Here is a 53,694-nt window from a genome sequence, read left to right as displayed (position 1 = left end):
AGGAGCCACGTCTGTTGCTTCTGGATGAGCCGACGGCGGGCATGGCCCGGGCGGACACCAACAACACCATCGACCTGCTCAAGCAGATCAAGGACGAACGTGACATCACGATCGCGATCATTGAGCATGACATGCATGTTGTGTTCAGTCTTGCGGAAAGGATCACCGTTCTGGCGCAGGGCACACCGCTGGTCGAGGACACGCCGGACAAGATCAAGGGCCACCCGAAGGTCCGCGAAGCCTATCTTGGCGAAACGGCGTAAGAAGGAGATCACGAGATGAACGTCAAACCCGATTTCTCCAAGGGCAAGAACTACGCCGAAACCGCTCCGGCCTTCCTGTCGGTCTGGGATATGCAATCCTACTACGGCGAAAGTTACATCGTCCAAGGCATCAGCTTCAACGTCCACGAGGGCGAAATCCTTGCCCTTCTGGGCCGGAACGGGGCCGGAAAGACCACCACGCTGCGCTCGATTGCGCGCATGGACAGCCCGCAGGTCAACCATGGTGAAGTCTGGCTGGATCACCAGCCGCTTCACAATATGAAAAGCCATCAGGCCGCCGCGGCGGGGATCGGCCTTGTGCCCGAGGATCGCTGCATCATTCCCGGTCTGACGGTCGAAGAAAACCTTGAACTGGCCCAGATCGCACCGCCCATCGGTTGGTCGATCGAACGCCTGTACGAGCTGTTTCCCCGCCTCGGCGAGCGCCGCAAGCAAGAGGGCATAACCCTTTCGGGGGGCGAGCAGCAGATGCTGGCTATTGCCCGCGCCCTTGCGCGCGATATCAAGGTTCTCCTGCTGGACGAACCCTATGAGGGCCTCGCGCCGGTGATCGTGGACGAAATCGAGAAAACGCTGCGTATCATCAAGGAACAGGGTATCACCACGGTTCTGGTGGAACAGAATGCCGTCCGCGCCCTGGAACTGGCGGACCGCGCGGTGATCCTTGATACCGGCTCCATCGTTTTCGATGGATCGGCTGCAGAAGTCCTTGAAAATGAAGAACTGCGCGCTGAGTATCTGGCGATCTAATGCGCGCGCCCCTGCCCGGACCTAGGGTTGCATCCTACCGGGCAGGTCCCTAACCATTGACCGTATTATGACAAAAAGGTCTGACATGTCTGACAAAACTTATCCCCCCTCCTCCGAATTGGTTGCGAATGCTCACGTAGACGCCGCGAAGTACGAGGAAATGTACGCCGCCTCGATCAAGGACCCCGAAGGTTTCTGGAACGAACATGGCAAGCGTGTGGACTGGATCAAGCCTTTCACCAAGGTCAAGAACGTCAACTACGACTTCGGCAACGTCTCGATCAAATGGTTCGAAGACGGCAGCCTGAACGTCGCGGCCAACTGTATCGATCGTCACCTTGCCACACGAGGCGACCAGACCGCGATCATCTGGGAGCCCGATGACCCCACGGACGAAGCGCAGCACATCACCTATAATGAGCTGCACGAGAACGTCTGCAAAATGGCCAATGTTTTCAAGAACCTCGGCATTGGCAAGGGGGACCGCGTGGTGATCTACCTGCCGATGATCCCGGAAGCGGCTTATGCCATGCTGGCCTGCGCCCGGATCGGGGCCATTCACTCCATCGTCTTCGCGGGCTTTTCGCCTGACGCCCTTGGCGCACGGATCAACGGTTGTGATGCCAAGCTGGTCATCACCGCCGATACCGCACCGCGCGGTGGCCGCCGCACCAAGCTGAAAGACAACGTTAACCAGGCCCTGCTGCACGACACCGACGACGTGAAATGCCTTGTTGTCAAGCGCACCGGCGATCAGATCGCTTGGCGCTCGAACGATGATTACTGGCTGCACGAAGAGCTGGAAAAGGTCGACGCCGATTGCCCGCCCGCGGAAATGAACGCCGAAGATCCGCTGTTCATCCTTTACACCTCCGGGTCGACCGGGCAGCCCAAGGGCGTGGTCCACACGACCGGCGGCTATCTGGTTTGGGCCTCGATGACGCATGAAATCACCTTCGATTACCACGATGGCGATATCTTCTGGTGTACTGCCGATGTGGGCTGGGTCACCGGGCACAGTTATATCGTCTATGGCCCGCTGGCCAATGGCGCGACCACGCTGATGTTCGAAGGCGTCCCCACCTACCCGGATGCCGGCCGGTTCTGGGCCGTGTGCGAAAAGCACAAGGTCAATCAGTTCTACACCGCCCCGACCGCCATCCGCGCACTGATGGGGCAAGGCACTGAATTCGTTGAAAAATATGACCTCAGCGACCTGAAGGTTCTGGGCACCGTGGGTGAGCCGATCAACCCCGAAGCCTGGAACTGGTACAACGAGGTTGTTGGCAAAGGGAATTGCCCGATCGTCGATACATGGTGGCAGACCGAGACAGGTGGCCACATGATGACCCCCCTGCCCGGCGCCCATGCGACCAAGCCCGGCTCGGCCATGAAGCCCTTCTTCGGGGTAGAGCCCGTGGTGCTTGAACCCACCAGCGGTGAGGAAATCCACGAGTACCCAACCGAAGGCGTGCTGTGCATGAAAGACAGCTGGCCGGGGCAGATGCGCACCGTCTGGGGCGATCATGAGCGGTTCCAGAAAACCTATTTCTCGGATTACAAAGGCTACTACTTTGCCGGGGACGGCTGCCGTCGGGATGAGGATGGCGATTACTGGATCACGGGCCGAGTCGACGATGTGATCAACGTCTCGGGCCACCGCATGGGCACCGCGGAAGTGGAAAGCGCATTGGTCGCCCATTCGAAGGTGGCCGAGGCCGCCGTGGTCGGCTACCCCCATGATATTAAAGGACAAGGCATCTATTGCTACGTCACCTTGATGTCGGGCGAGGAGCCTAGCGACGACCTGCGCAAGGAGCTGCGTACCTGGGTCCGCCAAGAGATTGGCCCGATTGCCGCGCCGGACCTCATCCAGTGGGCCCCGGGCCTGCCCAAGACCCGGTCGGGCAAGATCATGCGCCGCATCCTGCGCAAGATCGCCGAGAACGACTATGGCAGTCTTGGCGACACCTCGACACTGGCCGACCCCAGCGTTGTGGACGAGTTGATCGAAAACCGGATGAACCGCGACTGAGTTGGCGGACATCGCTGATGAAAGTCCCCGCGCGATCCGTCGTGCGGGGATTTTTTTCGGCTCTCCCCGGCCCGAAGGTCAGATTCGTGCGAATCACCCACAAGCCATTGGTTAACAACAAAAATCTCCAGCGGCATCGCGTCGGCATAACGTCGGTATGGCGTCGGTATTTTTCACTGCACCCCGGCGGATTAACAGGGCGTACGGGGAAAGTTGTACGAAACGTACGCGCGTTTCGTACGTTTCGCCCGAGTAAGGACAAACAACGGGGCACCCCCATTAAACACGTCAGCAAATATTCGCGCATGAGCATTGATCAACCATGATTTCCGCCACGATGTCCCATGCCTCCATGCTAGGATTGGCGGGCACTTCAAAAGATGAAGGAGACATTATGAAGATCAGCATCAAAGTACTTGGCCTCGTGGCCCTGACCGGCCTTGCCGGTTGCATGACGGTCGAACAGGAACGCGAAATGACCGGCGCGCTTGTCGGGGGCGGTCTTGGCCTTGTCAGCGCCAAGGTTCTTGGCGCGGACAATGAGTGGGTCGTGGTCTCAACCCTTGCCGGGGCTGCGGCGGGTGCTCTGGTGGCGCGGAACCGCACCAACAACACCTGCGCCTACGCAAATGGCGACGGCACCTATTATCGCGCGCCCTGCCGCTGATCGCGCATAGCGCGCATTCGGGTGGGGCCTCTCAGCCCCGCCCACGATAGGGCGGTACGCCCTGATCGGGAATCCAGACGCCCTCGGGCTGTGGCCCGGTCTGATAGAACACATCAATCGGGATGCCGCCGCGTGGATACCAATAGCCCCCGATACGGAGCCACTGCGGCTCAAGGAAATCGGCCAGACGGCGGGCGATGGTCACGGTACAATCTTCGTGGAAAGCCCCGTGATTTCGGAAGCTGCCCAAGAACAGCTTGAGCGATTTGCTTTCCACCAGCCATTCGCCGGGGACGTAATCAATCACAAGATGCGCGAAATCGGGTTGCCCTGTCATCGGGCAGAGCGAGGTGAACTCAGGCGCCACGAAGCGCACGTTATAGGCCACATCGGCCTGCGGGTTCTGGACGCGTTCAAGCTCGGCCTCGTCGGGGCTTTGCGGCTGTACCGTGTCGCTGCCCAATTGGGTGAGGTTCTGGTAAATATCGTCGCTCATTGTCTCTCTCCTCAAACGCCGCGTTTGTTGCCCCAGAGCATGACATGCAACTGCGGCAGGACGCGCGCCTCGTACCAATTGTCGGCAATTACCCGGTCCACCAGCCAGCGCATGCGCGCATCCACACCTTCTTGGTCCACCAGTGCGCTGTCATCCTCGGGCGGCGGGGGCGTGTGGTTGCCGGGTTGCAGGTAGACGGGCAGATCAGGGTAGCGCGCGGCCACATCGCGCGCCCAGAGGTAATCCGCCTCGTCAAAGACCACGATTTTCAGGACCGTGTCGGCCCCCTGCCCGGCCTCAACGCAGGCTTGGAAAATCTCCCAATCCACCTGCATGTCGCTGGAGGGCGGTTTGGGGCTGAGCACCAGCATATCGAGGTCGGCAAACCAATCGCGCGCGACGCTGCCTTGGGTTTCGAGGCCAAAGCGGTAGCCGCGCGCATGGCCCATCTCGATCAGCGGGCCGAAAGGTTGGATCGCCGGATTGCCCCCCGAAAGCGTCACCGTCAGGGGCGTGCCGCCCGAGAGCGCCTCCACCTCGGCCATCACATCCTCGGCCGCCATCGGTTTCCACGTGTCGCGATAGGCGCTGTCGACGGCATGCATGCTGTCGCACCAGCTACAACGGTAATCGCAGCCGCCGGTGCGCACGAAAACCGTGGGCACGCCAATCAGGGCGCCTTCGCCCTGAATGGTCGGCCCGAAAATCTCGGAGACGCGGATGGTGGTGTCGTCGCTCACGGCCGGTATTCCGCCCATGTCTTGGGGGTTTCGCTGACCTTGACGGCGCTGACCTCGGGCCATTTGGCACGGCACCAGTCGTAGAAATGCTTGGCCATACGTTCGGCGGTGACCATGTCATCGCCCAGCACGTCATTGAGGTGGCGGTGGTCCAACTCGTCGTCGATATAGCGTTTGAGCGGTGCCAGATCGAGGTAGTCACGCACGAAACCGTGGGCGTTCAGGTCCTCGGCCTTCAGTTCCACCACCACGATATAGTTATGGCCGTGCAGGCGCGCGCATTGGTGGCCTTCGGGCAGGCCGAAAAGTTGATGCGAGGCGGAAAAGTGAAATTCCTTGGTGATCGTGTACATCACGCGCCCTCCGTTCCGGTGGCTTGCCGCCAATAATCGGGGTCGGCGTAGTCTGTGGGGTCTTCGATGCCGGCAAGGTGGAAGGCCTCGCGCCGTTCCACGCAGGTTCCGCAGCGCCCGCAGTGCAGATCGCCGCCCTTGTAGCAGGACCATGTTTCGGCAAAGGGGGTCGCGTGCCTGGCCCCTTCGGTGACGATCTCGGCCTTCGAGATGGTGACGAATGGGGTGTAAAGTTCAACCTCGCCCATCCCCTCAAGCGCCTTGTTTTCCATGGTTTGGAAGGCGTCTATGAAGCCGGGGCGGCAATCGGGATAAATGAAGTGATCGCCGCCGTGGACAGCCGCCGCGACGGCCCCGGCCTTTTGCGCCGCGGCCATGCCGAAGGCGATGGCCAGCATGATGGCATTGCGGTTGGGCACGACGGTGACCTTCATGGTGTCTTCGGCGTAATGGCCATCGGGCACGTCCAGATCATCGGTGAGCGCCGAGCCGGAGAGCGCCGCGCCGACGCCGCGAATATCGATCACGTGATGCGGTACGCCCAAGCGCGCGGCGCAGGCGGCGGCGGAGTCGAGTTCCTTGGCGTGGCGTTGGCCATAGTCGAACGACACCAGCCCCGCCAATTCGCGTTCGGCGGCGACCTTGTGGGCAAGCGTGACGGAATCCAGCCCGCCCGAGCAGATGACAAGAGTTTTCATTATTTAGTCCTTGTTTTGAGCGGGTAGGCTGCGACCGCATGGGGCGCATCTAAGGGGTTTGGCGGGTTTTGGCAAGCGCCGGACCTTTGCATATGCAGCATTTCCCGGGCATAAAGCGGATATGGAAAACACACAGCTTGCCTTCGATCACGCCCCGGTGGGCCTTGCCGTGCTGGAAAACCGGATCATTCGGCATGTGAACCTGCAATTCGCGGCAATCTTTGGCGACAGCCCGGCGGATTATGCCGGTGTCCCCTTGGCGCGCTATTATCCGTCGATCGAGGATTACAGCCGAATTGGCGAGCGCGCGCTTGCCGCAATGCGCGAGACCGGGCGCTATTCTGACGAGCGGGTGATGAAGCGTCGCGACGGCACGCTGTTCTGGTGCCGGGTGCGCGGGCAATCGCTTACCCCCGACGATCCGTTCCAGCGTGGCATCTGGTCATTTGCCGACCTGTCTGAGGAACGCCCGTTGGTGGAGTTGACACAGCGCGAGCGCGAGGTGGCGATCCTGACCTGCCGGGGGCTGACCTCCAAGGAAATCGGCCTTGAACTGGGCTTGAGTTACCGCACCGTCGAAGTCTATCGCGCGCGCCTGCTGGAGAAGTTCGGCGCGCGGAAACTGGCCGAGTTGGTGGCCAAATTGTCCGGCATGCCGCTGTGAAAGGCGACGTTGGGTCAGCTTTTTTAATTTTCCCCCTCGCAATCCGATGTGGATTAGCCCATTTTGCAGGACGATTGCCTACTTTTCTCAGGCAAACGCTTGCCCTATAAGCGGCCAAAATCATGAACGCGGTAGACCTGTCAAAACTGCCGCAACGGTCGAGGAACCCGATGCCGAACAAAACCCATGACTCCGATGTCGCCTTCATCAAGGCTCTTGCCGAAGTGCTCAACGACAACGAATTGACCGAGCTTGCGGTCAAAAGGGACTACGGCGAAAACGACTCGCTCAACGTCAAGGTCAGCCGCCGCCAGGAAACCGTGGCACAGGTCAGCGCCCCTGCCCCGGCTGTCACGCAAGCGGCCCCTGCCGCTGCACCCGCCGCCCCCGCAGCAGCGCCTGCCGAAAGCGCCCCGGTCGAAGACCCGGCCAGCCATCCCGGTGCGGTGACCTCGCCGATGGTGGGCACGGTCTATATGCAGGCCGAACCGGGCGCGCCGTCCTTCGTCAGCGTAGGCGACAAGGTGGCCGAAGGTGATACCCTGTTGATCGTCGAGGCCATGAAAACCATGAACCACATCCCCGCCCCACGCGGCGGCACCGTGAAACGTATCCTCGTCGAAGACGGCGCCGCCGTGGAATATGGCGCGCCACTGATGATCATCGAATAAGGATCACCTCATGTTCGACAAGATCCTTATCGCCAACCGTGGTGAGATTGCCCTGCGCGTCATTCGCGCGGCCCGAGAGATGGGTATTCAGAGCGTCGCGGTGCATTCCACCGCAGATGCCGACGCCATGCACGTGCGCATGGCCGATGAATCGGTCTGTATCGGCCCGCCGCCGGGCACCGACAGCTACCTGTCGATCCCCGCGATCATCGCCGCCTGTGAGGTGACTGGGGCGCAGGCCATTCATCCCGGCTATGGCTTTTTGTCGGAAAACGCGAATTTCGTGCAGATCGTCGAGGATCATGACCTGACCTTCATCGGTCCCACGGCCGAGCATATCCGGGTGATGGGCGACAAGATCACCGCCAAGGACACCATGAAAAACCTGGGCGTGCCCTGTGTGCCCGGTTCGGATGGTGGTGTGGCCTCACTCGACGAGGCCAAGAAACTGGGCGAGGACATCGGCTATCCGGTGATCATCAAGGCGACTGCCGGTGGTGGCGGGCGCGGCATGAAGGTGGCGCAAAACGCCACCGAGATGGAACATGCTTTCATGACGGCCCGCTCCGAGGGCAAGGCCGCCTTTGGCAACGATGAGGTTTATATCGAGAAATACCTCACCACGCCGCGCCATATCGAGATTCAGGTTTTTGGCGACGGGAAGGGAAATGCCGTGCATTTGGGCGAACGCGACTGTTCGCTTCAGCGGCGCCACCAGAAGGTGTTCGAGGAGGCCCCCGGCCCCTGCATCACCGAGGAAGAGCGCGCGCGCATCGGCAAGATTTGCGCAGATGCCGTGGCCAAGATCAATTATACCGGCGCGGGCACCATCGAGTTCCTTTATGAAAACGGCGAGTTCTACTTCATCGAAATGAACACCCGTTTGCAGGTGGAACACCCGGTGACCGAGGCGATTTTCGGTGTCGATCTGGTGCAGGAGCAAATCCGCGTGGCCGAAGGCCACCCGATGTCGTTCACGCAAGACGACCTCAAGATCAACGGCCATGCCATCGAAGTACGCATCAACGCGGAGAAACTGCCCGAGTTTTCGCCCCGCCCCGGCAAGATCACCCAGTTTCACGCCCCCGGGGGCCTTGGCGTGCGCATGGATTCTGCACTGTACGACGGGTACAGCATCCCGCCGTACTATGACTCGCTTATCGGCAAGTTGATCGTCCATGGGCAGGACCGCCGCGGCGCCCTGACCAGATTGAACCGTGCCCTTGGGGAGTTGATCGTGGACGGGGTCGATACCACTGTGCCGCTTTTCCATGCCCTGCTACAGGAGGAAGACATCCTCGCCGGTGACTACAACATTCACTGGCTGGAGCACTGGTTGGAAACCAACCTTCAAGATTAAGGACAGGCCCCCGCATTGGGGGCCTGTTGATTCAGGACCTGTTGGCGTTTCAAAAACCGTCTCGCGCTGCATGGGTCTTTGGAACGTTCGCAAGCCCGGTCTAGTCGTCTTCATTTGGCGTCAGGATCAGGCTGAAGCGTCTTTGAGCGCCGGATTGGTAGTAATCCGACAACCCCAGACGGGAATCTTCCGGTATCTGCCGCCAATCGACCCAATCCACAGCGAAACCGGTGTCTTCGGCAGCAAGTGTGATGGCCCCACGGCTGGGGATCAAACGTTGCTGCTTGACCCCATCATGCACAGGGCCGCGGTGACGCTCGATCATCAAAACGGCCTCTTCAGTGACCGCGAACAGCCCGTCGATCACAACCAAGCGCGGACTGACCGCCGCGATGTGATGCAAAAGCTCGTATAGATCACTGACGTTTTCGAGGACATCGAACAAGACGACCACGTCATAGGTGCGCCCGGCCTCGGCATCCTTGTAGAGTTCCTCGACTGGCGTGGCATACCGCATCTCGATACGTTCGCGCATCCCCACGTCGGGCAGGCGCGAGAAACGCTCGACCAAATCGAAGCTGGATTCGACCCCGACAACCTGAAGAGCCCCGGCAGCGGCAAAGGTATAGCACCATCGCCCATCTTCCGCACCAAGTAGCATCACAGTGGAATCCGCGATGATATGGCGGAATACATCCACCAGCATCGCGTGCCGCGCCTGAACCCGGTTGGCCATCAAGTTCACTTCGCTGTCCAGAAACCCGCCCGGTACATGCTGATGAAACGACATTGAACTCTCCTTTCACGCCCCACCCTTGCAGGGCTACGCGATGTGCGGATACTGAAAGGTTAATCCGCCACGGGAAAATCCCTAGAATTGCGATGAATGACCAAGACGCGACCCTGACACCCCAGCTTTTGCTTCGCGCTTATGCCGCGGGCATTTTTCCCATGTCCGAGCATCGCGACGACCCCGAGGTGTTCTGGGTCGATCCGCGTCGGCGCGGTATCCTGCCGCTTGAATCTTTTCATATCTCGCGGTCGCTACGGCGACGAATGCGCAAAGGTGACTATCAAGTCACCCTGAACCACGATTTCGACGCGGTGGTAACGGCCTGTGCCGATCGCGAGGAGACGTGGATCAATGCGGAAATTCACAGGCTCTACAGGGCCTTGCACGAATTGGACCACGCGCATTCGCTTGAGATTTGGGAAGGGTCCGAGCTGGCCGGTGGGGTCTATGGCGTCAGTCTTGCTGGCGCTTTTTTCGGGGAAAGCATGGTGTCCCCCCGCAGGGATGGGTCCAAGCTTGCCTTGGCGCATCTGACCGATCACCTGATCCGCTGCGGGTTCATCCTGTTCGACACGCAGTTCATCACACCGCATCTCACCACATTAGGCGCGATCGAGGTTTCGCGGGCCGAATATCACAGGCGATTACACGAGGCGCTCCAGGTGCAGGCTGACATCCACGCCGTTGCACTTTGCAATGACCCTCAGTCCGTCTTGCAGCGCATGACCCAAACGTCGTAACGGGCATGCTCCATGGCGTTCAGGGCGGGAGATGACGCAATCATCCAACCTTGGAAGACCGGGGCCTCATGGCCCTCTTCCTCAACTGTGAGGAAGGCATAGGCATCGGCGGCCGGGTCGCCCTCGGGATAGCGGCATTCCCCCAGGCGAACGGTCAAACGGCCAAGGCTGGAGCTTTCCCCGTTGCGAAGGGTCATGTCCACGACATGACCACCAACCTTGTCGAGCCCCCGCAGGACTGCCCCTGTGCCCTTGTCCACGGCCTGTTGGGCTGCGGCACTGCCACAGAGAAGCATCGTCAAGGCAAAGGCCAGACGCATCATTCGCCGTTACCCTCATCCCCTGCCACGAATTTCATCAGGAGGGACACAAGGCTGACGGAGCCTTGGGTGAACTCGATTTCATCTCCGGCTTCGAAATAGAATGGTGAGCCGCCGGGCAGGATTTCAACATAGTTGCCGCCCAAGAGGCCCTCGGAACTGATCGAGACCGCACTGTCGTCGGGCACTTCGATGCCCTCCTGCACGGTAAAGACGGTGCTGGCGCGATAGGTGGTCGGGTCAAGTTCAATGCCAGTCACGCGACCAACCTTGACGCCGGCCATGCGCACATCGGTGCCCACGTCGACGCCATCGGCGCTACGGAAACTGGCGGCGAGTTCGTATTCGCCCTGCGCGCTGGACAGGCCGGTGGCTTGCCCGGCATAGACAAGGAACCCAAGGGCAACGGCCAGAACAGCGCCGCCTACGATCACTTCGGTGGTGTTTTCAGACATGGGCGTGTGGCCTTATTCCGGGGTCCAGGCCTCGTAATCCCGACGTTCGACCGGGGCCGGACGGCGGATCGATCCGGCGGGCGCATAGGCAAGCGCTGTCCCGGTCAGGTTTTCCTCATGCGGTTTTTCCCATGACCTGTGTACAAGCGGGCGGTCAGTGGGCGGCTCTTGGAAGGTATGGTGCAGCCATCCGTGCCAATCGGGGCTGACCCGGCTGGCCTCGGCCTCACCGTTGAAGATCACCCAACGGCGCTTGTCCTCGCGGTCACGGTAAAACACGTTGCCCTGCTCGTCCTCACCCACCTTGACGCCCTTGCGCCAAGTGTAGAACTGCGTGTTGAGCGTCTGCCCGTTCCACCAAGTTACGGACCGCAGAAGAGTGTTGAGAATGCCCATGAGTATCTCCTGATAACGTGATGCCTGTATGGCGAATTGCCGGGGCAAAGTCCAGTGGTCGACGGCTGTGACCCTGCAAAAGAAAAAGCCCCGCGCCGGTCTGCGCAGGGCTTTCTGATCCTTGCTGCAAGCGGGCCTCACCCGGCGCTTGCGCCTTCCTTTTTCTGGTCGGCATAGATCATCAGGGGCGCCGCGTCCGAGGTCACCGCCTCTTCGTTCACCACCACCTCTTCGACACCCTCCATGCCCGGCAGGTCGAACATGGTATTCAAGAGGATATCTTCGAGGATCGAGCGCAACCCGCGTGCGCCGGTCTTGCGTTCGATCGCCCGCTTGGCAATGGCCTTGAGCGCATCGTCGGTAAAGGTCAGTTGCGCGTCTTCCAGCTCGAACAGGCGCTGATACTGCTTGACCAAAGCGTTCTTCGGCTCGGTCAGGATGGTGACAAGCGCGTCATCATCCAGATCTTCCAGCGTCGCGATGACGGGCAGACGCCCCACGAATTCCGGGATCAGGCCGAACTTGAGCAGGTCTTCGGGCTCCAGATCGGTAAAGATCTCGCCGACGCCGCGTTCGTCCACGTCGCGCACATCGGCACCAAAGCCCATGGCGCTGCCCTTGCCGCGTTGCGCGATGATCTTGTCGAGCCCGGCAAAGGCCCCGCCACAAATGAACAGAATGTTGGTGGTGTCCACTTGCAGGAATTCCTGCTGCGGATGCTTGCGCCCGCCCTGCGGGGGTACGGCCGCAACGGTGCCTTCCATCAGTTTCAGAAGGGCCTGCTGCACCCCCTCGCCCGAGACATCACGGGTGATCGAGGGGTTCTCGGATTTGCGCGTGATCTTGTCGACCTCGTCGATATAGACGATGCCGCGCTGCGCACGTTCGACGTTGTATTCGCTGGCCTGCAAGAGTTTGAGGATGATGTTTTCCACGTCCTCGCCGACATAGCCCGCCTCGGTCAGCGTCGTGGCATCGGCCATGGTAAAGGGCACATCCAGAATGCGCGCCAGCGTCTGCGCCAGAAGCGTCTTGCCGCAGCCCGTCGGCCCGATCAGGAGGATATTGGACTTTTGCAGTTCAATATCGCTTTTGCCGGAGTGGTTGAGGCGTTTGTAATGGTTGTGCACCGCCACCGAGAGGACACGCTTGGCCATGGCCTGACCGATCACGTAGTCGTCAAGCACCTGGCAGATTTCCTGCGGTGTGGGCACGCCTTCGCTGGATTTCAGGCCCGCGCTCTTGGTTTCCTCGCGGATGATATCCATGCACAGTTCGACACATTCATCACAGATGAACACTGTCGGTCCGGCAATCAGTTTGCGCACCTCATGCTGGCTTTTCCCGCAAAAGCTGCAATAAAGCGTGTTCTTGCTGTCACCGCCAGAGTTGTTCGCCATAACGTACCTTTCAGGCCTTGCGCCCCGGTTTTGCGGCCGCTCACGCGCCGCCTAGTCTTCGTCCTGTTCCGACCAGCTTAAGACAGGTGAAACACCACCACAATGTCAAAAATCATCGCGCCCTGCAGGGCGCGATGGCCTGGTTACTTGTCTTCGTCGTCACCATCGCCCTTGGCGCGGTTTTCGACGATTTCGTCGATAAGACCCCATTTCTTGGCCTCTTCGGGCGACATGAAGTTGTCACGCTCCAGCGCGTCTTCCACCTTCTTGAGGGTCTGGCCGGTATGCTTCACGTAGATTTCATTGAGCCGCTTCTTGAGCTTGAGCGTCTCTTCGGCGTGAATCATGATATCCGTCGCCTGCCCCTGGTAGCCGCCCGAGGGCTGGTGCACCATGATTCGACTGTTGGGCAGGGAAAAGCGCATCCCCTCGGCCCCGGCGGTCAGCAACAGCGACCCCATCGAGGCCGCCTGCCCAATGACCAGCGTGCTGACCTTGGGTTTGATGTATTGCATCGTGTCGTAGATTGACAGGCCCGAGGTGACCACGCCACCGGGGCTGTTGATGTACATGGAGATTTCCTTCTTCGGGTTCTCCGCCTCAAGATGTAGTAGCTGCGCCACAATCAAACTCGACATGCCGTCGTGAACGGGGCCGTTGACGAAAATGATCCGCTCCTTGAGCAAGCGCGAGAAGATGTCATAGGCGCGCTCGCCGCGGCTGGTTTGTTCAACCACCATGGGGACGAGGGTATTCATGTAAGTCTCGAATGGGTCTGTCATAGTCCGCCTGCCTGTAAGTGTGGAGGGATCTTAAAGATCAAATACTAACGGAGTCTTAGTGGCGCACAGGGGTAGCTGCAAGGGGCGCAGCCTGTGTTTTATATGCCATATTGATCCCGCAGCGCACCGGGCTATGTCCCACACGTCGATATGGAATGCGGAGCCTGCGCCATGTTTTTCCCAAGTAGAAACAAAGGCTTGGAACGCCTCAAAGCATTTGCACCTCATAGCGGTCGGGAATACGCCCGGCTGCGCAACTATGATCTTGGACAAGGGCGGCATGCGCATGTCTCGGGCCTGTCGCCCTATCTCCGGCATCGTTTGATATCGGAAGAGGAGGTTTTGCGCACAGTTTTGAGCCACCATTCTCGCAGTTCCGCGGAAAAATTCGTACATGAAGTTTTCTGGAGAAGTTATTGGAAAGGTTGGTTGGAATTGCGCCCGAAGGTATGGGCGCAGTACCGTGCCGGGCTTGCGCGGGCCTTGAACCGGACCAAAACCGAAAGTGGGGTGCGGCGACAATGGGAAGATGCCTGTAGGGGTGAGACGGGGATCGACTGTTTCGACCACTGGGCCAAGGAATTGCGCGCCACTGGATACCTGCACAACCATGCGCGGATGTGGTTTGCATCTATTTGGATTCACACATTAAATCTGCCTTGGGAGCTGGGCGCGGATTTCTTCTTGCGGCACCTTCTGGATGGCGATCCGGCCTCGAACACGCTTGGCTGGCGTTGGGTGGGTGGATTGCAGACCATCGGCAAGACCTATTTGGCACGGCCTGAGAACATTCGCCAATACACGAAAAACAGGTTTTATCCCAAAGGGTTGGCGGGCACGGCTCAGCCACTTTACAGTGACGGACACCCGCCCAGAGGCCAAGCGCCCCAAAACATCGATTGGAGGCCCTCAGGGCGCGTGGGCGTTCTGGTGCATGATGACGACTTGAACCTGAAACCTCTTTTCAAATCAGGAGCTTGCCCAGTCTCGTTCACGCGTTTATTGACCTGTGAACAACGGTCACCCTTGGCGATCTCGGAAGACGTGATCGGTTTTGCCAAAAACGCCCTTGAGGATACCGCCAACCGTTGGGCGGAGCGTATTGGTGAGGATGGGGGGCTGCATACAACCCTTGATCCCATTTTATCTTGGGCCAAAAACTACGAATTAGATCAAGTGGTTACCTCCTATGGCTCAACCGGTCCTGCCAAGGAGGTTCTGGATGACCTGGAAACGCGGTTATTGCCCTTGAACATATCCCTTGTAAGGGTAGTTAACCCTTACGATTCAATGACTTGGCCCCGTGCAACCCACGGCTTTTTCCGGTTCAAGGACAATATCCCCGCGTTTCTGGATGAGATGGGGATATAAATTCATCCATATCAAAGGGTTATCAGCCGGTCTTGCGAAATGTCAGGTAATGCGGCACCCGGCCTTCGCGCAGGGCCTTTTGCTCATACCGGGTAGAAATCCAATCATTCCAAGGGGTTCGCCAATCCGCTGGGCTTTCGGCAAGCCATTCGAAACCGTGGCGGGGCACTTGCTCCAGCGTTTGGCGGACATAGTCGGGAATATCCGTTGCCACACGAAAAATTGCGCCTTTTTTCAGCACCTTAGAGAGTGGTTCCAGATGTTCCGGCGTGACGAAACGGCGGCGGTGGTGGCGTTTCTTGGGCCATGGATCGGGATAAAGCAGGAAGGCGCGGGTGATGCTCTCCTCGGGCAGAACATCGAACATATCGCGGGCATCACCGGGATGAACCGCTATATTTTGTGCCCCGGAGTCGCGTATCTTGCCCAGGAGCATAGCGACGCCGTTGATATACGGCTCACAGCCGATGAAGCCCACATCGGGGTTCTGCACGGCCTGATGAACCATGTGCTCTCCGCCGCCGAACCCGACCTCAAGCCAAACATCCTTATCCCCAAAAAGAGATTTTAAATCAATGGGTTCCCGATCGGGGTTCACGTCCCAACCGACCGCCCCGGGGGACAGTTTGGCGAGGTCTTCGTCAAGGTAGGCCTCCTGCGATTTGCGCAGGCCCTTGCCTTTGAAGCGGCCATAGAAGTTGCGCCACGGGGCGCCGGAGGGATGCTTATCTGAGGTCATGACTTTTGTACGACTCGTACGTTTTGTACGTGAGTTTCGTACGAAAATCGAACCGCGCCGAAGGTGAACCGTACGAGTCGTACGAAACACCCTCGGGGCGGGCGAAAATCATACGGCTTTCTTGAGGGTCTCGACCAGATCGGTGCGTTCCCAGCTGAAGCCGCCATCGGCCTCGGGCTCGCGGCCGAAGTGGCCATAGGCCGCCGTCCGCTGATATATCGGTTTGTTAAGATCCAGTGCCTCGCGGATGCCGCGCGGGGTGAGGTCCATCGACTGGCGGATGGCCTTTTCGATGGCTTCCTCGCCGACCTCGCCGGTGCCGTGGGTGTCGACATAGATCGACAGTGGCTTGGCGACCCCGATGGCGTAGGAGAGTTGCAGGGTGCAGCGTTCGGCCATGCCGGCGGCGACGACGTTCTTGGCGAGATAGCGCGCGGCATAGGCAGCCGAGCGGTCGACCTTCGTGGGGTCCTTGCCGGAAAACGCCCCGCCGCCGTGGGGAGCCGCGCCGCCGTAGGTATCGACGATGATCTTGCGGCCCGTCAGGCCCGCGTCGCCATCGGGGCCGCCGATGACGAAGGTGCCGGTGGGGTTGACCCACCATTCGGTTTTATCGGTGATCCAGTCGGCGGGCAGGACCTCGCGAATATAGGGCTCGACGATGGCGCGGATGTCATCGCTGCTTTGATCTTCGCTTTCGTGCTGGGTGGAGAGGACGATCTGCATCACCTCGACCGGCTTGCCGTCTTCGTAGCGCAGGGAAACCTGGCTTTTGGCATCGGGGCGCAGGGTGGGTTCGGCGCCGGATTTGCGCACCTCGGCCAGACGGCGCAGGATGGCGTGGGAAAACTGGATCGGCGCGGGCATGAGTGCATCGGTCTCGTTGGTGGCATAGCCGAACATGATGCCCTGATCCCCTGCCCCGTCGCGATCGACGCCCTGGGCGATATGGGCGGATTGTTCGTGCAGGAAGTTCAGGACATGGCAGGTGTTCCAGTGGAATTTTTCCTGCTCATAGCCGATGTCGCGGATGCAATCGCGGGCGATCTGCTGAATGCGGCCCATGTAGTTGCGCAGGATTTCCTGATCGGACAGCCCGACCTCGCCCCCGATGACGACCATGCCGGAGGTCGCGAAGGTTTCGGCGGCCACGCGCGCATTGGCCTCTTCGGCGATCAGCGCATCGAGGATAGCATCGGAAATGCGGTCGCAGACCTTGTCGGGGTGGCCCTCCGAGACGGATTCGGAGGTGAAGATATAGTTATGTCGGGACATGTAAGGTGCTCCATTGAATGTCTGCCGTCACGCCAGGAAGCCGTTGTGACGGGGGTCCAGAGGTGGTTACGCCCAAGGGCGGGTGGCGTCAATCGCTAAGTCCCGGGGCGGGGGCGCCTGTTGTAGAGGCACGACAGGGCCAGCACGGCAAGAAGCGCCGCGAGGATGGGCCAATCGCCCATGCGGGCATAGGGCGTGGGGGCCATGGGCGGAGGCAGGGGCGCGTCGCGCCATGCGGCCTGCCCCAAGGGGATGCGCGCCGTGACCCGGCCCCGCGCGTCGATCATGGCCGAAACGCCGGTATTGGCCACGCGGATCATCGGCAGCCCTTGTTCGACGCTGCGCAGGCGGGCCTGGGCCAAGTGTTGGTAGGGGCCGGAGAGGCGGCCGAACCACGCGTCGTTGGTGACGAGCAGCATGACATCGGCGCGCGCGGGCGCGGCACGCACATCCTGCGGAAACACCCCTTCGTAGCAGATGAGCGGCAGGGCGCGGCCCAGCGGCCCGAGGTCGATCACCTGTGCGCCGGGGCCTGCGGTGTAGCCATTGCCACGTTGCGCGGCGAAGGCTGTGATCCCGAGTTTCTGGGCGTAATCGCCGTATGGGATGTACTCGCCGAAGGGCACGAGGTGGTGCTTGTCGTAAAGCGCGGTGACCTTGCCCGCAGGATCGAGCGCCACGAGAGAGTTGAAAAGCCGCAGCCCGTCACGGCGTTGCAGGCCAAGGACCACGGGCGCACCCTGCGCGGCGCGCGCGATCGTGTCCAACGTGGGTTGGGCGTTGTTCAGAAGCACGGGGATGGCTGTTTCCGGCCAGACGATAAGGTCAGGGCGCGTGTTGCTGCCCTGCCCCACCTCAGACGTATAGGCGATCTGGCGGTCGAAGAAGGTCTGGATATGGGCCGGGTCCCATTTCTGGTGCTGGGGTGCGTTGGGCTGGATCAGGCGGACGGTGGGGGCGTCTTGCGGTATCGGCGGCGCGGGCGGCAGTTGCGGTACGATGCCGAAAAGGGCGGCGAAGGCGGCGAGGCCCAGCGCGCCGGGCAGGCGCGGGCCGGTCAGGAGTGCGGCCAGCGCCGTGGCGGCGGCGAGGACGGCGAAGGTGAGGCCGAGGGACCCCGTGAGGGAGGCCAGCGGCAGAAGCGCGGTGTCGATCAGGGCGTGGCCCGGTTGCGCCCATGGAAAGCCGGTGAAAAGCGTGCCGCGCAGGGCCTCGGCAAGGGTGAGAGCCGCGGCCAGCCCCAAGGCCCTGCCGCGCAGGGCATGGGCCACCCCGGCGGCCAGCGCCCAGAACAGCGCCAGCCCCCCCGCCATGCCGAACAGCGCGAAGGGCGCCATCCATCCGTGGCGGGCGATATCGACGAGAAACGGCTCGATGATCCAGCTGAGCGACAGGGCGAAATAGCCCGCGCCCATGGCCCAGCCGCCCCAAGCCGCCGCGCGCCACGTGGGCCGCGCGGACAGGACGGCAAAGCAGGCCGCGAAGGCCGGGATGGAAAGCCACCAGAGGCCAAGCGGCGCCTGCCCCGTGGCCGCCATCGCCCCAAGCGCGAAGAGCAGTGCCAAACGCCAGCGGGGGCGCAGATGCAAGGCGCTGTCCCTCGGGCGCGGGGCGGCGTTCGGCATGGGTTAGCCTTCCTGTGCCTCGGGCATGCGGACGCGCAGGCGCTTGATGCGGCGGGGGTCGGCCTCGGTCACTTCGATGGTGACGCCGGCGGGGTGTTCGACCACCTCGCCGCGCACCGGCACCCGGCCCAGAAGCATGAAGACCAGACCGCCCAGCGTGTCGATTTCCTCTTCATCGATTTCCTCGGCCTCGGTGAGGGACTGGCCGATTTCCTCTTCGAATTCGTCCAGCGGCGTCTTGGCGAAGGCAAGGTAGACGCCGGGGCGTTCCTGTGTCCAGAGTTGATCGTCGTCGAGGTCGTGTTCGTCCTCGATCTCGCCCACGACTTGTTCGATCAGGTCCTCGATGGTGACCAGCCCGTCCACCCCGCCGTATTCGTCGATGACCAGCGCCATGTGGCGCCGCTCGCTCTGCATTTTTTGCAGCAGAACGCCGATGGGCATGGAGGGGGGCACGTAGAGCAGCGGGCGCAGGGTGTTCTTGAGCGAGAACCGCCCGCCCTTGCCGTTGAAGCCGTGCTTGAGCGCGAAATCCTTGAGGTGCACCATGCCGATGGGCGTGTCGAGCGTGCCCTCGTAGACCGGCAGGCGGGTCAACCCGCTGTCGCGGAAGACCTGCACCAGTTCGTCCTTGGTGATGTCGGAGGGCACCGAGAGGATTTCGGCCTTGGGGATGGCGACATCCTCGACCGCCATGTCGCGCAGGTTGCCCATGCCGGGGCCTGTGTCCCGGGGGCGGCTGTCGCCGTCGGTCTCGTCGCTTGGGGTCTCATCTTCGCCGTGGGTCAGGACGCCGATGATGCGGCGGAAAAACCCGCCTTGGTCCTCGTTACTGTGATCGTGCCCGTTTTCGGGCTGCGCGCGTTGCGCTGCGTTAGAGGAGTCTTCGGTACTGTCGCCCATGGTCTCTTTGTCCGGTTGGTGGGGGCGCGGCCCCCGGTCATATGCTCAATATGGGTCAGGAAGACCCAGTTTGCCAAGTATCGCCACTTCGGTTGCTTCCATCAAAGTGGCATCTTCGTCACGGATATGATCGTAGCCCAGAAGGTGCAGCCCCCCGTGCACCATGAGATGCGCGACGTGATCGGCCAGCGGCTTGCCCTGTTCGGCAGCCTCGCGGGCGCAGGTGTCATAGGCGATGGCGATGTCGCCAAGCTCGGGGTCCGGTCCCGGTTCGGGCAAGGCGGGCGTGTCGCCGGGGGATTCGACGCCCCGCTCTTCACTGGGCCAGCTGAGGACATTGGTGGGGGTGGGCTTTTCGCGGAAATCGGCGTTGAGGCTGGCGATGCGCGCGTCATCGCAGGCCAGCACGGCGATCTCCCACTCCTCGGGGTCGAGGCCGAGGTGGTCCAACACCGCGTCGAGGGCGCGGCGGGCCAATGCCTCGAAGCCGCAGGCGTGCCAGCGGTCGTCTTCTATGATCACCTCGGTCGTCATGCGCGGGATGTAGCCTGTTCGCGGGGGCGAGGACAGGGGAAAACGCTTGACAGTATGACATCGCCCAGAATACCTGACTACAACAGTAAGATTAAAGGAGGTCCCCATGGCCGAACGCAAGACATCCACCACGCGCCGGGTCAGCCCGCGCAAATGGGCAGCGGCGACGGCAGCGGGGCTTGCCGCCCTCACCCCCGCCACCATGACCGCGATGATGCCGCAGGCCGCATTGGCCAGCGAGTCGGGGGAAGCAGGCGAATCGGGAGAGGCCGGCGAAGCGGGCGTGACCCAAGTTCTTGAGGGTCCTGCAAAATTCCTGACACAGCTTGGGTATTTCGAGGGGACCTATCGGATCGCGGCGCAGCTTTACCGCCACGGGGCCCATGACAAGGCACGCGAGCACCTGGAGCTGTCGCATCATGCCTTTTACGAGGATATCGAACCTGAGCTGGCGGAATATGACGCGCCCGAATTCGATGGCTTGGCCAAACAGTTTACCGACGCAATCGCAGCGGATGCCCCGGAGGCCGATGTCGAGGCGGCGTTAAGTGCCTTGCTGGAGGCCGTATCGAAGACGGCAGACGCCTCGGGGGCCACGCTGCATGAGCGGTTGATGGCCATGCACAAGCTCATGACGCTGGCCGCCGCGGAATATGGCGGCGGGGTCGATGCCGAGGGGCGTGTCGATGTCGCGATGGAATACCGCGACAGCTGGGGCTTTTACAAAACCGCCGAGCAGCGGGCACAGGCCATGATCGCGGGCGGCACAACCGACGAGACCGAGGCCGGGCAAGCCGTGCTGGACCGGTTGCAGGGGATCGCGGCGCTTTACCCCGGCCTGACGGCCGAAACGGCAGCCAAGGACACCTCGGCCCTGAGTGCCGCGGCGGGGTGGATCGAGATCATCGCGCTTCGGCACAAGTGAGGCCGGGATGCCCTTGGTTATCAGTGATCTTCTGACCCCGGCGACGGTGCAGGTTCTGCACGAGGCGGCCTTGGCCCTGCCCTTCGAGGATGGCAGCAAGACGGCGGGGCGCACGGCGCGCGGCGTGAAAGACAACCAACAGGCGGCACCGGGGCGCGACACCGACGCGGTACTGGACAAGGTCAAGGCGGCGATGCTGTCGCATCCGGTGGTGCAGGCCGCCGCCTATCCGCGCGGTTTTGCCGGGATGCTGGTCAGCCGCACGCAGGGCGGCGGGCAATATGGCGATCACGTGGATAACGCGCTTATGGCCGGGGGGCGCACGGATGTGTCCTTTACCCTGTTCCTGTCAGATCCCGAAAGCTATGACGGCGGCGCCCTGACGATGGCCGACCGGGTGGAGGAGCGGCAGTTCAAGCTGGATCAGGGCGAGATGGTGCTATACCCCTCGACGACCCTGCACCGGGTGGAGCCGGTGACGCGCGGGGCGCGATTGGTCGTCGTGGGCTGGATCACCAGTTGGGTGCAGGACGCGGCACGGCGTGAGGTTCTGTTCGACCTGTGGCAGGCATTGAGCGCCGCCGAGGCGGCCGGGGATGCGGCACAGGTTCAGACGCTGTCCAAGGCCCGGTCGAACCTTTTGAGGATGTGGGCGCAATAGGCGGCCCTAACCGGGTTGTGAATCCTTGTCGTAGGCCTCGATGATCGCGGCCACCAGCGGGTGGCGCACCACGTCCTTGGCCGAGAAGTAGTTGAAGGCGATATTGGGGATGTGTTTCAGCAGGCGCTCGGCGTCGTGCAACCCGGAGGTGACGCCGCGCGGCAAGTCGATCTGGCTGCGGTCGCCGGTGATGACCATGCGCGAGCCTTCCCCCAGCCGGGTCAGGAACATCTTCATCTGCATGGAGGAGGCATTTTGCGCCTCGTCCAGCACCACGAAGGCATTGGCCAGTGTCCGGCCCCGCATGAAGGCCAGCGGCGCAATTTCAATGCGCTTTTCCTCGATCAGTTTGGCGAGTTGCTTGCCGGGCAGGAAATCGTTCAGCGCGTCATAGAGCGGCTGCATGTAGGGATCGACCTTTTCCTTCATGTCCCCGGGCAGGTAGCCCAGTTTCTCGCCCGCCTCGACCGCGGGGCGCGACAGGATGATACGATCGACATGGCCTTCGATGAACATCGACACGCCCACGGCCACGGCGAGGTAGGTCTTGCCGGTGCCCGCCGGGCCGATGCCGAAGGCCAGTTCATTGGCAAAGAGCGATTTGACATAGGATTTCTGCGCATCGGTGCGCGGTTCGACCAGTTTCTTGCGGGTCTTGATTTCGACCGTGCCGCCCTTGAACATCTCAAGCTGATCGCCGTCGCGGGTGCCGGTGCCATCGTCTCCACTGTCCATGCGCAATTCGCGATCCACATCCGCCGCCTCGACCGGCTTGCCGGTCTCCAAGCGCTGATAAAGGGCGGTCAGAACCTCGATGGTTTCCTTGGCGGCCGCCTCGTCGCCCATGACGACGAGTTGATTTCCGCGGCGCAATATCTGCACGCCCATTTTCTGTTCGATGTCTGCAAGGTTGCGGTCGAATTCGCCGCACAGGTCGATCAACAAACGGTTGTCGGGGAATTCTATCGCCTCTTCGTGCAGGGCATCGTCGGGCGGAGGCAGCACGGTGGTGTTCAATCAACTCTCCAAGGTTGGCAGCTTATGGGAAAAGGGTGCCAAGTTGCGCGGGCGGGCGCAAGGGCGGCGGATGAATTGTCACGCATTTGAGACGAAAACAGCCGCAGGGGGCGACCCTGCGGCTGTCTTTGCTGGCATATGTTCGGCGTATTGATCAGAGCGGATCCCCGATGAGGCCGGTCGAGCCCTGCTTGAAGTCGCCCGTGGCGACGGTGGGCGGGGCCGTGCCGGAGCAGACCGGCTTGCCGTATTTGTCGAGACGTTGCGAAAGGTAGCCCTCGACCCCGTCGTCGATGATCCAGTGATCGCAACCGTTGGGATCGACCCAGATACCGGCGCGCATGCTGCTCAGGTGGTCACGATCGAAGAACTGGCGATCATAGGCCTTGTCGGGGCCTGCATCGCAGGCGGCCAGAAGCCCGGCAACGGGCACGGCTAGCATGAGTTTCACATATTTCATTGGACCGCCCCCTAGTTGATGCAGATGATTTCAACGCGGCGGTTTTGCTGCATGCCAGCTGCCGTGTTGTTGGTTGCCTTCGGCATACGTTCCCCGTAGCCGCGGACATCGGCGATACGGGCGCCCACGCCTTGCGCCACGCGAGCGACCGAGTTTGCCCGGCGGTAGGACAGCCGCATGTTGTAGCTGTCCGAGGCGCGGCTGTCGGTATGGCCGGTGATGATGTAGGACACGGCGCCGGTTTGCTGGAAGAACTCCTGAAGCCGCCGCTGGCCTGCGGGGCTGATCCGGGCGCTGTCGGTGGCGAAATATTGATCCGAGTCCATGACGCCGCACACCTTGCCGCGACGGCAGACCGGGATGCCCTGACGGTTGACGTGGGGCGTCATGTAGCCTTCGACGCCATCGTCCATCACCCAGTGTTCACAACCATCGGGATCGACCCAGATGCCAGGGGTGTAAATTTCACCCTTCACGGTACGCTGCGTTTGCTGCGCCAGCCCGGCGTCCGCCGAAACTGCAAGTCCGAGGGCGACGGCAGCCAGCCCCCCCAGAACGCTGCGAACTGTCTTGGAAATATCTTTCGCCACAGCCACTGTCCTTTTTATTCCCCCACGGGAGCGACAAAATGGCCACCCCCCAACGAATTATTCCTTCACTCTAACAAGTTTAGGGACGATGTGAAGGAGAATTCACCAGATATTGTGTCATATCTGGAAACAGTAACTACCGCTACGGGAACATCGGACACAGCCGGATAAATCCATGCGAATCTATCCACTTAGGGTCAGGACCCGCCCTGCCCGATCACCTGACCGCTGAGGGAATTCGAGCCGCTTTCGATGATGCGTACACGGGCCAGATCGCCGGGGTTGAGGCCGGATTCGGCGACATGCACGGCATGCAGGTATTCGGATTTGCCGACCATTTGACCGTCGAGCCGACCGGGTTTTTCAAAAAGCACGCTGACCTCGCGGCCGACCATGGCGTCCTGAATGGCGCGTTGATGGTGGGTGATCCGCTCTTGCAGGCGGTAGAGGCGCTCGGATTTCACATCCTCGTCCAGTTGCGCGCGTTCCGCCGCCGGCGTGCCGGGGCGAGTGGAGTATTTGAACGAGAAGGCATAGCCGTATTTCACCTCTTCGATCAGGTCCATGGTGGCCTGGAAATCGGCCTCGGTTTCCTCGGGGAAGCCGACGATGAAATCGCCCGACATCAGGATATCGGGGCGCGCTTCGCGGATGCGTTCGATGAGGCGGATATACTCTTCGGCGGTGTGCTTGCGGTTCATCCGTTTCAGAATGCGGTCACTGCCCGATTGCACCGGCAAGTGCAGGTAGGGCATGAGTTTTTCACATGTCCCATGGGCCGCGATCAGTTCATCGTCCATGTCGTTGGGGTGCGAGGTGGTGAAGCGGATACGCTCAAGCCCGTCGATGTCGTTGAGCGCCCAGACCAGGCGTGCGAGGCTCCAATCGTTTCCGTCGGGGCCTTCGCCGTGGTAGGCGTTGACGTTCTGGCCCAGCAGGGTGATTTCACGCACGCCGCGTTCGACAAGATCGCGAGCCTCGTCGAGGATACGCGTCGCCGGGCGGCTGACTTCGGCACCACGGGTATAGGGCACGACACAGAAGGCGCAGAATTTGTCACAGCCTTCCTGCACGGTCAAAAACGCCGTCGGGCCGCGTTTCGCCTTGGGGCGGTTTTTCAGGGTCTCGAATTTGTCATCCAGCGGAAAGTCGGTATCGAGCGCCTTCTTGCCCTCGCGCGCCTTGGCCTCCATCTGCGGCAGGCGGTGATAGCTTTGCGGGCCGACGACCATATCGACCAGCGGCTGGCGGCGCATGATTTCTTCGCCCTCGGCCTGCGCCACGCAGCCCGCAACGCCGATTTTCAGGTCGGGTTTTTCATCCTTGAGGCTGCGGAAACGGCCCAGTTCGGAATAGACCTTTTCGGCGGCCTTTTCGCGGATGTGGCAGGTGTTGAGCAGGATCATGTCGGCGTCGTCGGGGCTTTGGGTTTCAACATAGCCCGCGCCGCCCATGGCCTCGGCCATGCGTTCGCTGTCGTAAACGTTCATCTGGCAGCCGTAGGTCTTGATGAAAAGTTTTTTCGGATCGGCCATTTTGGACAGACTCCTGCATGGGTTCAGGGCGCTTCCCTACACCAAGGCAAGGGTCCCTTGCAATGGACCGCGAATTGGCCGAGTTTAGCGGCAAAAAACCGGGACAGGTGATGACACACGACAGCCTTGAAGCCTTTCTGAAGTCTGAAAGCCCCCGCCTTGCCAAGGGGCCTGTCGGCATGATCTTCGTCGAGGACGACGTCGAGATCGGAAGCACGGTACGGCACCATCTGGACAGTGGCTTCAAGTGCTTGCTGGTTTTCATGCCCGAGGCCTTCGCATTGCCAGCCGACGTGGCCGACAAGGTGGAGCGGATCAATTTCGACGTGACGCAGGGGGGCGATTACGTGGCGGCGGTCAACCGTGTGATCGCCGCCGCACCGGGCGTGTGGCTGTATTACTGTTTCAACGCCGAATACCTGTTCTATCCCTTCTGCGAGACCCGCACGGTGGGAGAGCTTTTGACCTTCCACACCGAAGAGCGGCGCGATGCGATGCTGTGCTACGTGGTGGATCTCTATGCCGGCGATCTGGAGGCGCACCCCCTCGCGGTGTCGCTGGAACAAGCGCATATGGACAAGTCGGGATATTACGCGCTGGCGCGCAATGACCCGGAGAACCACAATCACCCCAAGGAACGGCAGTTGGATTTCTTCGGCGGGCTGCGCTGGCGCTATGAAGAGCATATCCCGGCCAAGCGGCGCAAGATCGACCGGATCGCCCTGTTCAGGGCCAAGCCGGAACTGACCCTGCGCGACGATCACACCTTTTCGGACGAGGAATACAACACCTATGCCTGCCCGTGGCATCACAACCTGACGGCGGCGATTGTTTCATTCCGCACGGCAAAGGCGCTCAAGTCGAACCCCGGCTCCACCTTCGATATCGAGACCTTCAAGTGGCATAATTCCACACCTTTCGAGTGGCATTCGCGCCAATTGCTGGATCTGGGCCTGATGGAACCGGGACAGTGGTTTTAACCGGCTTTTCTTTGCTCCCGTGCGCTTGGATGGGCTGAGGGCACGAAGGGAACTTCGCTGACGATGGCATCAACCGATTTGCCGGAGGTTTCCTGATACATTTCAGGGAGTTCCACCTTGAGGCGGGTGCCGATGGTGGATTTGCCCCACGGGACATAGGCCAGTGCGATATTCTGCCCGAGGTCCGGCGAATACCATGGCGAGGTGACATAACCACAGCGCGTTTCACCTTCGTCGCACACCAGCCAGAAATCAGGGGCATAATCGGTGATCGGCAGGCCGCCCATTTTCAGGCCGACAAGCTTGAGCTCAAAGGGATAATGGCCCGCCTCGATCTGGGTGCGCTGGCGTTCCAGGGCCGCTTTGCCGATATAGTCGGCGGTTTTCTTGCGCGGCACCTGGTAGGCGAGGTTCACCTGAAACGGCGAGGTCTCGGAGTCCATATCCTGCCCCCATGACAGGATACCGGCGGCGATCCGGCGGTGGTGGCCCGGGGCGATCACCCGCAGGCCATAGCGCGCGCCGATGCCGCGGACGGCGTACCAGACGGGTTCGGCCGTTTCGGTCGCATTGCGAACATAGACTTCGTACCCTTTTTCGCCGCTGAAGCCCGTTTGGCTGATGACCACGGGGCAGCCTTCGATCTCGGTTTCCATCATGCCGTAATACGGCAGGTCAAGGACCTCATCGCCGATCAGGTCGGCCATGAGGTCTTCGGACAATGGCCCCTGAACTTGCAGGGGGGCGACATCGAGTTCGTTAATCTCCACGTCCCAGCGGCGGGGGGTGTTGACCCCTTGCAGCCAAAGCATCAGGTCGCTGTCGGAAATGGAAAACCAGAATTCATCCTCGGCGAGGCGCAGGAGAACCGGATCGTTGAGGATACCGCCCTTGTCGTTGCACAGGATGCAGTATTTGCCGTGCATTGGCGCGATCTTGGTGGCGTCGCGGGTGATGACGGTGTTGACGAAATCCTCGGCGTCGGGGCCCTTGACGCAAATCTGCCGTTCGACGGCGACATTCCAAAGGGTCACGCCATTCACCAGCGCGCGGTATTCGGCCATGGCGCCGCCATCTTCGGGGCGGGCATAGGCGCGCGGGTGGTACATGCGGTTATAGACGGTGGCACGCCATGCGCCCGCCTCGATCGACAGGTGCCAGAAGGGGGATTTGCGCACCCGGGTCGAGATCAGCAGTTGCACGGGCGTCGGCCCGGACTGGCGCAGGTTCACGGGCACGGTGCGGTCAGATTGATCCACGCCCGGAACATTTGGGTGGATGCGGTTCTGATATGTCATGGGTATGAGGTGGGGATCGAAGACCGCCCGATCAACCGGGGCGGTGGTCACGATTTACTGAACAGGACGCCCGCGTATTGCGGCCCCGGCCCCGCCGGGCGGGGCAATCCGGTGCCGGATGGCACCGGGGAAAGATTATCCGCGGATGTCGGACATTGCAGCGACCACAAGTTCGCGTGCGTTGCCATCGCCGCCGAAGAGGACATCGACGGAATGGACCGCGTCGGCGGCGGCGGTTTGCATCACCGGGCCGAGGGTCGGGTCCTGCCACGCGACGACGAGAAGCGCCACGGCGGTCAGGAACAGGCAGCGACGCCCCCATCGCTTGGCGATTCCGGCGCGGCGGGCGTAAGCTTCCTGGCGAAGGCGGGCCAGCTCACCCTTGCGGATGGCTTGGAGGGAGAGTTTGTTTTCCATGCCACGGTTTTGACCGCCTCAGATGGCGAAAATGCGGCAGGCCCGGGGCCATTTATGGTCAGAGGTTTTCGGCCTGCGGCATCCCGAGGACGTGATAACCGCCGTCCACGTGGACGATTTCACCGCTGGTGCAGGCGCCTGCATCGGAGGCCAGCCAGACGGCGGTGCCGCCCACGGCCTCGAGCGTGGCATTGGCCCGCAAGGGCGCGTTCATATCGGTATGCTTGTAGGTCTTGCGCGCCCCGCCAATGGCCGCACCCGCCAGCGTTTTCATCGGGCCGGGCGAGATGGCGTTCACGCGGATACCGTCTGGACCCATGTCATTGGCCAGGTACCGGGTGGAGGATTCCAGCGCCGCCTTTGCCACACCCATGACATTGTAATTGGGCACAACCTTGTTCGAGCCCTGATAGGTCAGCGTCAGCAGGGTGCCGCCGTTCTCCTTCATCATCGGGTAGGCGCGGCGGGCCACGTCGATGAAGGAATAGGCCGAGATTTCGAGGCTGTGCTTGAAGTTCTGGCGGCTGGTGTTCATGAACCGGCCCGTCAGTTCGGATTTGTCCGAATAGGCGATGGCATGGACCAGGAAATCGATCGTCGGCCATTTATCCGCCAGAGAGGCAAAAGCCGCATCCAGCGAGTCGTCGTCGGTGACATCCACATCGACAAGGAAATCGCTGCCCACCGAAGCCGCCAGCGGTTCGACCCGCTTGCCGAAAGCCTCGCCCTGATAGGTAAAGGCCAGTTCGGCCCCGGCCCCGGCCATGGCCTTGGCGATGCCCCAGGCGATGGAGCGGTCGTTGGCCACGCCCATGATGAGGCCGCGTTTTCCCTGCATGGAATTGCTCATGTGAAAATCATCCGTGATATTTGCTGAGGATCATCGACCCGTTGGTGCCGCCGAAGCCGAAGCTGTTGGTCATGACGCTATCGAGCCCGGCGTTATCGACCCGCGCGGTGGCAACCTCGGCGGGCGAAAGCGCCGGGTCGAGATTTTCGACGTTGATCGACGGGATGATGAAATCGTGCTCCAGCGCCAGCAGGCAATAGACGGCCTCCTGTGCGCCGGTGGCGCCCTGGCTGTGGCCGGTCATGGATTTGGTGGAACTGATCGGCGGTGTCGTGCCGGTCCCAAAGACGCGGCGCACGGCCTCGACCTCGCCCACGTCGCCGACGGGGGTGGAGGTGCCATGGGCGTTGATATAGCCCACCTTGCGATCCTCGGGCAGCGTGGAGAGCGCGATGCGCATGGCGCGCTCGCCGCCCTCGCCCGAGGGGGCGACCATGTCGTGGCCATCCGAGGTGGCGCCATAGCCGGTCACCTCGGCATAGATCTTGGCGCCGCGCGCCTTGGCGTGATCGAGGTCTTCCAGCACCAGAATCCCGCCGCCGCCGCCGATGACGAAACCATCACGGTCGGCATCGAAGGCGCGCGAGGCTTTCTCGGGGGTGTCATTGTATTTCGAGGACATCGCGCCCATGGCGTCGAAGAGGCAGGACAGGGTCCAATCAAGCTCTTCCCCGCCACCGGCGAACATCACGTCCTGCTTGCCCATCATGATCTGTTCGGCGGCATTGCCGATGCAATGCAGCGAGGTCGAACAGGCCGAGGTGATGGAATAGTTGATGCCCTTGATCCGGTAGGCCGTGGAGAGGTTGGCCGAGACCGTGGAAGACATGCATTTCGGCACGGCGAACGGCCCGATCCGCTTGGGCGAGCCTTTTTCCAACACCGTCTGATGCGCGGCCAGCATGGCCGAGGTGGAGGGCCCGCCGGAGCCCGCGACCAGCCCGGTGCGCGGGTTGACGATGTCCTTTTCCTCCAGCCCGGCGTCGGCGATGGCCTGCCCCATGGCGATATGGGCATAGGCCGCGCCCGGCCCCATGAAGCGCAGGGTGCGTTTATCGACATGCTCGGTGATGTCGAGTTTTACATCCCCGGCGATCTGGCTGCGAAAGCCGTGCTCGGCCATCGCCGCATTCGAGGTGATGCCGGATTTGCCGGCTTGCAGTGAGGCGAGAACCTCTTGGGCATTGTTGCCGATGCTGGAGACGACCCCCAGCCCTGTAACGACGACGCGGCGCATGTGGCCTCCTTCGGTTTGTTGGAAACTGTGTATGACAGTGCGGCCCGTTGGTGCAAGCAGTAAGGGGGCGATGATCCAGCGGAGTGGCCATGCCACGCCGGATTGATTGCGTTCAGGCCACGCAGGCCTTGGGGGCCCTGCCCCCGGTTGAAAATCGCAGATTTTCAACCCCCCCCGGAGTATTTCGGGAAAGATGAAAGTCGCGGTGCGGGAGCGTTATTTCGTGACTTTTTTCACGAACTGCGATTTCAGGCCGATCTGGCCGACGCCGGGAATTTTGCAATCGATGTCGTGATCGCCATCCACGAGGCGGATGTTCTTGACCTTGGTACCGACCTTGACCGAGGACGAGGTGCCGCCGAGTTTGAGATCCTTGATCACGGTGACGGTATCGCCATCGGCCAGCGGGTTGCCGACGCTGTCGCGGATGACCTTTGTATCTTCGGCAGCGGCGGACCATTCATGGCCGCATTCCGGGCAGACCAGCAAGGCATCCATTTCGTAGGTGTAGGTCGAGCCACACTCGGGACAGGGGGGGAGTTCCATGGGCATTCCCGCTCAGCTTTCGCTGAGCGCCACTTTCATGTCTTTGACCTGGTAGATGACTTCACCGTCGGCCTCGACGATGCCATCGGCGACTCCCATGGTCAGGCGGCGGGTTTGCACGGCCTTGGTGAAATCGACGTAATAAGTGAGCATCTTGCGGTCGGGGCGCACCATGCCGGTGAGTTTCACCTCGCCCACGCCCAGCGCGTAGCCCCGCCCCTGCCAGCCGCGCCAGCCGAGGTTGAAGCCGGTCAGTTGCCACAGGCCATCGAGGCCGAGGCAGCCGGGCATGATCGGGTTGCCGGGGAAGTGGCATTCGAAAAACCACAGGTCGGGGGTGATGTCGAATTCGGCCACGACATGGCCCTTGCCGTGCTTGCCGCCATCGCCCGAGATATCGGTAATCCGGTCCATCATCAGCATCGGCGGCTCGGGCAGTTGCGCGTTGCCGGGGCCGAAGAGTTCGCCCCTTGCGCATTTCAGGAGGTCGTCACGGTCGAAGCTGCTCGGGTAATCGGCCATTCAGGCGGCCCTTTCTTTGGTCCGGTTGCGGTGTTGCGATCCCCTGTATCACCGGAAAAATGATCCTTGCAAGCCTGATGGCCTGCGGCGCATCGGTCAATCCGCGTGGTCGGGGGCGACCTGAAGGCGGTAGGCCGCCATACGGGTGCAGAAATATAACCACGCCGCACCGTCCATGAACTTGAAGCCCTCTTCGAAGGTTTGTGACAGGCCGTAGGACACCGGCATGAGTTCCTGCACCGCGTCCACCAGCACCGACATGAACAGCAACCCGCCGGCAAGAAAAAAGGCGAACCCATCCACCGACAGGATCGTGCCGCGATGCCGGACGAGCAGGTAGATCACGAAGATCGCGTAGAGCGGGATGATGATCCCTTCGGCGATGTAGCGGTCATGGATCAGGAAAAAGTCATCGACCGCCAGCACCAACGAGAAATGCCCCGCCAATTTCACAAGGTTGCGGTGATCGGGCAAGGTGCCGCGGGGATGTACCCAAATCCGGAAAAACAGATCGCCGCCGCCGAGACCCACAACCAAGACCCCACGTTGGACAAAAACCCCAGGAAACTGGATTGCTCGGTCAGTTGTGCCGGATCGCGCAAGATTTCAACGAGTCCGAAACCCGCAAGGGACAGGATGCTGAGCGAGGTGACGAAGAATACGAAGGCCGGGCCACAGCACAGCCACAGGGCCCGCTTGATGTTGTCAGGGTCGAAGAGACGGGGGGCGTCAATCTGTTGCATTGCGGAACTTTCAAATAGCGCGTCCCCGAGCCATGCGGAGACGTTTCATGCTTTGCGCCTGACGCAAGGAAAAATCAAGAGGCGGAAGAGGGGGGAGGGTTTGCGGGTTTGGCCCGGGTCGTTTTGGGCACGACAGTGTCGCCTTGTGAGTCGGAAGGCGGAAAATTGTTTGAAAATTACCGGTTTGAACGCCTATATTAGCCTCAAGGGCAAAGGATGACGCGCGACATGATGACAGAGGCTGTGAAACGAAGCACCGATTGGTTGGCGGGCGCGGGCCTGCGACCGACGCGGCAGCGCGTGGCGCTGGCCACGCTATTGGTGGGGGACGGGCATCACCGACACGTCACCGCCGAGAGCCTGTTTTCGGATGTGCAGGAGATGGGCGAAAGCGTTTCGCTGGCCACGGTATACAACACGCTGAAGGCCTTTTGCGATGCCGGGCTTATCCAGGAAGTCACCGTGGATGGCTCGAAAAGCTATTTCGACACCAACACCCACGATCACCCGCATTTCTTCTGGGAAGGCGAGAATCGGCTGACCGATGCCCCCGCCGAGGAGTTGCAGATCGCGCAATTGCCCAAGGCCCCCGATGGGGCCGAGATTGCCAGCGTCGATGTGGTGATCCGCCTGCGCCGGACCGAGTGATCCCCGGCTCTTGGGTTACAACCTTTACATTACACGGCGCGCGTTTTGGTCAGACCCCGAAGGTCCTGAGATTTCCGAGACCGAGTGGCTTCAGCTTGTCGCAAACGATCCAGAAATGCGCTTGGACGGTGAAGCACGTGCCGATCTTCCCAGTGGGGGGAGCCTGATCGCAGAAGACCCGACTTTGGCCGTATGGACCACCTATTCCGGCAATCAACCGGAGGGTGGCAATATGGCGTGGTTTCATTGGTTCGAAGGCAATGTGATCGTCAAGGGCCCGGATGCCGAGATTGTCGGTAAAATGGTGCGCATCGCCGAAAGCATGCACGCCAAGGTGCATGGCGAAGAGGACGAGAAGTACCAAGAAGACGGGGAAGTGGTGCCGGACGATGCCCAAGATCAGGCCGCGCGTCGGCCCTGGTGGAAATTCTGGTAGGCCTTGGTTAGACCGGTGTTTGATTTGACATCGAAAGAAGGGTCCCGGAATGCGTGCAATCACTTATGACAGGTTCGGCCCCGCCAGCGAGGTTTTGACGCTTGGCGAGATGGCGCCCCCTGCCCCCGGCGCGGGCGAGGTTATGGTGCGGCTGGCGTATTCTGGGGTGAACCCATCGGATGCCAAGGCGCGTGCGGGGGCGCGGCCCGGGGTGACCAAGCCTGCTTTTCCGCAGGTCGTGCCGCATTCCGATGGGGCGGGTGTGATCGAGGCCGTAGGCGAGGGCGTGGATGCCGCGCGCGTGAGCGAGCGTGTCTGGATCTGGAACGGCCAGTGGCAGCGGGCCTTCGGCACGGCGGCGGAGTATATCGCCCTGCCCTCGGAGCAGGCGGTGGCCTTGCCCGATGGCGTTTCGCTTGAGGCGGGCGCGACATTGGGCATTCCGGGACTGACAGCAACGCAGGTGGTGTTCGGCGGTGGCGACGTGGCCGGGCAAACCCTTTTGATCGCAGGTGGCGCCGGGGCCGTGGGGCATAACGCGGTGCAACTGGCCAAGGCCGGTGGCGCACAGGTGATCGCCACCTGCTCGGGCACGGCCATGGACCGGGTGCGAGAGGCCGGGGCCGACCATGTGTTCGACTACGCGGACCCGGACCTGGCGGCGCAGATCATGGGCGTGGCGCCTGATGGCGTGGCCCGCGCGGTGGAGGTGGAGTTTGGGGCAAATGTGGATTTGCTGGCCGAGGTGATGGCCCCCTTGGGCACGATTGCCGCCTATGGATCGGGCAAGGAGATGGCCCCCACACTGCCCTTTGGCCCTTACCTGTTCAAGGCATTGAAAATCGACATCACGTTGATCTACATCCTGCCACTGGCACAGCGACAGGCGATGATCACGCGACTGCACGAGGCGCTGGTTTCGGGCGCGCTTTGCCCCGAGATAGGCGCCCGCTTTACGCTGGAGGACTGCGCCAAGGCGCATGAGGCGGTGATGACGCCGGGCCGCGCCGGCGCGGTGTTGCTGGAGATTGCCTGACTGGGCTGGGGCGCGGTGCCGAAATCTTCAAAAGATTTCGGGCCGTTTTCTTTTAAAGAAAACGGTCGTCGGGTTGGAGGCCTGACAACCCCGCCTTTGTAATCCGCTTGCGCGAGGCTTGCAGCCCTGCCTCGAACCCTTCGGCATCGCCGTAATCGACGAACTGCGCGTAATAGGCGTGATGTGTGCCAACGCGGGCGGCGTGCTTGATGGGGCACCAATAGGCCTCGGTCCGGCCAGCGATTTCCTGCACGTAGCCGATGAGGCCGTTGCAGTAGCCGCAATAGATGCAGTTCAGCTTTTGCAGCCCGTTGAGATAGGCAAGGTGGTGGCGATCCACGCGGATGAAATCGGCACGTTTGACCCGCTCGCCCCCGTAGACCGGGAAACAGATGCGTTGATAGAGCGTCACGAACAGGTCCAGCAAAACGAAAGGCACGATCAGCGCATAGATCACCGGGGCAGTCAGCACCACCATGGGGCGGGTATGACGCAGGAAGGTGGACAGGCGCACGCGCAGGGCGCGGTGCTGTTTGCGTATTTCGGCCTCGAACACCACGCGCCCGTTATCCAACTGATAGCGGAACTCCTTGCGGCGGCGGTGAAACTCGGCCTCCAGCTCGTCTTGCAATTCGCGGATGCGGATCAGGAGTTTTTCGCTGGGTGTCGGGGTGGTCATGCGGTGGCCTCCGGGTTGCTAAGGCCAAACTAGCGCGGGTCGCGTGCAAAAGAAAAGCGCGCGCAAGACGGCCTTGCGCGCGCTCTAGACTTTCTAACCGGTGATGCCTCAGGCGATTTCGACCAGTTCGATATTGAAGGTCAGGTCCTTGCCTGCCAGCGGGTGGTTGGCGTCAAGTGTCACCTGTTCCTCGGTCACGTCGACCACGGTCACCGGCATCACTTGGCCCTGCGGGGTTTGCACCTGAAGCTGCGTGCCGAGGTCGAGCGGGATGTCATCGGGGATTTCGGCGCGCGGCACGGCCTGTTGGGCGTTCGGGTCGGGTTGACCATAGGCGTCATCGGCGGGGACTTCGACGGTTTTCTTGTCGCCGACGGTCATGCCGGGGATGGCGGCGTCGAGGCCGGGGATGATCTGACCCGAGCCGACGGTGAACTCCAGCGGGTCGCGGCCTTCGGAGCTGTCGAAGGTCTGACCATCGGCCAGCGTTCCGGTATAGTGAATGCGGACGGTATCGCCCGATTTGACTTGCGTCATGAGATGTCCAATCAGTTTGGGGATGGGTTTGCAAGGCCGTGGCAAATCCACGGGTGCTTGAGTGTGTCTGACATGAGTCTAAGCATTGCGGCGAGGGATTGCAAACAACGGACCGCACAAATCCACGGCCTGCATCAAGGCCCCTTTCCCAGCCTGTCGATCCGTGCAAGTCTCTGGTCAAAACCCGAGGGGGGACCATGCCGATCACCACCTGCATATTCGATGCCTATGGCACGCTGTTCGATGTCGCCGCCGCCGCCCGCATGGCCGCGCAGGAGCCGGGACGCGAAGACTTCGCCGAACACTGGCCGCAAATCGCCGAGCACTGGCGCCTGAAACAGTTGCAATATTCATGGCTGCGCGCCGTGATGGACCAGCATTGCGATTTCTGGGAGGTGACCAGGGACGGTCTGGATTGGGCTTTGGAGGCGGCGGGGCTGGACGGGGACGAGAACCTGCGCACCCGTTTGTTGCACCTCTATCGAGAGCTGGCGGCCTACCCCGAGGTGCCCGACATGCTGGCCACCCTCAAGGCGCGGGGCTTGCAAACCGCCATCCTGTCGAACGGCAGTCCCGATATGCTGGATGCCGCCGTGCAATCGGCGGGCATCGGCACCACGCTCGACGATGTGTTGTCGGTGGAAAGCGTCGGCGTCTTCAAGCCCGCCCGCGTGGTCTATGACATGGTGGGCGCGCGCTTTGGCTGTGCCCCCGACGAGGTGTTGTTCGTGTCCTCCAACGGCTGGGACGCAGGCGCCGCCGCCGGCTATGGTTTTACCACCGCATGGGTCAACCGGAAGGGCGAGCCGGTGGACCGCCTGCCCGCCACCCCGCATCACGTATTGCCCGACCTCACCACCATCCCGGAGCTTGTCCAGTAATGCCGCGTTTCACCACCTCGGACGGGTTGAGCCTTTATTACACCGACGAGGGCGAAGGCCGCCCCGTTCTGTGCCTTGCAGGACTGACGCGCAATGGTGCCGATTTTTCTTATCTCGCGCCACATCTGCCAGGGGTGCGCCTGATCCGCATGGATTACCGGGGGCGCGGGCAGTCGGAATATGCCAGCGACCCGATGACCTATAACATCCTGCGCGAGGGCGAGGATGCCATTGAATTGCTGGATCATCTGGAACTGGCAAAGGCCACAGTGATCGGCACATCGCGTGGCGGGTTGATTTCCATGGCGCTTTCGGTGACGCACCCGGACCGTTTACAGGCGGTGGTGCTGAATGACATCGGGCCGGTGGTCGATGCAGCGGGCCTTGAGCGGATCATGGATTACGTCGGCAAAACGCCCCCCTTCCCCGATCTGGATGCCGCCGCGCAGGCGCTGGCCTCGGGTCATGCGCATGATTTCCCGGGTGTGCCGGTCTCGCGCTGGCGCGAGCAGGCGGAATTCATGTGGGAGGAGGCGCCGGGCGCGGGGCTTGTCCTGCGCTATGACCCCAAGCTGCGCGATGCGCTGATCGGTCAGGCGGGCGTGGGCGAGGCCCCCGACCTTTGGGAAATGTTCGACGGGTTGAAAGACATTCCGCTGGCCGCCATTCGCGGGGCCAACTCGGACCTGCTGACCGCCGGGACATTGGAGATGATGCAGGCGCGTCACCCCGGCCTGATCGCCGCCACCGTGCCGGACCGGGGCCATGTCCCATTCCTGGATGAACGCGAGGCGCTGAGCGCCATCCACCACCTGCTGGAGAAAAGCGCATGAGCGATATCACCATGATCCGGGCCGCGGCCCAGCGCCTCAAGGGCCACGCGCGGCGCACCCCGCTTTTGTCCTCGCCCTTTCTGGACGAGATCGCGGGGCGGCGCGTGCTGGTCAAGCCCGAGTGCCTGCAACATACCGGCAGCTTCAAGTATCGCGGCGGGCGCTCGGCGGTCTCGGCGCTTGACCCGGAGGTGCGCAAGACTGGCGTCCTGGCGTTTTCCTCGGGCAACCACGCGCAGGGGGTGGCCTTGGCGGCACGGGAATTCGGCGTGCCCGCGGTGATCATCATGCCCAATGACGCCCCGGCCCTGAAAATCGCCAATACCCGCGCCCTGGGGGCCGAGGTGGTGCTGTACGACCGCCCCGGCGGAGAAAGCCGCGAAGAGGTGGGCGAGACCTTGCAGGCCGAGCGCGGTCTGACGCTGGTCAAACCCTATGATGAGCCGGAGGTTATCGCGGGGCAAGGCACCTGTGGGCTTGAGATCGCCGAACAGGCCGCTGAACTGGGCGTGACCAAGGCCGATGTTCTGGTCTGTTGTGGCGGTGGCGGGCTGACGTCCGGGATTGCCCTGGCGCTGGAGGCCGAGGCCCCGGGGATGCGCGCCCGCCCGGTGGAACCGGAAGGGTTCGACGATACCGCGCGGTCGCTCCTCTCAGGTCGGATCGAGACAAACGCCCAAGGGTCCGGTGGGATTTGCGATGCCATCGTGACCCCCGCCCCGGGGCAAATCACCTTTCCAATCATGAAGCGGCTGTGCGGCCCCGGCCTTGTCGTCAGCGAAACCGAAGCCTTGCGCGCCATGGCACTGGCTTGGCAGCGGCTCAAGGTGGTGGCCGAACCCGGCGGCGCCGTGGCCCTTGCCGCTGCGTTGTTCCATGGCCACGAAATCGAGGGCGATACGGTGATCTGCACCATATCGGGCGGCAATGTGGACCAAGCCATGTTTGCCCGCGCGCTCGATACGCTGGAGCCGGCATGAAACAGGTTGAAGGCGATTTGATCGCACTGGCCCGGGACGGGCAGTTCAACGTGATCGTTCACGGCTGCAATTGCTTTCACAACATGGGCGGCGGGATCGCCCGGATCATTGCCCAGACCTTCCCCGAGGCCCTTACCGCCGATCGGGCCACACCCAAGGGCGACCCGGCGAAACTGGGCACGATTTCGCAGGTCACGGTGGCCTGCGGGGCGCATCGCCTGACCGTGGTCAATGCCTACACGCAGTTCGACTATCAGGGCCCAGGCCCCTTGGTGGATTACGATGCATTGTCCCGCGCCTTTCGTGCCGTGGCACAGGCCCATTCCGGGGCGCGCATCGCCTATCCGATGATTGGCGCAGGCCTGGCGGGCGGCGATTGGGCCAGGATCGCCCCGTTGATCGACACGGCCCTTGACGGGTTGGACCATACGCTTGTCACCCTGCCCTGACCCACCTTCCAGACGGAGACCCCAATGACCGAGTTCACGATTGCCAGTTTCAACGTCAAGAACCTGATCGGCCCCGACAAGGAATACTACGAGTTCCAATCCTACACGCCCGAGGAATACGCGTGGAAAGAGGACTGGATGGCGGATCAACTGCTGTCGATGAACGCCGATATCGTCGGCTTTCAGGAAATCTTCGAGGAAGAGGCCCTGCGCGCCGTGATCGACGAGACCAACACCCGCGCCACGGAGCTCAACAGCGCCACGATCCCGGACCGCTCGAAACGCTATCACCGCAAGGTCATTTTCCAGAAGCTGAAGGTGGAACCCTATACCGAGGCCAGTCTCGCCTTCGCACCAAATGCCGCCGACGAGGGCGTGCCGGGCAAACGCCGGCCCGGCCTTGCCATCCTGTCACGCTTTGGTTTCAAGGGGCAGCCCGAGGTGATCCAGGATCTGGCCGAACCGCTACATATCCCCTTCGCCCCCCTGCGCGGCATGGACGAAACCGAGGCCGGGTATTATACCCTGCGCCGCCTGTCGCGGCCCATCCTCAAGGCGCGGGTGCCTGTGGGGGATCGGGTGTTGACGGTCTTCAACTGCCACCTGAAATCGAAACTGGGCGAGTACATCACCCCGCAAGGGGCCGAATACGCCCCCGAGGAGGACCTTACCCGATATGACGCCGTGGGCCGCGCCATGGGCAGCCTGCGCGCCGCCATACGACGCATGGCCGAGGCCTGGGTTCTGCGGCGCGAGATCGTGGCGGAACTGGAGGCGGGCAATCCGGTCATGGTGCTGGGCGATTTCAACGATGGCGAACATGCCGTCAGCTCGGAAATCATCAGCGGTGAACGCCCCTTCAAGAACTACGCATGGATGTTGCGGCATGATGCCAAATCCCACTCCGACCGATACTCGGACGAGGAAAACCGCCAGATCACCGAGGATGTCGAACGCCTTGCCTTACACCCGGCCGAGCGGCTGTTCGTGCGCAAATCCCTGCGCGACATGGTCTATACCACGGCCTTCGGCGGGGTCTTCGAATCCATCGACCAGATTTACCTCAGCCGCCATTTCCACCCCGATTTCGCAGGGCGCATCGGCGAGATGACCTATTTCAGCGTCTTCAACGATCACATCACCGATGGCTCACACGCCGAGGCCCCCTATAACAAGCTTGCCTCCGACCACGGCCAGATCATGGCGCATATCCGGCTGGACTGACCTGAAAGAGCGCGCCTACGGCGCGCACAGTATGTCTCGGTCTTCGCCTTCGGCAAAGCCCTCGGGTTGCCTCCGGCGGGGGTATTTGAGCCAAGAAAAAACCAGTCATGCCATCCGCGTTTTTTCTTGGCACAAGTACCCCGGGGAGTTTGAGGGGCGGCGCCCCTCATTCAAACCAAGACTGTTGCGGCGCAGCCGCGCCTTTTGGTCAAACCGCTTGACCCCGGGTGTTTGCCCCGGGCATCTGGCCTCGAAAGGGAGGAGCTGACATGCAAATGGCTGATCTAGGCGATATCGCCCTGCATTACCGCGAGAATGGGCCGCCCGAAGGGGCGCCCTTGGTTTTTGCAAATTCGCTTGGGACCGACCTGCGGCTTTGGGATGATGTGTTGCCGCATCTGCCGGATGGGTTGCGGATCGTCCGGTATGACATGCGCGGACATGGTCTTTCGGATTGCCCCAAGGGGCCCTATTCCATGGGGGCTCTGGTGCGCGATGCCGAGCGGTTGTTGGATCACCTGCGTATCCGCGATTGCGTTTTCGTGGGGCTGTCGATTGGCGGGATGGTGGCGCAGGGCCTCGCCGTCAAGCGGCTGGAACTGATGCGTGCCATGGTGCTGTCGAACACCGCCGCCAAGATCGGCCAGCCCGAGATGTGGGCCGAGCGGATCGCCGCCGTGGAAAAGGGGGGTGTCGCTGCACTCTCCGAGGCCACGTTGGAGCGGTGGTTTTCCCGCGCCTTCCATGCCACGCCCGAGATCACCGCATGGCGACATATGTTGGAACGCACGCCTGCGGCGGGCTATGCCGGTTGCGCGGCAGCCATCGCCGGAACTGATTTCTACACCCCCACAAGCGGCTTGCGCTTGCCCACACTGGGCATCGCCGGATCCGAAGACGGCTCGACCCCACCCGATCTGGTGCGTGAGACAGTCAACCTGATCCCCGGCGCACGGTTCCACCTGATCCGCAAGGCGGGGCATCTGCCTTGCGTTGACCAGCCCAAAGACTATGCACAGGTCCTGACCGGTTTTCTGAAGGAGGTCGGCCATGTCTGAGATCTTGCTTGTTCACGGCTCCTGCCATGGCGCGTGGTGCTGGCGCGACGTCGTCCCGGCGCTTGAACGGTTGGGGCACGATGTCCGGGCCATCGACCTTCCGGGCCACGGGACCACCCCTTGGCCGTTGGCGGACATCACCCTTGATCTCTACGCGCAGGCCATTCTGGACGCGATCGAGACACGCGCCGTTGTCGTCGGCCATTCCATGGCGGGCTTTCCCATTTCCGCCGCCGCGGAAATCGACCCCACCAAGATCGCACGGCTGGTCTATCTATGTGCCTATGCGCCGCGCGATGGGGCCTCGCTTGTCGATATGCGGATGGAGGCCCCGCGCCAACCGCTTCTGGAGGCGATCGAGAAAACCCCCGATGGGCTTGGCTTTACCTTTCGCGAAACACATCTCGCCAAAGCGCTTTACCACGATTGCCCAGAAGGCACGGTGGACTATGCCCGCCAAAATCTCTGCGTGCAGGCGATCAAGCCGCAAGCCACGCCGATCCGTCTTGGCAAGGCATATCAATCCGTGCCGAAAACCTACATCCGCTGTGATGACGATCAGGCCATCCCGCCCGAATATCAACGCACCATGACCGGGGGCTGGCCGGCAGAGGACGTCCACGCTCTGCCCACCAGCCATTCACCGTTTTTCGCGATGCCAGGGGAGTTGGCGCAACTGATCGACCAAATCACCCAGGACGCGGCGTAAAATCCCCGCTTGCACCCGCGCGCCATTCCCGTAACCCTACACTAAAGAACAGGGAGCGAGGAACCATGCCGACCATCAAGGCCGCCGTCTGCCACGCCTTCGGGCAACCGCTATCCATCGAAGATGTGCAATTGCGCGCGCCCGAAATGGGCGAAGTCGAAGTCACGCTCGAAGCCGTGGCGATTTGCCATTCCGATATTGCCTATGCCGAAGGGGCCTGGGGTGGCTCGCTTCCTGCGGTTTACGGGCACGAGGCCGCCGGCCATGTCACCCATGTGGGCGCGGGCGTGACAGGGGTGGCCGAGGGAGATCCGGTGGTGGTGACACTTATTCGCGCCTGTGGTGAGTGCCCCTCCTGCGGGTCCGGGCGGCCCACAGGCTGCGAAACACCATACGATGGGGATCACGGCCCACTGACACGGGCCGATGGCGGCAAGTTGCATCAGGCCATGGCCTGCGGGGCTTTTGCCGAAAAGGTCGTGGTACATCATTCGCAAGTGGTCAGAGCACCTACCGGAATGGCCCTGGATGCCGCCAGCCTGCTGGCCTGCGGCGTGGTCACCGGCGTGGGGGCGGTGGTCAATGCCGCCAACCTGCGCGCAGGCCAAGACGTGGTGGTGATCGGCGCAGGCGGCGTCGGCCTCAACGCCATCCAAGGGGCCCGGATCGCCGGAGCGCGGCGCATCGTGGCGGTCGACATGAACGAAGACAAGCTCGAAGACGCCAAGGCCTTCGGTGCCACCGACGGCGTTCTGGCCACCCAGGACAAACCCTGGCGCGCCGCCAAGGCCGCCATGGGCCGGGGCGCGGATGCGGTACTTGTCACTGTGGGTGCAGCACAAGCCTATGATCAGGCGCCGCGCTATATCGCGGGAGGCGGTAAGGTGATCATGGTAGGCATGCCCGCCTCCGGGGCGGCCTCGACCTACGAGGCCGCCAATTTCGCCGCTGCCGGGCAATCCATGGTCGGCTCCAAAATGGGCGACGTGGTGATCAAGCGCGACATCCCCTGGATGATCGACATGTACCAACAAGGGCGCCTCAAACTCGATGAGTTGATCTCGAACCGCTGGACACTGGACCAGATCAACGAGGCCATCGCTGACACCAAGAAAGGCACCGCCCGCCGCAACGTGATCATGCTGAAGTAACCCTTTTCATCTTTCTCAAAATACTCCGGGGAGCGCGAGGGGCAGCGCCCCTCGCCCCGGTCGGATCGCACAAGCGATCCGAAACACACTCATCGGAGCCGTCCCATGAAGCTGCAAGACCTCGATATCATCGTCACGGCCCCCCCTGCTCCCGGCTGGGGCGGGCGCTACTGGATCTTGGTGAAAGTCACCACGGACAACGGCATCACCGGCTGGGGCGAATGCTATGCCGCGAGTGTCGGCCCCGAGGCCATGCGCGCGGTGATCGAGGATGTCTTTGCCCGCCACATGCAGGGCGAAAACCCTGAAAACATTGAACTTATGTTCCGTCGTGCCTATTCCTCGGGTTTCACGCAGCGTCCCGACCTGACGGTCATGGGCGCCTTCGCAGGGCTGGAGATTGCCTGTTGGGATATCCTTGGCAAGGCGCGTGAGCGGCCGGTCTGGGCGCTTCTGGGCGGGCGGATGAATGACCGTATCCGCGCCTATACCTATCTTTACCCCCTGCCCCGGCACGCCATGCCCGAATTCTGGACCTCGCCCGAGATGGCCGCCGAAGCCGCGCTTGACAGCGTGGATCGGGGCTATACGGCAGTGAAGTTCGACCCCGCAGGCCCCTACACCATGCGCGGAGGCCACATGCCCGCCATGTCCGATATCCAGATGTCGGTCGATTTCTGCCGTGCCATTCGTGAGGCCGTGGGCACAAGCGCCGATCTTCTGTTCGGCACACATGGGCAGTTCACCACCGCCGGGGCCATTCGCCTTGGGCAGGCGATCGAACCCTATAGCCCGCTATGGTACGAGGAACCCGTGCCACCTGATTGCGTCACTGAAATGGCCAGGGTGGCCGGGGCCGTGCGCATCCCCGTGGCCACCGGCGAGCGCCTGTGCACCAAGGCCGAGTTCGCCCCCGTCCTGCGCCAAGGGGCGGCGACGATCCTGCAACCGGCCCTGGGCCGTGCGGGTGGGATTTGGGAGTGCAAGAAGATCGCCGCCATGGCCGAGGTCTATAACGCCCAGATGGCGCCGCATCTCTACGCAGGCCCCGTCGAATGGGCCGCCAACGTCCATCTTGCAGCCTCGGTTCCCAACCTCCTGATGGCCGAGACCATCGAGACCCCGTTCCATGATGCCTTGATAAAAGGCGCAATCCGGGTAAATGAAGGGTTTATCACCCCACCCGAGGCCCCGGGCCTGGGGATCGAGGTTGACGAGGCGCTGGCCCGCGCCCACCCTTATGAGGACACCGGCCTGCATTTGCAGATGCAGGAGGCGCCATGCGATTACGTCAACGGCAATTCCTTTGCCGGGGGGGCCCCGCCCAAAGAGGAGTGACCTCGCCCTTTTGAGCGGGGCATGTTAGAGATGCGTAACGATAACAATCAGGACCAGCCCACGTGACAAAACCCGAAACCATCGCACCGCCCACGGAAATGGAACAAAGCGCCAAGGAGGCAGCGGCCTTTCTCAAGACCGTGGCGCATGAAGGGCGGCTGATGACGCTGTGCCATCTGGGCTCGGGCGAGAAATCGGTGGGCGAGTTGGAAGAACTGCTGGACATGAGGCAAGCCGCGGTCAGCCAGATCCTAGCGCGGCTACGGCAAGAGGGCCGTGTGGCCACCCGCCGCGACGGCAAGACGATCTACTACCGTCTGGCCGACGACAAGACCCGCGAGTTGATCGAACTTTTGTACCGACAATTCTGCGGGTGAGACCACCCTGCCGCCCGAATCCCCCCTAACCCCTTGGTTAACCACGAAAACCCCGGTCTGTATCGCGTCGGTAAAACGTCGGTATCGCGTCGGTATTTTTTTCTGCATCCCGGGGGATTAACAGGGCGTGCGGTGTAAGTTGTACGAAACGTACGTGAGTTTCGTACGGTTTGGCAGGTGCACTAATCAGGCCTTACGGGTTTCTTCGCGAAGGAAATGGTTTTGTGGCAGTTTGCTTTGCGGGACGGGGCTGCTTTCCAGTTCTATTCGCTTTCTATAGCCGCGAGTGTCGGAAGTGCTGCATACAGCATCCTCGTTTCTCTCTCAGACCGGCCCGATAAATCTCGATAAAACCCCCGAGAGCTTGTCACAATGTATCCGGCCAAGTCCACTAGATTGGTCACCGCGTCTGTTAGCTCCAAGAGATCATTAAGTGTTGCTCTCTCCGGCTCAGCCTCTGGCTCGATGTTATGGGCCAATGTGTAGTCTCTCAAAGACCTCAACTTTGAATTTGTACTGTTCCCACGTAATTCTCGATAGGCTGCAATGAAATGTTTTCTAGCCAAGAAGTAGCGATCAAGAGGATACTCGATCCCGATTTCGATCATTCTTGCAGCATGATGCCGCTTAATATCTTGCTCAGTCGGTACGTTCTTAGCCAGCCTGCGGACTGTTATCGTATCACGCCCCGTATCAAGCATCCGAGTATTGAACAGAATTAGTGCGTTAGTAATTTCGCTGTTTCCGAGTAACAAAGCGCGGCCTGACATTGAGCCATCCACGACCCGCATCCAATCATCGTTTTCGATAAGCGCTTTCAGATGCCCTAGGTGTCGAGAATAGTAACTGCACTGTTTATGGAGCTTCTCATAGAGGTCAGCAAACTCATCCATCACATCGGCCTTTTTCCGTCAATCCAACGTCAGAAATCTCAGCTATTCAAATCGACAAAGCCTCAAGCTGCAACGTTGATGGTGAAAGTAAGGGATCACACCCGCCGTTTGCTATTCCCACGAAGGAAGCGAGCTTGTGATCCGATCCCGCACCGACCATAGCCTCTCCCCTTCTCAGGACGCACTCGGTACCCCTTTGCGGGCGTCTTTGCGAAGTGCGCAGCGATGAGCGCTATGGCAACGTCCCCAACCACATCCAGACCGTCAGGATCGAGACCGCCGTTGCGATCAGCACCGCCGAGGCCGCCACGCGGCGGGCGCGTCCGTACATGTTGGCGAAGATATAGGTGTTGATCCCCGGGGCCATGGCGCCCGTGAGGATGGCGGAGCGGTAGGCCTCGGTCGACAGCCCCAAGCCCCGGCCAAGCAGGCTTGTCACCAGCGGGTGGGCCAGAAGCGCCACGGCGCAGACATACAGCACGATGCGCAAATCCCCTTCGGGGCGGTATTGCACCAGCACCCCGCCCAATCCGAAAAGTGCCGCGGGCAGTGCTGCGCGCACCATCAATTCCAGCCCGTCATTCAGGATACCGGGCACCGGCAGGCCGGTGAGGTTGACGACAAACCCCGCCGCGATGCCAATGATGAGCGCATTGGAGAACATCGCCTTGAGGACCTTGCCCACCAGCGCCCGCCCCGGCGTGCCGCGTGCGCGCAGCACCTCCATCACGGTGATGCCGATGCCGTAGCAGAAGGGCGAATGCACCGCGATGATGGCGTAGTTGGCCTCAAGCGCATCGGCACCATAGGCGCGTTCGGTGATCGGCAGGCCGAGAAGCACCGAGTTGGAAAACAGGCAGCAAAAACCGATGGCGACGCAATCTTCCCAATCGCGCCCGAAGATGAAGCGCGCGCCGAAGAGGCCCAGAAGAAAGCCGGTCAGCGCGCCGGTATAGAAGCTGAGCAATAGCCGCCAGTCGAAGTGCTGCTGAAGGTCCAGCCGGGCGATAGCGGTGAACAGAAGGCAGGGAATGGCGAAATTCTGGGTGAATTTCATCAGCCCATCGACCCCGGCCTGCGAAAACCATCCGCGCCAGACCGCCAGATAGCCAAAGCCTATGACCACGAAAACCGGAAGGATGACCTCGATCAGTGCCTGCATCGCGGTCAGGCCGGGAAGGTCAGGGTCATGCCGTCATAGGCGGGGGTGATGTGATCTGGGGTTTCCTCGACCAGCGTCTGGTAGTCCATGTCGATATGCATGTTGGTCAGCACCGCGCGTTTCGGCGCGGCGCGGGCGATCCATTCCAGCGACTGTTCAAGGTGCGAATGGGTGGGATGCGGGGTGCGGCGCAGGGCGTCGAGAATCCAACACTCCAGCCCCTCCAGCACAGGCCAGACATCCTTGGGGATTTGCGCGACATCCGGCAGGTAGGCCACGCCGTTCACCTTGAAGCCCAGCGCCTCGATCGAGCCGTGGTTGACCTCAAACGGGGTCAGCGTCACCGGCCCGCCCGCGCCGTCGATGGTCACGTCGCCATCAATGGTGTGCATGTCGAGGATGGGGGGATAGGGGCTGTCTTCGGGTTGGATGAAGGCATAACCGAAACGCGCGTAAAGCGCGTTTTGCGTGTCGCCGTCGGCCCAGACCGGCAGGCGTTGTTTCATGTTGAAAACGATCATCCGCAGATCGTCGAGGCCGTGGACGTGGTCGGCGTGGCTGTGGGTGTAAAGCACCGCGTCCAACTCCCCCACCCCTGCATCGAGCAATTGCGACCGCAGGTCGGGCGAGGTGTCGATCAGAACACGGGTGATCCCCCCCTCCCCCTCGCGCTCGATCAGAAGCGAACAGCGGCGGCGGTAGTTGCGGGGGTTTTCCGGGTCGCAATCGCCCCAGTTGCCGCCCAGACGTGGCACACCGCCCGAGGAGCCACAGCCAAGGATGGTAAAGCGTATTTCCCCCATCAGGCCGCGGCCTCGTGTTGTGCGACCTTCCAGAAAAGGCGATCAAAGTTGGCTTGGGTTTGCGCGGCGAAATCGGGCCAGTCCATGCCGAACACCTCGGCGCCTTTTCGGGCGGTGTGCACGGTATAGGCCGGTTCGTTCCGTTTGCCGCGATAGGGCGGCGGGGCCAGATAGGGCGCATCGGTTTCGACAAGGATGCGGTCCACCGGGGCCTGTGCGAAAATCTCGCGCAGGTCGGTGGATTTGGGGAAGGCGGCGATGCCCGACATCGAGAGGTAAAACCCAAGGTCGATGGCGGTTTTGGCCAGCTCCGCGCCCGACGAAAAGCAGTGCATGACGCAGGAATAAGGCTTGGCCTTGTAGCCTTCGGTCAGGATGCGCGCCATGTCCTCATCCGCCGCGCGGGCGTGAATGATGAGCGGCAGGCCGGTTTCCTGCGCCGCTTCGATATGTACCCGGAGGCTTTGTTTCTGCACCTCGGCGCTGTCGGCGGTGTAGTGGTAATCAAGGCCCGTTTCGCCGATACCCACGAACTTGGGGTGTTCGGCCAGCTTCACCAGTTCCTCGACGGTCGCCATGGGTTCGTCCGCCGCACTCATCGGGTGGGTGCCAGCGGCGTAGAACACCGGCGCGTAGTCCTCGGCGATGGCCCGCACCTGTGGTTCGAGCCGAAGCTTGGTGCAGATCGTCACCATGCGGGTCACCCCCGCCTCAAGCGCGCGGTCGATGACGGCGGGGCGTTCCTCGTCGAAGTCGGGGAAATCGAGGTGGCAGTGGCTGTCGGTGATCTGGATCGTGTCGGTCATGTCGCCCCATGAAAGGCGGGCCGATTACCCCGCCGCGGTTTGCTGAATCTTGAACACGGTATCTAGGACCAGCGCGGCAGGGTCAAGGTTGACCGCCCGGCCATGGCGGCTTCGGGCGCCGACCTCCTGCGCGCAGTCGGCCCAAGCGCGGGCTGCCTGTGGATGTGGGGCCAGACGGGTGAACAACTCCGCCTCGCCCGGGGCGGCCTCGACGCCGGGCACGCCAACTGCACCGCTGCGGGCCAGACGGGACAGGAAGAGGTCCACCAGCCAGATCAGCAGGTCGAGCTTATCTTCGGCCCCGCGCGTTGCCGCCGCCTCGGCCAGTTTGAGGGCGCGGGCGCGGTCGGGGCGCGGAAGGCCCTGAAAGATCGCCACCAGTTCGGCGTAGATTTGCAGGCCGCCAAGGTTGATCAGGCGTACGGCCTCGCCCACGGAGCCACCCGAAAGCTCGGCCAGCGCCGCGGTATCTGCGCCGGGGTCCACGCCGGCCTGCGCCAGGGCCTCGGCCATGTCCTCGGGGCTGAGCGCGGAAAGCCGCAATTCGCGACAGCGCGATCGGATCGTGGGCAAAAGGCGCGAGGGCTGGTGACTGACCAACAGAAGCGTGGTGCGCGCGGGCGGCTCTTCGAGCATTTTCAGAAGGGCGTTGGCGGCTTGGGTGTTCATCTCGTCGGCGGCATCGACGATCACCACGCGCCGCCCGCCCTCGGTGGAACTGAGGTGAATGAAGCGGGCGAGGCCGCGGATTTCACTGACGCGGATGTCTTGCGAAAACTTGCCTTCCTCGAAGTTCTTTTCGCGGTCACGGTCGGAACTGCCCGCGCCGCCGCGGCGCACAAGGAAAAGCCCGGGGTCCGAACCTGCCATGATCCGACGGGCGACGGGATGCTCGGGGTCGATGTCCAGCGTGGTGGGCTGTGGCGGCGCATCGCCGAAAAGCCCGCCGTCGTCTTCGAGCGGCGTGGCCAGAAGGAAGCGCGCGATGCGCCACGCCAGCGTGGCCTTGCCCACCCCACGCGGCCCGGTGATCAGCCAGCCATGGTGCAAACGGCCCGTGTTGAAGGCCTCCAAGAAGCCCTGCTCTGCCGCGCCCTGCCCGATCAGGCGCAGGGTCTCGCGCGGGTGCGGCGCGCCTTCGATACGGTCGGGAAGCGGGGTGCCTGCATCGCTCATGCCAGCCACTCCGTCACGCGGGCCGTGACATCGGCGGTGACATCATCCATGGCGCGCGCCCCGTCGATGGTGACGAAGCGGTCCGGGAACTCTGCCGCGAGGTCCAGAAACCCGGCGCGCATCTTGGCCTGAAGATCGTTGCCGAAGGATTCGAACCGCTCTTCCCCGCCATTGCGGGAAAGGGCACGGGCCAAACCCGTTTCGGGGTCCATGTCGATCAGCACGGTAAGGTCAGGCTCCTGCCCGATCATCAGGTCGTGCAATTGATCGACCAGCACGCGCAGGCCCGCGCGGCGCAATCCCTGATACATCCGGGTGCTATCGGCGAAGCGGTCGCAGATCACGATCTGCCCGGCCTCAAGCGCGGGCCGGATGGTGCGTTCCAGATGATCGCGGCGGGCTGCGGTGAACAAAAGCAGTTCGGTTTCGGGTGACCAGCGGTCCGGCTCACCCTCAAGGACAAGCGCGCGGATGTCCTCGGCCCCGGGGCTGCCGCCCGGTTCGCGGGTCAGGACAACGGAATGCCCAAGCCCTTCCAGATGCGCGGCCAAGCGCCGGGCTTGGGTGGATTTGCCAGACCCGTCGATGCCTTCGAAACTGATGAACCGTCCCGGCCCGCTCAAAGCGTGCCCTCGGACCCTTCGCGCAACCGCGTCAGCAGGTGTTCGGAAACCGTCCGCAGCCGCGCCATGAAGCCGCCCCGCGGCACATCCCGCACGGCGACCAGAGGCACCCGGGTTTCCGGCAACTCACCGGGGGCGAAAACCAGCTCTCCCAGTTCGTCACCCTTGGAAATCGGTGCATGCAAAGGGCCGTGATAGACCACCTCGGCCTCGATCCTGTCACCGCCGAGCACGGGCACCAGCGTGACGACATCCTGCGCGGGTGTCAGGCCGACACTGGTGGCATCCCCCATCCAGACATCGGCGCGGGCGACTTCGCTTCCGGCGCTGACAATGGGTTTTTCCACGAACTGCCGGAACGCCCAGTTGACGATGCTTTCGGCCTCTTCCGCGCGGGCACGGGTGCTATCCAGCCCCGAAACCACGAAAACGATCCGCCGGTTGCCTTGCTTGGCCGATCCGGTCAGGCCATAGCCCGCCTCTTGCGTGTGGCCGGTTTTCAAACCGTCGGCCCCGATACCAAGGCCCAGAAGCGGATTGCGGTTGTGAATGTTCTGTGGCGCCCGCCCGTCAAAGGCAAACTCCTTTTCCGCGAACATCGGGTAGAAGCCGGGGAAATCCTCGATCAAGTGGCGCGCCAGCAGCGCGAGGTCACGCATGCTCATCCGGTGGCCGGCGGCGGGCCAGCCGTTCGAATTGGCGAAGGTGGAATTGGTCATGCCCATCTGCCGCGCGCGTTGGGTCATGAACCGGGCAAAGCCCGCTTCGGTGCCGTCCGGACTCAGTGCTTCGGCGATGACGGCGCAGGCATCGTTGCCCGACAGCACGATGATCCCGCGCAGCAAATCCTCGACGCGCACCCGGTCGGTGGTGTCGAGAAACATGGTCGAACCACCATAGCTCATGGCGTGGCGCGACACCGGCAGACGCTCATCCAGCGTCAGGCGCCCGTCGCGAATGGCCTCGAAGGCCACGTAGAGTGTCATCAGCTTGGACATCGAGGCCGGTGGCAAGGGCTGATCCGCGTTCTTGCTCAGAAGCACCGTGCCGGTGGTGATATCCATGACGAAAGCCGCCTTGGCGCGGGTTTCGAAGGCCTGCGCGGGCATCGCCAGCAGGATGGTCAATAGCACCGCGGCCCAAAGTCGAAAGATGCGGATCATTTTGGATCAGCCCTCAGTTCGTGACGGGATAGGCATCGTCAAAGCCCACCCCCTTGATCTTTTTCAACAGGACGGAGCGTTCGGATTTCGACGCCGCCGGTCCGACGATCACCCGCCAGAATGCCTTGCCTTTCGAGCTTTGCTCTTTCACCACCGGCACCATGCCCGCCTGACGCATGGCGGTGGCGGTATTCCGGGCATTCTGTTCGACGCTGAAAATACCGATCTGGATATAGGGTTTTTCAAGCGACGATCCGGTAGGCCGTGGTTTGGGCGCAGGTTTCGGCGCGGTTGCCGCGGGCTGAATTTCACCCGCGCTTTCCACATCGTCCAGTGCCGCCGCGGCCCCGGCCACGGGATCGACCGGGTCAAGCGTGCTTTCCTCGACTGCATCCGGCGCACCCAAGTCATCGGTCGCAGCCGGCTCGGCCGGGGCCGCCGCCGGATCGGGGGCTTCCTCGCGGCGCAGCGCGGTCACGTTCAATTGGGCCGGCGCACCGGCCAGCATCCCCAAGGCCGCCGCGGCATCGGACGAAACCTGCAAGATCGGGCCGGGGTTTTCACGTTCGCGACGGAACAAGGCCCCGATCACGAACTTGGAATTCTCGTTGTTGCGGATGATCACCCGCTCGGGTTCTTTCACATCCGGGTGCGCCACCCAGACCCCGCCAAGCGAGGGGCGGCCATCCCAAAGCCCCATATCGGTGACCTGGAACACATCCGGTGCCTCGACATCCCGCTCGACCAGCTTGACCGAGGAGGTCTCGGCCGCCGCGAGACTGTCCTGCCCCGCAGAACCGCCCGCCGTGAATGGATTGGTGAATTGCCCTGTCTCATCACATGCCGTGAGAAACAGCGCCCCTGCACTGATCACGGCGATGCGCCATAGACCGCACCGATTGCCGAACCCTTGACCTGTCATGCCTCATCCCTTGCCTGTCACACACGCTGTTATTGCGCGATGCCGGTTTCCCCGACTTTTGTTCCGAACCCCGTGGGAAGCCCACTCGGGCATCATCCTAACGCCTTGCGCGTCACAAGAAAAGTCCGGCCATACGCCTTCGGCGGATTTCCACATCTGGCATCTTTCAGAATCGCAATCGCCGGTGTAGAGCAAGCAGACCGGAGGAGTGGCAGAGTGGTCGAATGCACCGGTCTTGAAAACCGGCGTGCGTGAAAGCGTACCGTGGGTTCGAATCCCACCTCCTCCGCCACGACACGCAAATCAAAATTTATTATGTAGCTGTTTTAAAGACCACCTACAGCTTCGAGCTTACCGCTCAAATGGCCGACGTGACGGGCGCGCCATGGTCACGCCCGCCGCAAGTAGGATCTCAGGGCGTGAACATCCCCTGGTATTGGTCACGCAGGACATTCTTTTGAACCTTGCCCATCGTATTGCGTGGGAGTTCGTCCAGGATGACCAGTTTGCGGGGGTGCTTGAACCGGGCCAGCGCACCGCTGACCGCCTCCATCATCGCGTCGGTGTCGGGCGACGCCCCCTTTTCGGGCACGATGACCCCCACCACGGTTTCCCCGAAGTCGGGATGCGGCACGCCGATCACCGCGCTTTCCAGAACGCCGGGCTGGTCGTCCAGAACCAGTTCGATCTCCTTGGGATAGATGTTGTAACCGCCCGAGATGATCAGGTCCTTGTTGCGGCCAACGATATGGACATAGCCATCCTCGTCGACCTTGCCCAGATCGCCGGTGATGAAGAACCCATCCTCGCGCAGTTCGGCGGCGGTTTTCTCGGGCATCTGCCAGTAGCCCTTGAACACATTCGGCCCACGCACCTCGATCTGGCCGACCTCTCCGTCGGCCAAAGTCTCTCCGGTCTCGGGATCGGTGACCTTGAGTTCGACCCCCGGCAGCGGGAAGCCCACCGTTCCGGCGCGGCGTTCGCCGTCATAGGGGTTCGAGGTGTTCATGTTGGTTTCGGTCATGCCATAGCGTTCAAGGATGCGATGGCCTGTCCGCGCCTCGAACTGAACATGGGTTTCCGCCAGAAGCGGGGCAGACCCGGAGACGAACAACCGCATGTGCCGGGTCAGGTCCCCGGTGAACCTGTCGTCGTCCAGCAGCCGGGTATAGAAGGTCGGGACCCCCATCATGGCAGTCGCCTCGGGCATCCGGGCGATGATCTGGTCCAGATCGAATTTCGGCATGAAGATCATGCTGCTGCCCGCCGCCAGCGTGATATTGGTCGCCACGAACAGGCCGTGGGTATGGAAAATCGGCAAGGCGTGCAAAAGGACATCCTCCGCCGTGAACCGCCACTCCCTGACAAGGGTCTGCGCATTCGACAGCAGGTTGTTCTGAGTCAGCATCGCCCCTTTCGAGCGGCCAGTCGTGCCCGAGGTATAGAGGAACGCCGCAAGGTCCTCGCCGTTGCGCTCGACGGTGGGAAAGCTGTTGGGCATGGCTCTGGCCTGATCGGTCAGGGTGCCGCTGCCATCGGCGTTCAGGGTTTCGACCTTCGCCCCCAGCTTGCCGGCCATGTCGGACAGCTCGCCCTCTCTGGCGCCGTCGCAAACGATCAGGGAGGCGCCGCTGTTCTCGATGAAATAGCTTAGCTCATCCACGGTATAGGCGGTGTTGAGTGGCAAAAAGACCAGCCCCGCCTGCGCGCAGGCGGCATAGAGCGCCAGGGCCTCGGGGGATTTTTGCACCTGAACGGCCACGCGGTCTCCGGGGGTCAGACCGATTTGCGTCATGACGTTGGCGATCTGGGCGCTCGTCGCGAGAAAGTCCTGATGCGTGATGGTCTGCCCGTCCGGCAGGTGCAGGAAAGGCGTGGTTTTTCCGGCATGGATACCGAAGAGACCATCATAAAGAGGATTAACCATGGGATTACCTTTCTTCGGTCGATGGCAAGGCCGCGGGCCCGGCCAGTGCTT

General features: G+C 62.0%; 64 protein-coding genes, 1 tRNA gene and 1 riboswitch (2 of these 66 only partly in view). Of the genes, 26 read left to right on the top strand and 39 right to left on the bottom strand.

Annotated elements, in window-relative coordinates; all coding sequences use genetic code 11:
• The 4 genes from FDP25_RS14820 to FDP25_RS14805 all read left to right on the top strand — a co-directional run.
• Positions 1 to 263: the end of an ABC transporter ATP-binding protein gene (locus FDP25_RS14820; RefSeq protein ID WP_154154027.1), read on the top strand. 493 nt of this gene lie to the left of the window's left edge; 263 of the gene's 756 nt are visible here — the last part of the coding sequence; the start codon falls outside the window, past its left edge; the stop codon is at positions 261 to 263.
• Between the two features lie 15 nt (positions 264 to 278).
• Positions 279 to 1,034: an ABC transporter ATP-binding protein gene (locus FDP25_RS14815; protein WP_154154023.1), complete on the top strand. Its 756-nt coding sequence runs from the start codon at positions 279 to 281 to the stop codon at positions 1,032 to 1,034.
• An 85-nt stretch (positions 1,035 to 1,119) separates the two neighbouring features.
• Positions 1,120 to 3,069 (top strand): acetate--CoA ligase, encoded by a 1,950-nt coding sequence (acs, locus tag FDP25_RS14810; RefSeq protein WP_154154020.1) that lies wholly within the window; start codon positions 1,120 to 1,122, stop codon positions 3,067 to 3,069.
• Positions 3,070 to 3,463: 394 nt separating this feature from the next.
• Entirely contained in the window at positions 3,464 to 3,736 is a 273-nt protein-coding gene (locus FDP25_RS14805) for a glucose-6-phosphate isomerase (RefSeq protein WP_154154017.1), read from the top strand.
• A 31-nt stretch (positions 3,737 to 3,767) separates the two neighbouring features.
• Here the strand turns inward: FDP25_RS14805 and queF are convergent, their stop codons facing one another.
• Genes queF through queC form a run of 4 tightly spaced genes read right to left on the bottom strand, consistent with a single transcriptional unit; the run spans position 3,768 to position 6,023 of the window.
• Entirely contained in the window at positions 3,768 to 4,232 is a 465-nt protein-coding gene (gene queF / locus FDP25_RS14800; protein ID WP_154154013.1) for a preQ(1) synthase, read from the bottom strand.
• Positions 4,233 to 4,243: 11 nt separating this feature from the next.
• Positions 4,244 to 4,990, bottom strand: coding sequence for a 7-carboxy-7-deazaguanine synthase QueE (queE, locus tag FDP25_RS14795; RefSeq protein WP_154154010.1), 747 nt, complete (start codon positions 4,988 to 4,990; stop codon positions 4,244 to 4,246).
• Positions 4,969 to 5,325, bottom strand: coding sequence for a 6-carboxytetrahydropterin synthase QueD (gene queD, locus FDP25_RS14790; RefSeq protein WP_154154007.1), 357 nt, complete (start codon positions 5,323 to 5,325; stop codon positions 4,969 to 4,971). Before queD ends, queE begins: the two co-directional genes overlap by 22 nt.
• A complete protein-coding gene (queC, locus tag FDP25_RS14785) occupies positions 5,325 to 6,023 on the bottom strand; it encodes a 7-cyano-7-deazaguanine synthase QueC (protein WP_154154004.1) in 699 nt (232 codons plus the stop codon). The genes queD and queC overlap by 1 nt, the downstream gene beginning before the upstream one ends.
• 121 nt (positions 6,024 to 6,144) lie before the next feature.
• Between queC and FDP25_RS14780 the strand changes: the two genes are divergently transcribed.
• From FDP25_RS14780 to accC, 3 genes are all read left to right on the top strand, one after another.
• Positions 6,145 to 6,687 carry a helix-turn-helix domain-containing protein gene (locus FDP25_RS14780; protein ID WP_154154001.1) on the top strand — a complete coding sequence of 181 codons (543 nt, stop codon included), beginning with the start codon at positions 6,145 to 6,147 and terminating at the stop codon, positions 6,685 to 6,687.
• Positions 6,688 to 6,857: 170 nt separating this feature from the next.
• On the top strand, positions 6,858 to 7,358 hold the full coding sequence (gene accB / locus FDP25_RS14775) for an acetyl-CoA carboxylase biotin carboxyl carrier protein (RefSeq protein WP_154153998.1): 501 nt from the start codon (positions 6,858 to 6,860) through the stop codon (positions 7,356 to 7,358).
• 10 nt (positions 7,359 to 7,368) lie between these two features.
• Positions 7,369 to 8,718: an acetyl-CoA carboxylase biotin carboxylase subunit gene (gene accC, locus FDP25_RS14770; RefSeq protein WP_154153995.1), complete on the top strand. Its 1,350-nt coding sequence runs from the start codon at positions 7,369 to 7,371 to the stop codon at positions 8,716 to 8,718.
• Between the two features lie 100 nt (positions 8,719 to 8,818).
• On the opposite strand, the gene FDP25_RS14765 is transcribed toward accC, so the two are convergent.
• Positions 8,819 to 9,508: a class I SAM-dependent methyltransferase gene (locus tag FDP25_RS14765; RefSeq protein ID WP_154153992.1), complete on the bottom strand. Its 690-nt coding sequence runs from the start codon at positions 9,506 to 9,508 to the stop codon at positions 8,819 to 8,821.
• 92 nt (positions 9,509 to 9,600) lie between these two features.
• Here FDP25_RS14765 and aat point away from each other — a divergent pair, with 92 nt between their 5' ends.
• Complete coding sequence (gene aat, locus FDP25_RS14760; RefSeq protein ID WP_154153990.1) at positions 9,601 to 10,251, top strand: leucyl/phenylalanyl-tRNA--protein transferase; 651 nt, start codon at positions 9,601 to 9,603, stop codon at positions 10,249 to 10,251.
• On the opposite strand, the gene FDP25_RS14755 is transcribed toward aat, so the two are convergent.
• From FDP25_RS14755 to FDP25_RS14735, 5 genes are all read right to left on the bottom strand, one after another.
• Positions 10,215 to 10,574 carry a DUF2155 domain-containing protein gene (locus tag FDP25_RS14755; RefSeq protein WP_425500528.1) on the bottom strand — a complete coding sequence of 120 codons (360 nt, stop codon included), beginning with the start codon at positions 10,572 to 10,574 and terminating at the stop codon, positions 10,215 to 10,217. The genes aat and FDP25_RS14755 overlap by 37 nt on opposite strands.
• Complete coding sequence (mlaD, locus tag FDP25_RS14750) at positions 10,571 to 11,026, bottom strand: outer membrane lipid asymmetry maintenance protein MlaD (RefSeq protein ID WP_154153988.1); 456 nt, start codon at positions 11,024 to 11,026, stop codon at positions 10,571 to 10,573. The genes FDP25_RS14755 and mlaD overlap by 4 nt, the downstream gene beginning before the upstream one ends.
• A gap of 12 nt (positions 11,027 to 11,038) precedes the next feature.
• Positions 11,039 to 11,422, bottom strand: coding sequence for an NADH:ubiquinone oxidoreductase subunit NDUFA12 (locus FDP25_RS14745; protein WP_154153986.1), 384 nt, complete (start codon positions 11,420 to 11,422; stop codon positions 11,039 to 11,041).
• Between the two features lie 137 nt (positions 11,423 to 11,559).
• Positions 11,560 to 12,822, bottom strand: coding sequence for an ATP-dependent Clp protease ATP-binding subunit ClpX (gene clpX, locus FDP25_RS14740; protein ID WP_154153983.1), 1,263 nt, complete (start codon positions 12,820 to 12,822; stop codon positions 11,560 to 11,562).
• Positions 12,823 to 12,965: 143 nt separating this feature from the next.
• Positions 12,966 to 13,604 carry an ATP-dependent Clp protease proteolytic subunit gene (locus FDP25_RS14735; protein ID WP_154153981.1) on the bottom strand — a complete coding sequence of 213 codons (639 nt, stop codon included), beginning with the start codon at positions 13,602 to 13,604 and terminating at the stop codon, positions 12,966 to 12,968.
• 198 nt (positions 13,605 to 13,802) lie between these two features.
• Between FDP25_RS14735 and FDP25_RS14730 the strand changes: the two genes are divergently transcribed.
• Positions 13,803 to 14,975, top strand: a complete 1,173-nt coding sequence (locus FDP25_RS14730; RefSeq protein ID WP_343032080.1) for an FAD-binding domain-containing protein — start codon at positions 13,803 to 13,805, stop codon at positions 14,973 to 14,975.
• A 22-nt stretch (positions 14,976 to 14,997) separates the two neighbouring features.
• Here FDP25_RS14730 and trmB read toward each other — a convergent pair whose 3' ends face one another.
• From trmB to ybeY, 5 genes are all read right to left on the bottom strand, one after another.
• The gene (trmB, locus tag FDP25_RS14725; RefSeq protein ID WP_154153977.1) at positions 14,998 to 15,714 is read right to left on the bottom strand and encodes a tRNA (guanosine(46)-N7)-methyltransferase TrmB; all 717 of its coding nucleotides are present in this window, start codon (positions 15,712 to 15,714) and stop codon (positions 14,998 to 15,000) included.
• Positions 15,715 to 15,822: 108 nt separating this feature from the next.
• Positions 15,823 to 16,989, bottom strand: a complete 1,167-nt coding sequence (gene metK / locus FDP25_RS14720) for a methionine adenosyltransferase (protein WP_154153974.1) — start codon at positions 16,987 to 16,989, stop codon at positions 15,823 to 15,825.
• 6 nt (positions 16,990 to 16,995) lie between these two features.
• Positions 16,996 to 17,044, bottom strand: a riboswitch (SAM-SAH riboswitch).
• Positions 17,045 to 17,084: 40 nt separating this feature from the next.
• Positions 17,085 to 18,614, bottom strand: coding sequence for an apolipoprotein N-acyltransferase (gene lnt / locus FDP25_RS14715; RefSeq protein WP_154153971.1), 1,530 nt, complete (start codon positions 18,612 to 18,614; stop codon positions 17,085 to 17,087).
• 3 nt (positions 18,615 to 18,617) lie between these two features.
• A complete protein-coding gene (locus FDP25_RS14710) occupies positions 18,618 to 19,517 on the bottom strand; it encodes a hemolysin family protein (protein WP_154153968.1) in 900 nt (299 codons plus the stop codon).
• A 45-nt stretch (positions 19,518 to 19,562) separates the two neighbouring features.
• Positions 19,563 to 20,051, bottom strand: a complete 489-nt coding sequence (gene ybeY, locus FDP25_RS14705) for an rRNA maturation RNase YbeY (RefSeq protein ID WP_154153964.1) — start codon at positions 20,049 to 20,051, stop codon at positions 19,563 to 19,565.
• Positions 20,052 to 20,157: 106 nt separating this feature from the next.
• On the opposite strand from ybeY, the gene FDP25_RS14700 reads away from it, so the two are divergent.
• Positions 20,158 to 20,976, top strand: coding sequence for a hypothetical protein (locus tag FDP25_RS14700; protein WP_154153961.1), 819 nt, complete (start codon positions 20,158 to 20,160; stop codon positions 20,974 to 20,976).
• A gap of 7 nt (positions 20,977 to 20,983) precedes the next feature.
• Positions 20,984 to 21,637 carry a Fe2+-dependent dioxygenase gene (locus FDP25_RS14695; protein ID WP_154153958.1) on the top strand — a complete coding sequence of 218 codons (654 nt, stop codon included), beginning with the start codon at positions 20,984 to 20,986 and terminating at the stop codon, positions 21,635 to 21,637.
• Positions 21,638 to 21,643: 6 nt separating this feature from the next.
• On the opposite strand, the gene FDP25_RS14690 is transcribed toward FDP25_RS14695, so the two are convergent.
• The 4 genes from FDP25_RS14690 to miaB form a co-directional block, all read right to left on the bottom strand.
• Positions 21,644 to 22,654, bottom strand: a complete 1,011-nt coding sequence (locus tag FDP25_RS14690; RefSeq protein ID WP_154153956.1) for a PhoH family protein — start codon at positions 22,652 to 22,654, stop codon at positions 21,644 to 21,646.
• Positions 22,655 to 22,808: 154 nt separating this feature from the next.
• The gene (locus FDP25_RS14685; protein ID WP_154153953.1) at positions 22,809 to 23,114 is read right to left on the bottom strand and encodes a hypothetical protein; all 306 of its coding nucleotides are present in this window, start codon (positions 23,112 to 23,114) and stop codon (positions 22,809 to 22,811) included.
• An 11-nt stretch (positions 23,115 to 23,125) separates the two neighbouring features.
• Positions 23,126 to 23,704: an OmpA family protein gene (locus FDP25_RS14680; protein ID WP_343032079.1), complete on the bottom strand. Its 579-nt coding sequence runs from the start codon at positions 23,702 to 23,704 to the stop codon at positions 23,126 to 23,128.
• Positions 23,705 to 23,901: 197 nt separating this feature from the next.
• Complete coding sequence (gene miaB, locus FDP25_RS14675; protein WP_154153950.1) at positions 23,902 to 25,239, bottom strand: tRNA (N6-isopentenyl adenosine(37)-C2)-methylthiotransferase MiaB; 1,338 nt, start codon at positions 25,237 to 25,239, stop codon at positions 23,902 to 23,904.
• 110 nt (positions 25,240 to 25,349) lie between these two features.
• Between miaB and FDP25_RS14670 the strand changes: the two genes are divergently transcribed.
• Positions 25,350 to 26,219 carry a glycosyltransferase family protein gene (locus FDP25_RS14670; RefSeq protein ID WP_154153947.1) on the top strand — a complete coding sequence of 290 codons (870 nt, stop codon included), beginning with the start codon at positions 25,350 to 25,352 and terminating at the stop codon, positions 26,217 to 26,219.
• On the opposite strand, the gene FDP25_RS14665 is transcribed toward FDP25_RS14670, so the two are convergent.
• From FDP25_RS14665 to FDP25_RS14630, 8 genes are all read right to left on the bottom strand, one after another.
• Positions 26,216 to 27,517, bottom strand: coding sequence for a glycine cleavage T C-terminal barrel domain-containing protein (locus FDP25_RS14665; RefSeq protein WP_154153944.1), 1,302 nt, complete (start codon positions 27,515 to 27,517; stop codon positions 26,216 to 26,218). The genes FDP25_RS14670 and FDP25_RS14665 overlap by 4 nt on opposite strands.
• A 135-nt stretch (positions 27,518 to 27,652) precedes the next feature.
• Positions 27,653 to 27,934: a hypothetical protein gene (locus tag FDP25_RS14660; RefSeq protein WP_154153941.1), complete on the bottom strand. Its 282-nt coding sequence runs from the start codon at positions 27,932 to 27,934 to the stop codon at positions 27,653 to 27,655.
• Positions 27,935 to 27,992: 58 nt separating this feature from the next.
• Entirely contained in the window at positions 27,993 to 28,784 is a 792-nt protein-coding gene (locus FDP25_RS14655; protein WP_154153938.1) for an enoyl-ACP reductase FabI, read from the bottom strand.
• A 7-nt stretch (positions 28,785 to 28,791) separates the two neighbouring features.
• Positions 28,792 to 30,021, bottom strand: coding sequence for a beta-ketoacyl-ACP synthase I (gene fabB, locus FDP25_RS14650; RefSeq protein ID WP_154153935.1), 1,230 nt, complete (start codon positions 30,019 to 30,021; stop codon positions 28,792 to 28,794).
• 216 nt (positions 30,022 to 30,237) lie between these two features.
• Positions 30,238 to 30,573: a zinc ribbon domain-containing protein YjdM gene (locus tag FDP25_RS14645; protein WP_154153932.1), complete on the bottom strand. Its 336-nt coding sequence runs from the start codon at positions 30,571 to 30,573 to the stop codon at positions 30,238 to 30,240.
• A 6-nt stretch (positions 30,574 to 30,579) separates the two neighbouring features.
• The gene (fabA, locus tag FDP25_RS14640; RefSeq protein ID WP_154153929.1) at positions 30,580 to 31,089 is read right to left on the bottom strand and encodes a bifunctional 3-hydroxydecanoyl-ACP dehydratase/trans-2-decenoyl-ACP isomerase; all 510 of its coding nucleotides are present in this window, start codon (positions 31,087 to 31,089) and stop codon (positions 30,580 to 30,582) included.
• Positions 31,090 to 31,185: 96 nt separating this feature from the next.
• Positions 31,186 to 31,563, bottom strand: a complete 378-nt coding sequence (locus tag FDP25_RS14635) for a hypothetical protein (RefSeq protein WP_154153926.1) — start codon at positions 31,561 to 31,563, stop codon at positions 31,186 to 31,188.
• Positions 31,539 to 31,832 carry a hypothetical protein gene (locus FDP25_RS14630; RefSeq protein ID WP_154153922.1) on the bottom strand — a complete coding sequence of 98 codons (294 nt, stop codon included), beginning with the start codon at positions 31,830 to 31,832 and terminating at the stop codon, positions 31,539 to 31,541. Before FDP25_RS14630 ends, FDP25_RS14635 begins: the two co-directional genes overlap by 25 nt.
• Positions 31,833 to 32,048: 216 nt before the next feature.
• On the opposite strand from FDP25_RS14630, the gene irrA reads away from it, so the two are divergent.
• The 3 genes from irrA (at position 32,049) to FDP25_RS14615 (ending at position 33,952) form a co-directional block, all read left to right on the top strand.
• Complete coding sequence (irrA, locus tag FDP25_RS14625) at positions 32,049 to 32,480, top strand: iron response transcriptional regulator IrrA (protein WP_425500527.1); 432 nt, start codon at positions 32,049 to 32,051, stop codon at positions 32,478 to 32,480.
• Between the two features lie 115 nt (positions 32,481 to 32,595).
• Positions 32,596 to 32,916 carry a hypothetical protein gene (locus tag FDP25_RS14620; protein ID WP_154153919.1) on the top strand — a complete coding sequence of 107 codons (321 nt, stop codon included), beginning with the start codon at positions 32,596 to 32,598 and terminating at the stop codon, positions 32,914 to 32,916.
• Positions 32,917 to 32,965: 49 nt separating this feature from the next.
• Positions 32,966 to 33,952: an NADPH:quinone reductase gene (locus FDP25_RS14615; protein ID WP_154153916.1), complete on the top strand. Its 987-nt coding sequence runs from the start codon at positions 32,966 to 32,968 to the stop codon at positions 33,950 to 33,952.
• Positions 33,953 to 34,004: 52 nt separating this feature from the next.
• On the opposite strand, the gene FDP25_RS14610 is transcribed toward FDP25_RS14615, so the two are convergent.
• Both FDP25_RS14610 and FDP25_RS14605 read right to left on the bottom strand, forming a co-directional pair.
• Positions 34,005 to 34,631 carry a hypothetical protein gene (locus FDP25_RS14610; protein WP_154153913.1) on the bottom strand — a complete coding sequence of 209 codons (627 nt, stop codon included), beginning with the start codon at positions 34,629 to 34,631 and terminating at the stop codon, positions 34,005 to 34,007.
• 108 nt (positions 34,632 to 34,739) lie between these two features.
• A complete protein-coding gene (locus tag FDP25_RS14605) occupies positions 34,740 to 35,168 on the bottom strand; it encodes an FKBP-type peptidyl-prolyl cis-trans isomerase (RefSeq protein ID WP_154153910.1) in 429 nt (142 codons plus the stop codon).
• 197 nt (positions 35,169 to 35,365) lie between these two features.
• Between FDP25_RS14605 and FDP25_RS14600 the strand changes: the two genes are divergently transcribed.
• The 10 genes from FDP25_RS14600 to FDP25_RS14555 all read left to right on the top strand — a co-directional run bounded on the left by FDP25_RS14600 (position 35,366) and on the right by FDP25_RS14555 (position 44,168).
• On the top strand, positions 35,366 to 36,049 hold the full coding sequence (locus tag FDP25_RS14600) for a haloacid dehalogenase type II (protein WP_154153907.1): 684 nt from the start codon (positions 35,366 to 35,368) through the stop codon (positions 36,047 to 36,049).
• Positions 36,049 to 36,882: an alpha/beta fold hydrolase gene (locus FDP25_RS14595; protein WP_154153904.1), complete on the top strand. Its 834-nt coding sequence runs from the start codon at positions 36,049 to 36,051 to the stop codon at positions 36,880 to 36,882. The genes FDP25_RS14600 and FDP25_RS14595 overlap by 1 nt, the downstream gene beginning before the upstream one ends.
• Positions 36,879 to 37,862, top strand: a complete 984-nt coding sequence (locus FDP25_RS14590; protein WP_154153901.1) for a threonine ammonia-lyase — start codon at positions 36,879 to 36,881, stop codon at positions 37,860 to 37,862. The genes FDP25_RS14595 and FDP25_RS14590 overlap by 4 nt, the downstream gene beginning before the upstream one ends.
• Complete coding sequence (locus FDP25_RS14585) at positions 37,859 to 38,311, top strand: macro domain-containing protein (protein WP_154153898.1); 453 nt, start codon at positions 37,859 to 37,861, stop codon at positions 38,309 to 38,311. Before FDP25_RS14590 ends, FDP25_RS14585 begins: the two co-directional genes overlap by 4 nt.
• 24 nt (positions 38,312 to 38,335) lie before the next feature.
• Positions 38,336 to 39,535 (top strand): endonuclease/exonuclease/phosphatase family protein, encoded by a 1,200-nt coding sequence (locus FDP25_RS14580; protein ID WP_154153896.1) that lies wholly within the window; start codon positions 38,336 to 38,338, stop codon positions 39,533 to 39,535.
• 269 nt (positions 39,536 to 39,804) lie between these two features.
• Positions 39,805 to 40,593 (top strand): 3-oxoadipate enol-lactonase, encoded by a 789-nt coding sequence (gene pcaD / locus FDP25_RS14575; RefSeq protein WP_154153894.1) that lies wholly within the window; start codon positions 39,805 to 39,807, stop codon positions 40,591 to 40,593.
• Entirely contained in the window at positions 40,586 to 41,302 is a 717-nt protein-coding gene (locus FDP25_RS14570) for an alpha/beta fold hydrolase (RefSeq protein ID WP_154153892.1), read from the top strand. Before pcaD ends, FDP25_RS14570 begins: the two co-directional genes overlap by 8 nt.
• 65 nt (positions 41,303 to 41,367) lie before the next feature.
• Complete coding sequence (locus tag FDP25_RS14565) at positions 41,368 to 42,453, top strand: zinc-binding dehydrogenase (RefSeq protein WP_154153890.1); 1,086 nt, start codon at positions 41,368 to 41,370, stop codon at positions 42,451 to 42,453.
• A gap of 105 nt (positions 42,454 to 42,558) precedes the next feature.
• A complete protein-coding gene (locus tag FDP25_RS14560; RefSeq protein ID WP_154153888.1) occupies positions 42,559 to 43,791 on the top strand; it encodes a mandelate racemase/muconate lactonizing enzyme family protein in 1,233 nt (410 codons plus the stop codon).
• Between the two features lie 98 nt (positions 43,792 to 43,889).
• Positions 43,890 to 44,168 carry an ArsR/SmtB family transcription factor gene (locus tag FDP25_RS14555; RefSeq protein WP_154155020.1) on the top strand — a complete coding sequence of 93 codons (279 nt, stop codon included), beginning with the start codon at positions 43,890 to 43,892 and terminating at the stop codon, positions 44,166 to 44,168.
• 263 nt (positions 44,169 to 44,431) lie between these two features.
• Here the strand turns inward: FDP25_RS14555 and FDP25_RS14550 are convergent, their stop codons facing one another.
• From FDP25_RS14550 to FDP25_RS14515, 8 genes are all read right to left on the bottom strand, one after another.
• A complete protein-coding gene (locus FDP25_RS14550) occupies positions 44,432 to 45,061 on the bottom strand; it encodes an AbiU2 domain-containing protein (protein ID WP_154153885.1) in 630 nt (209 codons plus the stop codon).
• Positions 45,062 to 45,293: 232 nt separating this feature from the next.
• Entirely contained in the window at positions 45,294 to 46,223 is a 930-nt protein-coding gene (locus FDP25_RS14545) for an AEC family transporter (RefSeq protein ID WP_154153882.1), read from the bottom strand.
• Between the two features lie 5 nt (positions 46,224 to 46,228).
• On the bottom strand, positions 46,229 to 47,026 hold the full coding sequence (locus FDP25_RS14540) for an MBL fold metallo-hydrolase (protein WP_154153879.1): 798 nt from the start codon (positions 47,024 to 47,026) through the stop codon (positions 46,229 to 46,231).
• Entirely contained in the window at positions 47,026 to 47,832 is an 807-nt protein-coding gene (locus FDP25_RS14535; protein WP_154153876.1) for a TatD family hydrolase, read from the bottom strand. Before FDP25_RS14535 ends, FDP25_RS14540 begins: the two co-directional genes overlap by 1 nt.
• A 24-nt stretch (positions 47,833 to 47,856) precedes the next feature.
• Entirely contained in the window at positions 47,857 to 49,008 is a 1,152-nt protein-coding gene (locus tag FDP25_RS14530; protein ID WP_154153874.1) for a DNA polymerase III subunit delta', read from the bottom strand.
• Positions 49,005 to 49,631 (bottom strand): dTMP kinase, encoded by a 627-nt coding sequence (gene tmk, locus FDP25_RS14525; protein ID WP_154153871.1) that lies wholly within the window; start codon positions 49,629 to 49,631, stop codon positions 49,005 to 49,007. The genes FDP25_RS14530 and tmk overlap by 4 nt, the downstream gene beginning before the upstream one ends.
• Entirely contained in the window at positions 49,628 to 50,794 is a 1,167-nt protein-coding gene (locus tag FDP25_RS14520; protein ID WP_154153868.1) for a D-alanyl-D-alanine carboxypeptidase family protein, read from the bottom strand. Before FDP25_RS14520 ends, tmk begins: the two co-directional genes overlap by 4 nt.
• Positions 50,795 to 50,807: 13 nt before the next feature.
• The gene (locus FDP25_RS14515) at positions 50,808 to 51,716 is read right to left on the bottom strand and encodes an SPOR domain-containing protein (RefSeq protein ID WP_154153863.1); all 909 of its coding nucleotides are present in this window, start codon (positions 51,714 to 51,716) and stop codon (positions 50,808 to 50,810) included.
• Positions 51,717 to 51,918: 202 nt separating this feature from the next.
• On the opposite strand from FDP25_RS14515, the gene FDP25_RS14510 reads away from it, so the two are divergent.
• A tRNA-Ser gene (locus FDP25_RS14510) sits at positions 51,919 to 52,008 on the top strand.
• 120 nt (positions 52,009 to 52,128) lie between these two features.
• Here FDP25_RS14510 and FDP25_RS14505 read toward each other — a convergent pair.
• Both FDP25_RS14505 and FDP25_RS14500 read right to left on the bottom strand, forming a co-directional pair.
• Positions 52,129 to 53,643, bottom strand: a complete 1,515-nt coding sequence (locus FDP25_RS14505) for a malonate--CoA ligase (RefSeq protein ID WP_154153860.1) — start codon at positions 53,641 to 53,643, stop codon at positions 52,129 to 52,131.
• Positions 53,644 to 53,647: 4 nt separating this feature from the next.
• A protein-coding gene (locus FDP25_RS14500) for a malonyl-CoA decarboxylase (RefSeq protein ID WP_154153857.1) crosses the window boundary here: on the bottom strand, positions 53,648 to 53,694 show its final stretch. 1,213 nt of this gene lie beyond the right edge of the window; the window shows 47 of its 1,260 coding nt (coding positions 1,214-1,260); its start codon lies beyond the right edge, outside the window; it ends in the stop codon at positions 53,648 to 53,650.

It is taken from the genome of Roseovarius bejariae, assembly GCF_009669325.1.
Lineage (GTDB): Bacteria > Pseudomonadota > Alphaproteobacteria > Rhodobacterales > Rhodobacteraceae > Roseovarius > Roseovarius bejariae.
Note: the sequence above shows the minus strand (reverse complement) of the source record. Positions and strands in the feature narration are given on the sequence as shown.

Bases quoted from the DNA above. Each gene is read 5' to 3' on its own strand.
- FDP25_RS14815 (WP_154154023.1), top strand. From the start codon at position 279: ATGAACGTCAAACCCGATTTCTCCAAGGGCAAGAACTACGCCGAAACC.
- acs (WP_154154020.1), top strand. From the start codon at position 1,120: ATGTCTGACAAAACTTATCCCCCCTCCTCCGAATTGGTTGCGAATGCT.
- FDP25_RS14805 (WP_154154017.1), top strand. From the start codon at position 3,464: ATGAAGATCAGCATCAAAGTACTTGGCCTCGTGGCCCTGACCGGCCTT.
- queF (WP_154154013.1), bottom strand. From the start codon at position 4,232: ATGAGCGACGATATTTACCAGAACCTCACCCAATTGGGCAGCGACACG.
- queE (WP_154154010.1), bottom strand. From the start codon at position 4,990: ATGGGCGGAATACCGGCCGTGAGCGACGACACCACCATCCGCGTCTCC.
- queD (WP_154154007.1), bottom strand. From the start codon at position 5,325: ATGTACACGATCACCAAGGAATTTCACTTTTCCGCCTCGCATCAACTT.
- queC (WP_154154004.1), bottom strand. From the start codon at position 6,023: ATGAAAACTCTTGTCATCTGCTCGGGCGGGCTGGATTCCGTCACGCTT.
- FDP25_RS14780 (WP_154154001.1), top strand. From the start codon at position 6,145: ATGGAAAACACACAGCTTGCCTTCGATCACGCCCCGGTGGGCCTTGCC.
- accB (WP_154153998.1), top strand. From the start codon at position 6,858: ATGCCGAACAAAACCCATGACTCCGATGTCGCCTTCATCAAGGCTCTT.
- accC (WP_154153995.1), top strand. From the start codon at position 7,369: ATGTTCGACAAGATCCTTATCGCCAACCGTGGTGAGATTGCCCTGCGC.
- FDP25_RS14765 (WP_154153992.1), bottom strand. From the start codon at position 9,508: ATGTCGTTTCATCAGCATGTACCGGGCGGGTTTCTGGACAGCGAAGTG.
- aat (WP_154153990.1), top strand. From the start codon at position 9,601: ATGAATGACCAAGACGCGACCCTGACACCCCAGCTTTTGCTTCGCGCT.
- FDP25_RS14755 (WP_425500528.1), bottom strand. From the start codon at position 10,574: ATGATGCGTCTGGCCTTTGCCTTGACGATGCTTCTCTGTGGCAGTGCC.
- mlaD (WP_154153988.1), bottom strand. From the start codon at position 11,026: ATGTCTGAAAACACCACCGAAGTGATCGTAGGCGGCGCTGTTCTGGCC.
- FDP25_RS14745 (WP_154153986.1), bottom strand. From the start codon at position 11,422: ATGGGCATTCTCAACACTCTTCTGCGGTCCGTAACTTGGTGGAACGGG.
- clpX (WP_154153983.1), bottom strand. From the start codon at position 12,822: ATGGCGAACAACTCTGGCGGTGACAGCAAGAACACGCTTTATTGCAGC.
- FDP25_RS14735 (WP_154153981.1), bottom strand. From the start codon at position 13,604: ATGACAGACCCATTCGAGACTTACATGAATACCCTCGTCCCCATGGTG.
- trmB (WP_154153977.1), bottom strand. From the start codon at position 15,714: ATGACCTCAGATAAGCATCCCTCCGGCGCCCCGTGGCGCAACTTCTAT.
- metK (WP_154153974.1), bottom strand. From the start codon at position 16,989: ATGTCCCGACATAACTATATCTTCACCTCCGAATCCGTCTCGGAGGGC.
- lnt (WP_154153971.1), bottom strand. From the start codon at position 18,614: ATGCCGAACGCCGCCCCGCGCCCGAGGGACAGCGCCTTGCATCTGCGC.
- FDP25_RS14710 (WP_154153968.1), bottom strand. From the start codon at position 19,517: ATGGGCGACAGTACCGAAGACTCCTCTAACGCAGCGCAACGCGCGCAG.
- ybeY (WP_154153964.1), bottom strand. From the start codon at position 20,051: ATGACGACCGAGGTGATCATAGAAGACGACCGCTGGCACGCCTGCGGC.
- FDP25_RS14700 (WP_154153961.1), top strand. From the start codon at position 20,158: ATGGCCGAACGCAAGACATCCACCACGCGCCGGGTCAGCCCGCGCAAA.
- FDP25_RS14695 (WP_154153958.1), top strand. From the start codon at position 20,984: ATGCCCTTGGTTATCAGTGATCTTCTGACCCCGGCGACGGTGCAGGTT.
- FDP25_RS14685 (WP_154153953.1), bottom strand. From the start codon at position 23,114: ATGAAATATGTGAAACTCATGCTAGCCGTGCCCGTTGCCGGGCTTCTG.
- miaB (WP_154153950.1), bottom strand. From the start codon at position 25,239: ATGGCCGATCCGAAAAAACTTTTCATCAAGACCTACGGCTGCCAGATG.
- FDP25_RS14670 (WP_154153947.1), top strand. From the start codon at position 25,350: ATGACACACGACAGCCTTGAAGCCTTTCTGAAGTCTGAAAGCCCCCGC.
- FDP25_RS14665 (WP_154153944.1), bottom strand. From the start codon at position 27,517: ATGACATATCAGAACCGCATCCACCCAAATGTTCCGGGCGTGGATCAA.
- FDP25_RS14660 (WP_154153941.1), bottom strand. From the start codon at position 27,934: ATGGAAAACAAACTCTCCCTCCAAGCCATCCGCAAGGGTGAGCTGGCC.
- FDP25_RS14655 (WP_154153938.1), bottom strand. From the start codon at position 28,784: ATGAGCAATTCCATGCAGGGAAAACGCGGCCTCATCATGGGCGTGGCC.
- fabB (WP_154153935.1), bottom strand. From the start codon at position 30,021: ATGCGCCGCGTCGTCGTTACAGGGCTGGGGGTCGTCTCCAGCATCGGC.
- FDP25_RS14645 (WP_154153932.1), bottom strand. From the start codon at position 30,573: ATGCCCATGGAACTCCCCCCCTGTCCCGAGTGTGGCTCGACCTACACC.
- fabA (WP_154153929.1), bottom strand. From the start codon at position 31,089: ATGGCCGATTACCCGAGCAGCTTCGACCGTGACGACCTCCTGAAATGC.
- FDP25_RS14630 (WP_154153922.1), bottom strand. From the start codon at position 31,832: ATGCAACAGATTGACGCCCCCCGTCTCTTCGACCCTGACAACATCAAG.
- irrA (WP_425500527.1), top strand. From the start codon at position 32,049: ATGACGCGCGACATGATGACAGAGGCTGTGAAACGAAGCACCGATTGG.
- FDP25_RS14620 (WP_154153919.1), top strand. From the start codon at position 32,596: ATGCGCTTGGACGGTGAAGCACGTGCCGATCTTCCCAGTGGGGGGAGC.
- FDP25_RS14615 (WP_154153916.1), top strand. From the start codon at position 32,966: ATGCGTGCAATCACTTATGACAGGTTCGGCCCCGCCAGCGAGGTTTTG.
- FDP25_RS14610 (WP_154153913.1), bottom strand. From the start codon at position 34,631: ATGACCACCCCGACACCCAGCGAAAAACTCCTGATCCGCATCCGCGAA.
- FDP25_RS14605 (WP_154153910.1), bottom strand. From the start codon at position 35,168: ATGACGCAAGTCAAATCGGGCGATACCGTCCGCATTCACTATACCGGA.
- FDP25_RS14600 (WP_154153907.1), top strand. From the start codon at position 35,366: ATGCCGATCACCACCTGCATATTCGATGCCTATGGCACGCTGTTCGAT.
- FDP25_RS14595 (WP_154153904.1), top strand. From the start codon at position 36,049: ATGCCGCGTTTCACCACCTCGGACGGGTTGAGCCTTTATTACACCGAC.
- FDP25_RS14590 (WP_154153901.1), top strand. From the start codon at position 36,879: ATGAGCGATATCACCATGATCCGGGCCGCGGCCCAGCGCCTCAAGGGC.
- FDP25_RS14585 (WP_154153898.1), top strand. From the start codon at position 37,859: ATGAAACAGGTTGAAGGCGATTTGATCGCACTGGCCCGGGACGGGCAG.
- FDP25_RS14580 (WP_154153896.1), top strand. From the start codon at position 38,336: ATGACCGAGTTCACGATTGCCAGTTTCAACGTCAAGAACCTGATCGGC.
- pcaD (WP_154153894.1), top strand. From the start codon at position 39,805: ATGCAAATGGCTGATCTAGGCGATATCGCCCTGCATTACCGCGAGAAT.
- FDP25_RS14570 (WP_154153892.1), top strand. From the start codon at position 40,586: ATGTCTGAGATCTTGCTTGTTCACGGCTCCTGCCATGGCGCGTGGTGC.
- FDP25_RS14565 (WP_154153890.1), top strand. From the start codon at position 41,368: ATGCCGACCATCAAGGCCGCCGTCTGCCACGCCTTCGGGCAACCGCTA.
- FDP25_RS14560 (WP_154153888.1), top strand. From the start codon at position 42,559: ATGAAGCTGCAAGACCTCGATATCATCGTCACGGCCCCCCCTGCTCCC.
- FDP25_RS14555 (WP_154155020.1), top strand. From the start codon at position 43,890: ATGGAACAAAGCGCCAAGGAGGCAGCGGCCTTTCTCAAGACCGTGGCG.
- FDP25_RS14550 (WP_154153885.1), bottom strand. From the start codon at position 45,061: ATGGATGAGTTTGCTGACCTCTATGAGAAGCTCCATAAACAGTGCAGT.
- FDP25_RS14545 (WP_154153882.1), bottom strand. From the start codon at position 46,223: ATGCAGGCACTGATCGAGGTCATCCTTCCGGTTTTCGTGGTCATAGGC.
- FDP25_RS14540 (WP_154153879.1), bottom strand. From the start codon at position 47,026: ATGGGGGAAATACGCTTTACCATCCTTGGCTGTGGCTCCTCGGGCGGT.
- FDP25_RS14535 (WP_154153876.1), bottom strand. From the start codon at position 47,832: ATGACCGACACGATCCAGATCACCGACAGCCACTGCCACCTCGATTTC.
- FDP25_RS14530 (WP_154153874.1), bottom strand. From the start codon at position 49,008: ATGAGCGATGCAGGCACCCCGCTTCCCGACCGTATCGAAGGCGCGCCG.
- FDP25_RS14520 (WP_154153868.1), bottom strand. From the start codon at position 50,794: ATGATCCGCATCTTTCGACTTTGGGCCGCGGTGCTATTGACCATCCTG.
- FDP25_RS14515 (WP_154153863.1), bottom strand. From the start codon at position 51,716: ATGACAGGTCAAGGGTTCGGCAATCGGTGCGGTCTATGGCGCATCGCC.
- FDP25_RS14505 (WP_154153860.1), bottom strand. From the start codon at position 53,643: ATGGTTAATCCTCTTTATGATGGTCTCTTCGGTATCCATGCCGGAAAA.